Annotated in this window: 46 protein-coding genes, 1 tRNA gene and 1 pseudogene (1 of these 48 running past the window's edge); 13 read left to right on the forward strand and 35 right to left on the reverse strand. The window is 70.0% G+C overall.

The window, feature by feature from the left end; genetic code table 11:
- Positions 1-254 (forward strand): integrase core domain-containing protein (locus tag HZF19_RS06090; RefSeq protein WP_208027871.1); only part of this gene is annotated, 254 nt, incomplete at its 5' end.
- Positions 255-302: 48 nt separating this feature from the next.
- Here HZF19_RS06090 and HZF19_RS06095 read toward each other — a convergent pair.
- The 11 genes from HZF19_RS06095 to HZF19_RS06145 all read right to left on the reverse strand — a co-directional run bounded on the left by HZF19_RS06095 (position 303) and on the right by HZF19_RS06145 (position 11,037).
- Positions 303-629 carry a hypothetical protein gene (locus HZF19_RS06095; protein ID WP_208027872.1) on the reverse strand — a complete coding sequence of 109 codons (327 nt, stop codon included), beginning with the start codon at positions 627-629 and terminating at the stop codon, positions 303-305.
- 124 nt (positions 630-753) lie between these two features.
- A complete protein-coding gene (locus HZF19_RS06100) occupies positions 754-1,254 on the reverse strand; it encodes a heavy-metal-associated domain-containing protein (RefSeq protein WP_208027873.1) in 501 nt (166 codons plus the stop codon).
- A complete protein-coding gene (locus HZF19_RS06105; RefSeq protein WP_208027874.1) occupies positions 1,247-1,807 on the reverse strand; it encodes an alkylmercury lyase family protein in 561 nt (186 codons plus the stop codon). Before HZF19_RS06105 ends, HZF19_RS06100 begins: the two co-directional genes overlap by 8 nt.
- Positions 1,804-2,751 (reverse strand): cytochrome c biogenesis CcdA family protein, encoded by a 948-nt coding sequence (locus HZF19_RS06110; RefSeq protein WP_208027875.1) that lies wholly within the window; start codon positions 2,749-2,751, stop codon positions 1,804-1,806. Before HZF19_RS06110 ends, HZF19_RS06105 begins: the two co-directional genes overlap by 4 nt.
- Positions 2,748-3,323 carry a TlpA family protein disulfide reductase gene (locus tag HZF19_RS06115; protein ID WP_208027876.1) on the reverse strand — a complete coding sequence of 192 codons (576 nt, stop codon included), beginning with the start codon at positions 3,321-3,323 and terminating at the stop codon, positions 2,748-2,750. The genes HZF19_RS06110 and HZF19_RS06115 overlap by 4 nt, the downstream gene beginning before the upstream one ends.
- Positions 3,324-3,403: 80 nt before the next feature.
- Positions 3,404-4,054 carry a peroxiredoxin family protein gene (locus HZF19_RS06120; RefSeq protein ID WP_307781153.1) on the reverse strand — a complete coding sequence of 217 codons (651 nt, stop codon included), beginning with the start codon at positions 4,052-4,054 and terminating at the stop codon, positions 3,404-3,406.
- Positions 4,051-4,329 (reverse strand): mercuric ion transporter MerT, encoded by a 279-nt coding sequence (gene merT, locus HZF19_RS06125; protein ID WP_208027878.1) that lies wholly within the window; start codon positions 4,327-4,329, stop codon positions 4,051-4,053. Before merT ends, HZF19_RS06120 begins: the two co-directional genes overlap by 4 nt.
- A 109-nt stretch (positions 4,330-4,438) precedes the next feature.
- Complete coding sequence (gene merA, locus HZF19_RS06130) at positions 4,439-5,815, reverse strand: mercury(II) reductase (RefSeq protein WP_208027879.1); 1,377 nt, start codon at positions 5,813-5,815, stop codon at positions 4,439-4,441.
- Positions 5,815-6,168, reverse strand: a complete 354-nt coding sequence (locus tag HZF19_RS06135) for an ArsR/SmtB family transcription factor (RefSeq protein WP_235979510.1) — start codon at positions 6,166-6,168, stop codon at positions 5,815-5,817. The genes merA and HZF19_RS06135 overlap by 1 nt, the downstream gene beginning before the upstream one ends.
- A 60-nt stretch (positions 6,169-6,228) precedes the next feature.
- Entirely contained in the window at positions 6,229-8,955 is a 2,727-nt protein-coding gene (gene mobF / locus HZF19_RS06140) for a MobF family relaxase (RefSeq protein WP_208027881.1), read from the reverse strand.
- A 642-nt stretch (positions 8,956-9,597) separates the two neighbouring features.
- Entirely contained in the window at positions 9,598-11,037 is a 1,440-nt protein-coding gene (locus HZF19_RS06145; protein WP_208027882.1) for an IS110 family transposase, read from the reverse strand.
- A 912-nt stretch (positions 11,038-11,949) separates the two neighbouring features.
- Here HZF19_RS06145 and HZF19_RS06150 point away from each other — a divergent pair.
- Positions 11,950-12,129, forward strand: coding sequence for a hypothetical protein (locus HZF19_RS06150; protein WP_208027883.1), 180 nt, complete (start codon positions 11,950-11,952; stop codon positions 12,127-12,129).
- A 2-nt stretch (positions 12,130-12,131) separates the two neighbouring features.
- Positions 12,132-13,793, forward strand: a complete 1,662-nt coding sequence (locus tag HZF19_RS06155) for a recombinase family protein (protein ID WP_208027884.1) — start codon at positions 12,132-12,134, stop codon at positions 13,791-13,793.
- Here HZF19_RS06155 and HZF19_RS06160 read toward each other — a convergent pair.
- From HZF19_RS06160 to uvrC, 11 genes are all read right to left on the reverse strand, one after another.
- Positions 13,775-13,858, reverse strand: a tRNA-Leu gene (locus HZF19_RS06160). The genes HZF19_RS06155 and HZF19_RS06160 overlap by 19 nt on opposite strands.
- 91 nt (positions 13,859-13,949) lie before the next feature.
- A complete protein-coding gene (locus HZF19_RS06165; protein WP_208027885.1) occupies positions 13,950-14,888 on the reverse strand; it encodes a TIGR03621 family F420-dependent LLM class oxidoreductase in 939 nt (312 codons plus the stop codon).
- A gap of 103 nt (positions 14,889-14,991) precedes the next feature.
- Positions 14,992-16,620, reverse strand: coding sequence for an ABC transporter substrate-binding protein (locus tag HZF19_RS06170; RefSeq protein WP_208027886.1), 1,629 nt, complete (start codon positions 16,618-16,620; stop codon positions 14,992-14,994).
- Complete coding sequence (secG, locus tag HZF19_RS06175) at positions 16,617-16,841, reverse strand: preprotein translocase subunit SecG (RefSeq protein WP_372443441.1); 225 nt, start codon at positions 16,839-16,841, stop codon at positions 16,617-16,619. The genes HZF19_RS06170 and secG overlap by 4 nt, the downstream gene beginning before the upstream one ends.
- 102 nt (positions 16,842-16,943) lie before the next feature.
- Positions 16,944-17,735, reverse strand: a complete 792-nt coding sequence (gene tpiA / locus HZF19_RS06180; protein WP_235979512.1) for a triose-phosphate isomerase — start codon at positions 17,733-17,735, stop codon at positions 16,944-16,946.
- Positions 17,728-18,864 carry a phosphoglycerate kinase gene (locus HZF19_RS06185; RefSeq protein WP_208027887.1) on the reverse strand — a complete coding sequence of 379 codons (1,137 nt, stop codon included), beginning with the start codon at positions 18,862-18,864 and terminating at the stop codon, positions 17,728-17,730. Before HZF19_RS06185 ends, tpiA begins: the two co-directional genes overlap by 8 nt.
- Positions 18,861-19,871, reverse strand: coding sequence for a type I glyceraldehyde-3-phosphate dehydrogenase (gap, locus tag HZF19_RS06190; RefSeq protein WP_208027888.1), 1,011 nt, complete (start codon positions 19,869-19,871; stop codon positions 18,861-18,863). Before gap ends, HZF19_RS06185 begins: the two co-directional genes overlap by 4 nt.
- A 258-nt stretch (positions 19,872-20,129) precedes the next feature.
- Positions 20,130-21,011: an RNase adapter RapZ gene (gene rapZ / locus HZF19_RS06195; protein WP_235979513.1), complete on the reverse strand. Its 882-nt coding sequence runs from the start codon at positions 21,009-21,011 to the stop codon at positions 20,130-20,132.
- On the reverse strand, positions 21,008-21,733 hold the full coding sequence (locus tag HZF19_RS06200; RefSeq protein ID WP_208027890.1) for a methyltransferase domain-containing protein: 726 nt from the start codon (positions 21,731-21,733) through the stop codon (positions 21,008-21,010). The genes rapZ and HZF19_RS06200 overlap by 4 nt, the downstream gene beginning before the upstream one ends.
- Before the next feature lie 46 nt (positions 21,734-21,779).
- Entirely contained in the window at positions 21,780-22,892 is a 1,113-nt protein-coding gene (locus tag HZF19_RS06205; protein WP_208027891.1) for a hypothetical protein, read from the reverse strand.
- Positions 22,893-22,897: 5 nt separating this feature from the next.
- On the reverse strand, positions 22,898-24,757 hold the full coding sequence (gene uvrC, locus HZF19_RS06210) for an excinuclease ABC subunit UvrC (RefSeq protein ID WP_208027892.1): 1,860 nt from the start codon (positions 24,755-24,757) through the stop codon (positions 22,898-22,900).
- A gap of 28 nt (positions 24,758-24,785) precedes the next feature.
- Between uvrC and HZF19_RS06215 the strand changes: the two genes are divergently transcribed.
- From HZF19_RS06215 to HZF19_RS06225, 3 genes are all read left to right on the forward strand, one after another.
- The gene (locus HZF19_RS06215) at positions 24,786-26,276 is read left to right on the forward strand and encodes an ArnT family glycosyltransferase (RefSeq protein WP_208027893.1); all 1,491 of its coding nucleotides are present in this window, start codon (positions 24,786-24,788) and stop codon (positions 26,274-26,276) included.
- Positions 26,277-26,439: 163 nt separating this feature from the next.
- A complete protein-coding gene (gene nadA / locus HZF19_RS06220) occupies positions 26,440-27,561 on the forward strand; it encodes a quinolinate synthase NadA (protein WP_208027894.1) in 1,122 nt (373 codons plus the stop codon).
- Positions 27,561-28,361: a class I SAM-dependent methyltransferase gene (locus HZF19_RS06225; RefSeq protein WP_208027895.1), complete on the forward strand. Its 801-nt coding sequence runs from the start codon at positions 27,561-27,563 to the stop codon at positions 28,359-28,361. Before nadA ends, HZF19_RS06225 begins: the two co-directional genes overlap by 1 nt.
- A gap of 7 nt (positions 28,362-28,368) precedes the next feature.
- Here the strand turns inward: HZF19_RS06225 and HZF19_RS06230 are convergent, their stop codons facing one another.
- From HZF19_RS06230 to uvrB, 8 genes and pseudogenes are all read right to left on the reverse strand, one after another.
- Positions 28,369-29,637, reverse strand: coding sequence for an oligosaccharide flippase family protein (locus HZF19_RS06230; protein ID WP_208027896.1), 1,269 nt, complete (start codon positions 29,635-29,637; stop codon positions 28,369-28,371).
- A complete protein-coding gene (locus tag HZF19_RS06235; protein WP_208027897.1) occupies positions 29,624-30,616 on the reverse strand; it encodes a glycosyltransferase family 2 protein in 993 nt (330 codons plus the stop codon). The genes HZF19_RS06230 and HZF19_RS06235 overlap by 14 nt, the downstream gene beginning before the upstream one ends.
- Positions 30,613-31,941, reverse strand: a complete 1,329-nt coding sequence (locus tag HZF19_RS06240) for a sugar transferase (protein WP_208027898.1) — start codon at positions 31,939-31,941, stop codon at positions 30,613-30,615. The genes HZF19_RS06235 and HZF19_RS06240 overlap by 4 nt, the downstream gene beginning before the upstream one ends.
- A 2-nt stretch (positions 31,942-31,943) precedes the next feature.
- Positions 31,944-34,822: pseudogene (gene uvrA / locus HZF19_RS06245) on the reverse strand (excinuclease ABC subunit UvrA); the annotation flags it as partial.
- Between the two features lie 2 nt (positions 34,823-34,824).
- Positions 34,825-36,492: a hypothetical protein gene (locus HZF19_RS06250; protein WP_208027900.1), complete on the reverse strand. Its 1,668-nt coding sequence runs from the start codon at positions 36,490-36,492 to the stop codon at positions 34,825-34,827.
- Positions 36,493-36,523: 31 nt separating this feature from the next.
- The gene (locus HZF19_RS06255) at positions 36,524-40,867 is read right to left on the reverse strand and encodes a hypothetical protein (protein WP_208027901.1); all 4,344 of its coding nucleotides are present in this window, start codon (positions 40,865-40,867) and stop codon (positions 36,524-36,526) included.
- Positions 40,868-41,032: 165 nt separating this feature from the next.
- A complete protein-coding gene (locus HZF19_RS06260) occupies positions 41,033-42,775 on the reverse strand; it encodes a hypothetical protein (RefSeq protein ID WP_208027902.1) in 1,743 nt (580 codons plus the stop codon).
- 6 nt (positions 42,776-42,781) lie between these two features.
- Positions 42,782-44,797, reverse strand: coding sequence for an excinuclease ABC subunit UvrB (uvrB, locus tag HZF19_RS06265; protein ID WP_208027903.1), 2,016 nt, complete (start codon positions 44,795-44,797; stop codon positions 42,782-42,784).
- A 128-nt stretch (positions 44,798-44,925) separates the two neighbouring features.
- Between uvrB and dprE2 the strand changes: the two genes are divergently transcribed.
- Genes dprE2 through dprE1 form a run of 3 tightly spaced genes read left to right on the forward strand, consistent with a single transcriptional unit; the run spans position 44,926 to position 47,937 of the window.
- Positions 44,926-45,687: a decaprenylphospho-beta-D-erythro-pentofuranosid-2-ulose 2-reductase gene (gene dprE2 / locus HZF19_RS06270; RefSeq protein WP_208027904.1), complete on the forward strand. Its 762-nt coding sequence runs from the start codon at positions 44,926-44,928 to the stop codon at positions 45,685-45,687.
- Positions 45,684-46,577, forward strand: a complete 894-nt coding sequence (locus tag HZF19_RS06275) for a decaprenyl-phosphate phosphoribosyltransferase (protein WP_208027905.1) — start codon at positions 45,684-45,686, stop codon at positions 46,575-46,577. Before dprE2 ends, HZF19_RS06275 begins: the two co-directional genes overlap by 4 nt.
- Positions 46,558-47,937 (forward strand): decaprenylphosphoryl-beta-D-ribose oxidase, encoded by a 1,380-nt coding sequence (gene dprE1, locus HZF19_RS06280; RefSeq protein WP_208027906.1) that lies wholly within the window; start codon positions 46,558-46,560, stop codon positions 47,935-47,937. The genes HZF19_RS06275 and dprE1 overlap by 20 nt, the downstream gene beginning before the upstream one ends.
- Here the strand turns inward: dprE1 and coaE are convergent.
- Positions 47,929-48,552, reverse strand: a complete 624-nt coding sequence (coaE, locus tag HZF19_RS06285) for a dephospho-CoA kinase (protein WP_307781155.1) — start codon at positions 48,550-48,552, stop codon at positions 47,929-47,931. The two genes, dprE1 and coaE, sit on opposite strands and share 9 nt — an antisense overlap.
- A gap of 76 nt (positions 48,553-48,628) precedes the next feature.
- On the opposite strand from coaE, the gene HZF19_RS17075 reads away from it, so the two are divergent.
- From HZF19_RS17075 to HZF19_RS06305, 4 genes are all read left to right on the forward strand, one after another.
- Positions 48,629-50,527 (forward strand): GAF domain-containing sensor histidine kinase, encoded by a 1,899-nt coding sequence (locus HZF19_RS17075; protein WP_208027908.1) that lies wholly within the window; start codon positions 48,629-48,631, stop codon positions 50,525-50,527.
- A 142-nt stretch (positions 50,528-50,669) separates the two neighbouring features.
- Complete coding sequence (locus HZF19_RS06295) at positions 50,670-51,299, forward strand: response regulator (protein WP_208027909.1); 630 nt, start codon at positions 50,670-50,672, stop codon at positions 51,297-51,299.
- 200 nt (positions 51,300-51,499) lie between these two features.
- Complete coding sequence (locus HZF19_RS06300; RefSeq protein ID WP_208027910.1) at positions 51,500-51,691, forward strand: Flp family type IVb pilin; 192 nt, start codon at positions 51,500-51,502, stop codon at positions 51,689-51,691.
- An 85-nt stretch (positions 51,692-51,776) separates the two neighbouring features.
- Entirely contained in the window at positions 51,777-51,974 is a 198-nt protein-coding gene (locus tag HZF19_RS06305) for a Flp family type IVb pilin (protein WP_208027911.1), read from the forward strand.
- 47 nt (positions 51,975-52,021) lie between these two features.
- Here HZF19_RS06305 and HZF19_RS06310 read toward each other — a convergent pair whose 3' ends face one another.
- The 4 genes in view from HZF19_RS06310 to HZF19_RS06325 are tightly spaced (at most 10 nt apart) and all read right to left on the reverse strand, a layout consistent with a single transcriptional unit that may run on beyond the window.
- Positions 52,022-53,491, reverse strand: a complete 1,470-nt coding sequence (locus HZF19_RS06310) for a hypothetical protein (RefSeq protein WP_208027912.1) — start codon at positions 53,489-53,491, stop codon at positions 52,022-52,024.
- 10 nt (positions 53,492-53,501) lie between these two features.
- Positions 53,502-54,419 carry a type II secretion system F family protein gene (locus tag HZF19_RS06315; RefSeq protein ID WP_208027913.1) on the reverse strand — a complete coding sequence of 306 codons (918 nt, stop codon included), beginning with the start codon at positions 54,417-54,419 and terminating at the stop codon, positions 53,502-53,504.
- 10 nt (positions 54,420-54,429) lie between these two features.
- Positions 54,430-56,379: a type II secretion system F family protein gene (locus HZF19_RS06320; protein WP_208027914.1), complete on the reverse strand. Its 1,950-nt coding sequence runs from the start codon at positions 56,377-56,379 to the stop codon at positions 54,430-54,432.
- A protein-coding gene (locus HZF19_RS06325; RefSeq protein WP_208027915.1) for a TadA family conjugal transfer-associated ATPase crosses the window boundary here: on the reverse strand, positions 56,379-57,671 show its 3' portion. Its footprint extends 66 nt past the window's final position; only the last 1,293 of its 1,359 coding nucleotides appear in the window; its start codon lies beyond the right edge, outside the window — the gene reads right to left on this strand; its stop codon occupies positions 56,379-56,381. The genes HZF19_RS06320 and HZF19_RS06325 overlap by 1 nt, the downstream gene beginning before the upstream one ends.

A 57,671-nucleotide genomic window follows, 5' to 3' on the forward strand; every position in this document is an offset into this window, starting at 1 on the left:
TCCACCACCACCGGATCCCACCCCGATCACCCAACCACAACGCCGTGTGCGAACGATTCCACGGCACCATCCTCCAAGAATGCTGGCGGCCCGCCCTCCCCCGCCGGCGTTTCAGCTCGACCCGCCAACTCCAAGCCGAAGCCGACGCCTGGCTCATCCGCTACAACCACCGGCGTCCGAACCACAGCAACTACATGGCCGGCCGCACACCCAAACACATGCTCGACACCCTCAAAGCCCGACAGACAAACTGACACCCTCCACAGGGTCCACCTGTCAACAGGACCCCCGGACAGGACCGCCTAGTCGCCGCCATCGAGGCTGGTTCGCCCGCCGATGTCGTCGCTCCGCGCCTCCGAGAGCTTCGAGCCACCAAGCTCGCAGCAGAACAGGACCTCAAGGCTGCCCGCCCGCGAAGCCTGCTCGACGACGCCGACATCCGCTCGCTCATCGAGGCTGTCGGGCCGATCACCGACGTCCTCGCCGACGCCGACCCCGAGACGAAGGCTCGCCTCTACAACGAGCTCGGCCTCGAACTGACCTTCGACGCGACGAAGCGCCTCGTAGAAGTCGAGGCGCTTCCGGTGTGCGTTAGATCGTGTCGGAGGGGGGACTCGCCCAGCCGACACACGCTCGGTCCGGTGGGCCCTCGACATCGGGTAGCGCCTACGCCTCAGCTCCCACAGGGGATCTGCCGGCAACCGCCGCGGCCCACGTTGTTCGCGAAGGGCAGGGCACCGTCGGACCCAACCCTCAGCGACGCTTGCCGTTGTGCCGACGGAACCGCACCAGGAGCGCGGCGCCCAAGGAGGTGAGGCTGAGGGCGATGATGAGAGGGTTGCGTAGTGCGGCTCCGGCGGTGACGCCGATCCCGCCGAGCACGACCGCTGTGCCGTAGGCGCAGCACAGCACCACAAGTCCCGCGGCTCCGCCGCTGCCGAGCAGCCCGGCGATCCACGGCCATCGTGGTCGGTCGGAGAGCCACTCGTCGTTCCAGTTCGAGTCACGTGCGGGGTGGCCGACTTCGTCGAGTTCTTGACGGAACCGGTCGATCGGCGTTGAGGGGTCGCGGGAGAACCGAACCGATCCGGTTCGCCAATCAGCGGTCGCGTTCGTCCCGCCCGCGTTGGTGATGGCCCGTTCGACGGTGGTCGCGCATCGGGCGCATGTCATCGCTTCGATGCCGGTGATCGTGGTCGGCATCGAGGCGGTGTCCGCTTGGAGCCGGGTGGGTGATGGGTCGGGGTCAGACATGGCCGGCTCGGGTCTGTGCGACGAGATCTGCGGCGAGGGTCACGGCGTCACCGATCGAGAGCGCCATGGTCACCGCGCCGGGGGTGGCGTCGGCCCACCGTTGGTAGGCGCCGTCGGAGGTAAATGCGTTGATGTAGGGGCAGGCCGTGTCGTAGATGCTGCCGTTGCCGTAGCGAGCGACGCCCAGCGACATGACCGCGGTCGGAGGATCGGCGGTGACCGTGTCGCGGTCGATGGTGACATGGATGGGTTGTTCGTCGCGGGGGCTGGTCGAGTGGATGATGGCGGGCCGGTTTCGGATGGCGGGGAGCATGAGCGAGTCGAGCACGCAGTGGGTGTGGATGATCTGGCCTTCGATGACGGTTTGATGCCGTGAGGTCGACCCGCAGCACAGCAACGACTCGACGGTGTCGGTCGAGGCGAGCCGGGTGAGCAGCCCGCCGAGCTGGTCGGCGAGATGGCCGAGGGTGGCGGGCGGGTCGTCGAGGTTGTGGAGTTCGGCGAGGCGCGTGCCGAGCTCGGACGGGACGGGCTTTGATCGGTAGTCGGTCATGTCGGGTCCTCGGATCGGGTGGTGGGCGAGGTTGCCATCAGAGGTGGCGTGCAACAGTCGACGTCGACAGCAGCCGTTGTTGGTTCGGGTGTGTCGTGGCGGTCTCGCCGCCGCAGCCGGCTGGCTGCCATGGTGGCCGCCGCGCCGACGACGAGTGCTGCTCCGACGAACGCGGCGAGGCCGGTGTTGGCCGAAAGCCACGCCGAGATGGTGCTCGACGCGCCTTCGACCGGCGCGGCGAGGGGGTTGCGGGCGTCGGAGCCCAGAAGGGATGGGAGCCAGTAGGCGATCAGATAGAGCCCGGAGAGGGCGAGAACAGCGCCACCGAGGCGGGTGGCGATCGGCAGGACCCGCCGGACCTTGGCGGTCAGGCCCTGTTTGGCGAACGCGGCGGACAGGGCGAGCGCCATGAGCAGTGTCGCCGCCCCCGCGGCGTAGGCGGCGAACACCGCGACGAGCTGCGCGAGGTTGTCGGTGGCGAGAGCCTGGGCGATGACTGAGAGCAGCACTGCGAGGGTGCATGACAGCGACGCGAACGCGTAGGCGGCACCGAACGCAACCATCCTCGAGTAGCTGCGCTGGTGGGTGTCGACCTGGACGCGTTGCGCGGCCGCCAGCCCGATGTGGCGTCCACCGATCATCGCGGCGCCCATGATCGTGAATGCGACGCCCAGCACAACCGCAACCCACGGTACGACGGAGAGCAGCTGGCGCAGTCCCGCGGTCACGGCGAGCCCGACGATCGTGAACACGGCACCGAACCCGGCGCTGACCGCGGCCCCGACGCGCACACCCTGGGCGGCGCGGTTGTACGGCGACAACGCTTCCGCTGCGGTGTCGGCGCCGCCGATGTAGAACCCCAAGAACGCGGGGAGCATCGCGAAGCCGCACGGATTGACCGTTGCGAGCAGCCCCGCGCCGTACGCGAACACCACGAGGTTCACGACAGCCCGACCTTTTCGAGCGCGGTACGGAGCGTGGCTTCGGAGGTGGGCACACCGTCGCGGAACACGATCGTGCCGGTGGCGTCGATGATGACGGTCGTGTCGAGCGACGCCAGCTCGTAGGTGCGGGCGACGGTCGCGTCGCTGTCGATGACGAACGGGTAGCGAGGCTCGCCGATCAGATCGACAAAGCCTGCCAACGTCTCGGGGGTATCGTTGGGGTCGGCGTCGATGACCACGACCGAGAGGCGGTCGCCGAAGCTGCGCTCGATGCGGTCCCAGGCCTGGGCCTCGGGGACACACGTCTGGCACCACGCCGCGCTGAAGAACAGGGCTGTTGGCTTGCCGGCCGCGGGGATACGCAGCGCCTCCCCGGACACCGCCGACACGGTCAGCACCGGGGGTGTGTCACCGACCGAGGCTCCCGTCGCCGCGCCGGCGTCCGTCCGCGAGCCCGGAGCTACCTCGCCGGTTCGGGAGACGAACACCGCGACGAGCAGCACGACCACGACCGCCGCGCCGGTCGCCCACCACCGTCGCCGAGCGAGCCACCCGCGGCACCGCTGGCTCACGGAAGGTATCGGGCCGGCCCGTTGACTTCCCCTCACGCTCGCGGATCGTGCAGGGTGGGCTGGGGATCGGGGGCGGGTGCTCATGTCGCGGCCTGTTGCAACCAGCCGGTGAGGGTCGCCTGGTCGGTCGCGTTGGCGTCCCCGCGCGCGACGATGATGCCGTCGCTGTCGATGATGACGACCTCGGACAACGTGGCGGGCTCGAAGGCCTGCGCCATGGTGGTGTTGGTGTCGAGCACCCACCGAAACGGCGGCGATCCGACACTCTGGGCGAATCCCGTGAGGGATTCGGCGCTGTCGGCAGGGTCATAGTCGACGGCAACGACCTCCGCGTTGTCGGCCCCGACCGTGTCCAACGCGACAGCGAGCTTGCGCGCCCCTGCTTCGCAACTCGCGCACGCGTTGGTCGCCAAGAAGTAGACCGCGACCGCCTCTCCCCGCAGCGCCGACAGCTCGACCGGGGCGCCGGTGAGATCGGCCACCACGAATGCCGGCGCCGGCTCTCCCTCCCCCGCCGCCGGGCCCCGTGTCGCAGGAGCCATCTCGGTGCTCGCGACGGTCCCGGCCCGTGCCGGCGGCGCAACCACTTGTGATTCCACTGGGCGGCGCTGCCAGACCAAGGCGGTGCCGACAAGGAACACGACGACGAACCCAGCCGGCCAGACCCACCGAAGTCCCCGACGCGGACGCACAGCCGCGCCGGGGGCCTGCGCCCCGTCACGCTCGTTCATGGGTGAGGCCGCGGCTCGCTCGCACGCCGGACGGCCGACCGCTGCTGGGTGGGATCGCAGCAGTCCTCGCCGTCGCGGGCGCGGGTTCGTGCCCGTCCGAACGCGAACACGGCGAGCGCGACGGCACCGATGACCACCACGCTGCTCCCGAACACCACCCCGGTGACCGCGAGCGAGGTCGCGCCGAGCAGCAGCGGGATTCCACAGCACACCGCCATCGCCACGACGGCCATGACACCCATCTCTTTGCCCGGATCGCTCTGCGGTCTTGTCATCGTCGGCTCCTTCGGTTCATGTGGTTCGACTGGCCGTCGCGGGCACGGGGGCGCGCCGCGGGCCGGTAGGCCCACGCAACCCAGCTCGGGATACGGGGCCGGGGTGGTGTCATGCGCAGCACGACAGCTTCCGGACGTCCTGGGTGTAGGACTGCGCCGCCAAGCGCAGCGCTTCGCCCATCGTCAGGTACGGCGTCCAGGTCGATGCCAGATCGGTGACCGTCATGCCCTGGGTGATTGCGTAGACCCCTGCGAGGATGACGTCACCGGCGCCGGCAGCGAGGAGATGGACACCCAGGATGCGGCCCGAGCCGGCCTCGGCCACCAACTTCACCGCGCCCCGGGTGTCTTGGGACACCAGCGCACGGGGCACCCGATCCAACTCAAGCACCCGGCTGTCGGTCTGAAATCCCGACGCTTGGGCTTGTGCTTCGGTGAGGCCAGCCGCGGCGAGCTGGGGGTTCGTGAAGATCACATCGGGCAGGCCGGTCAAATCAACTCGCTGCTCGCCTCGGGTGAGCGCGTTCTCGGCCGCGGCGGCTCCCTGCGCGGACGCCACGTAGACGAACTGGGGACCGCCCGTGACGTCACCCGCGGCGTAGACGACCGGGTTCGTGGAACGCTGCTGGTTGTCGGTCTTGATGAACCCCGCAGCGTCGGTCTCGACTCCCGCGACCGCCAGGTCCAGCGCAGCGGTGCGGGGCCGTCGCCCCGTCGCGACCAACAGGTGCGATCCGGTGATCGTCGTCCCGGCTGCGGTCGTGACCCGGACTCCGCTGCCGTCGCGGTCGACGGTGGTGGCTCGCTCGGCGATGAGGGTGAGCCCTTCGTCGGTGAGCGCCTCGGCGAGGCGTTGCGCGAGCTCTGGCTCGGCGTGGGGTGCGACGCGTCCGATGATGGTGACCTTGGCGCCGAGGTGCGCGAAGAGCTGTCCCTGTTCGAGACCAACGAAACCGCCGCCCACGATGACCAAGTGCTCGGGTACCTCGTTGAGTTCCATCGCCGAGGTCGAGGTCAACACATCGACGTCGCCGATGCCGACGAGATCGGGGAACGCAGGCTCCGCGCCGGTAGCGATCACGAACGCCTTGGCTGTCAAGGTGCGCCCGTCGACGTCGATCGTGCGCTCGTCAGTGAAACGGGCTTCGCCAACCACGATCTCGAAGCCGTAGTCCGCCGCCAGGTTGACGTACTTGCCCTGGCGGAGCTCGCCGACCAAGTGCCGTTTCTGGGCTTGGATCGCCGCGAGATCGACCCCGCCGCTGGTGGCCGGCACTCCGGCGAATCGGGGGTGGCGGGCATGCCACACTGCGTCCGCCGCGGCCAGCAGCGCCTTGGACGGGACACACCCCACATTCACGCAGGTACCCCCGACGGTTGCCCGTTCGACGATGGCCACGCTCGCACCCAGATCATGGGCCCGGATCGCGGCCGCGAAGGCGGCGCCGCCCGAGCCGACCGCAATGAGATCGAACCGTTCAGCCATCACACCCACACCGGTCCGATGCGAGTACACGACGAAAGGTGCTCCTCGCGCCGCGCAGCGGCGACCGACGCGTTCGCGACCAACGAGGCGACGTCGCCGTCCACGAGGGAGTAGCGCACCGTGCGTCCCTCCGGCTCGGCCTCCACGAACTCGCAGTACCGCAGGCACGCCAGATGATTCGACAACCGGCTCCGCGGGATACCGGTCGCCTCGACCAACTCGGCCACCGTCAACGAACCCCCCTCCAACGTCTGGAGGATCGTGAGGCGGGTCGGATCACCCAGAACCCGAAAGAACCGCGCCGTCGCCCGGACAAGAGAATCCGAACCCAAAGCTGTCGATGCGAGAACCATGCTCGCTATATAACAGGTTTTCCTGTCATTGCACAGCGTGGCCCGCCAACTTGGCGCTCACTACAGGCCGATTCCGAGGCCGTCGTCGACAGCGGGCCGCTCGCGCTGTTGCAAGCGGTCGAGTCGTGCGGTGATATCCGCCACGTCATCTGCGAGGGTGCGGTCGTCGCTCGGGTCGGGCAGCTCGGCGAGGAGATCGTCGGCCAGCGAGTTGTGCGCGCGCGACCCGGCGGGTTCGGGGAGCTCGGCGAGCAGCGCGTCCCGGCCATGCCCGACCGGGGTCCCGTCGGGTTCGGGAAGACTGCCCAACAGCTCCGAGGCGAGGTGCTGGGACCGGTCCCGGGAGAGTTCACGTTCGGCGTGTTCCAACAACAGATCCCGGCCATCCACTCGCTGCGCTCGCTGCGGGTTGGGGGCGAGGACGTTCCACACGTCCTCGTCGGGGGTGAGCATGTAGAGGCGGTTCTCGACTCGGCCGCGTGACAGCGCGGTGTAGGCGGCCTGGCGATCGAGATCACCGTCACCGCCGAGGGTGAAGATCCGATCGGCGGTGGCGCCCTGGGTCTTGTAGTTCGTGCGCGCGTAGCCGTAGTCGAGGAAGCCGGCCTCGAGCCGGTCGGTGGGCATGGTGCGTTCCTCGTTCACCCGTTCACACTTGAACGTGACGGTCTTGCGGCTCTCATTGATGCGGGTGACGGTGCCGACATCGCCGTTGAGGATGTCGAGGTCCCAGTGGTTGCGGCCAACGGCGAGGACCTGGTCGCCGACGGCGAACTCGCGGCCAGCCACCTGGATGCGCTTGTCGATGTGCAGCTCGTGGTTCCCGAACCGCCCCGCCGCGTCGAGCAGTGCACGCGCGCGGTCGTTGAGGTCGGCGACATCAGCGCGTCTCGTGGCGATCATGACCTTGTCGGTCCCCGGTGCGTTGAACCAGTCGTCGACCAACTTCTGTCGGAGGGCATCGGCGTTGTCGGCGGTGATGATGCGGCCGTTGGTCCCGTAGGCGGCGACCGCCTCGGAGATGCGCCCGTTGCGGAGGTCGTCGAGCGCGCCGATCTCCCACTCGTGGATCTGGCGGCGGTTCTCGACCAGCGCCGTCGACGGCGCATAGATCGATATCGCCCGGAACGACCCGCCCGCGTCGATCTCGGGCAACTGCGCGGTGTCACCGGCCAACACCAACTTCGCCCCCGCTTCGGTGGTGTGCCGTGAGATGGCGTCGAGGGTTCGTGTGCCGACCATGCCGCTCTCGTCGATCACCACGACGCAGCCCGCGTCGAGGACCAGGCGGCCTTCGTCGAGCTGGTTGAGCAGCCGGGTGATGGTCATTGCGGGGATCCCAGACCCCGCCGACAGCTCCGCGGCCGCGCGTGCGGAGAGCGCGGCGCCGAACACCGAGTAGCCCGACGCTTCCCAGCCTTCGCGGGCGGCGTCGAACGTGAAGGTCTTCCCGGTCCCCGCGGCGCCGACGGCGACGTCGATGCCGGCACCCGACAGGGTGAGGTGTCGGACCATGGCTGCCTGCTCGTCGGAGATCGACGGGCGTGAGGCGATCGCTGCCTCGACCGCGTCTGGTTGTGCGATGGCGGCCCCGGCGTCGCGTTGGCTGCGGGCGCGTTCGACGACGCGGTTCTCGGTCAACAACAGCTCGATGGTCGTCCATCTCGGTTCGCCGGCGACGTCGCCGACCTCGACGACGCGACGCTCGGCGATGAACCCGTCGGCGAGGTCCTCGATGGCGGTCACGTCCGCGCCGTCGGGCATCCGCTCGGCGACCGCCCGCACCACATCACGACGCCCGAACGTCGACGCATGCTCCGTCACCCCGGTCGCCGACGCGAGGTCATCGAACAGCGAGCCGACCGACCACAGCTGGGGCTCCCGGGCCACGCCCCGGCCGAGGAGCTCGGCGACTTCGACGGGACCGAACCCCAGCTCGTCAGCACGCTGGGCCCAGTCGGCTCGCAGCGTGTTGGCGTCGACCTCGTAGACCTTCGCCCGGCGGGTGTCGAGCGCGGCGTTCTGCGCGGCCTTCGCCGAGTGCTCAGCGCGGGCTTCCATCGCGTCGAGAATCTCCGCCCGCCGCTGGGAGAACGCGTCGATGAGGTCTCTCGGGATGCCGGCGACATCCGCGTAGCCGTTGGTCACGGGCTGCCATTCGACGCCGAGGCGGCGGGTGAGCTCGGCCCGCAGCTGGGCTTGGTAGAGGAACCCGGCGGTCTTGGCGTGGTGGAACATCGGCGGCGAGTGCAGCGCCCCCCAACGCCCATCGGGCATGTGGGTCATGTTGGCGATGAGCACGTGGGTGTGCAGCGTCGGATCCCCCGCCCGCGACGTCTGGTGCCGGAACCCGGCGGCCACGAACCCCTCGCCGGGGACCTGGTGCTGGACCCCGTCGGTCCGGCGACGCGACAGGCAGACCTGGCGCTCGAGGTAGCCGATCGCCGCGTCGACGGCGGCCTCGTGCGCGGCGACCACCTCACCGGTGACCGTGCCGGCCTCACCCAGCCCGTAGAGCAGCGAGATCGACTTCGGGGCCCGGAACGTGAAGTCCAGCCCCGGCAGCTTCGCCCGCGTCAACCGCTCGTCGCTTCCGGGCCTTCGTCCCTCGAGGACCGCAGTGAGGTCGGCTTCGTCGACCAGGCCATCGAGGCCCAACAGGCCGGAGCCCGCGCCCAACCATCGGCCCGGCGCTTCACCCCGACCGGTGTAGTAGTCCTCCACGCCCTTGGCGATCGACAGGTAGTAGGTCTGCTGACCGGCGGCCATCAATCCGATGTTCAACATGCGCGCGCACCTCCACTTCCCTTACCCACCCCTAAGCCGCCGCGCGTCCCCCGATTTCGCGTGGTCGTTCGTCACACCACCCCGACCGATCGGCCGCGAGTCACTGGTCAGGTCACGACTCGGGTCATTGCTCGCGCCTCAGCACGCTGACGCAGTGACTTCATCGCGCATCCCGGTCCCGACTTCGGTCCCGCAATCGGTCCCGGGTTCGATCCCGGCCCGTGTCGCATCCTCCCGGTCACGGTCCCGTCCCGGTTCACGGCGCGGGTTCGCCGGCAACCCGACCCCAACCCGGAAGGTCGCGGTGACCGGAGGGCGGGTGCCCAACCGGAGCGAAGCGGCGGGCGGGAGCATCGTGCGGTTAGCGGACGGGACGGCACCAGCCGACACGACCCGCTCCCGGTCGCGTTCCCGTTCGGGTTCCCGGTCCGGTCCCGGCGAACACCCTGCTCGACCGCGAGCCAGTCTGTGACCCTATGCAGGACGCGTTGTCAAGAGGCGTTCGCGAAGCAGCACGCTGGCTGGTGCGCGCGTGCGCGCGTGCGCGCGCGGTGAGGCCCTCGACGAGGGTCGTTTCGCTGGATGGGCGCGAATCGCGGGCGCTGTGTTGGCCTGCGCGCCCCGCGATGGAGACGGGATGGGTCAGGAGTGCGGGCGGTTCGGCCTGCTCGACGCGTCGGCGGGGGTCTTGACGCGGGGCCCGTTGGGTCCCGACGATGACGGCTGGGGAAGGTCGCCTCGTGTGTCACGCCGTCCGGCGTGGTGAGGGGCCTTCCCCTTCGCTTTGGTCTTGCGGGACCGGCGCCGCCGGCGGATCTCTTCGGGGACCGTGTAGCGCTCAGCGATGATCGCCTTGGCCTCGGCAGGGTCGACGGGCCGGCCGTCGATGTCGCGGATCACGTAGGGCTCACCGCGGGCCATCGTGACCCACCCCCGCTCGGCTAGGCGGGTGGCGACAACGCACAGCGCCTTGGTGTGATGGGCGCCCCGCTCGACCATCTGGGTGTAGTAGACCGCGGCGAGCTGGGGGTCGAGACGCCGTGCGGTGTTGGCCGACAGCACGAGCTGGTGGCGCAGCCGGCCGGGCCCGGCCTTGGACATCGGCTGGCCTTTGCGGTCGGTGTCACCGGTCTCGGACGCCCGCGGGGCCAGGCCGGTGAAGGACTTGAACGCGGCCGCGTCGCGGAACCGGCCCGGGCGTCCCATCGACGCCACCAGCAGCGGACCGCCGATCGCGGCGACACCGGGCAGCGAACGGGCCAGACCGTCGGGATCCGCGGCCTTGTAGGCGTCCTCGCGGGCCACGGCGTGGCCCTTGTGCTCAGCCCAGATCGCTCGCAGCAGCCGGCACTCCGTGGCGATCTCCGCCGCCAACGCCTCAAACGGCACCGCCGGGTCATCCCCATAGAGGTCCAGGGCATCCTCGGCCGCTTGGCGCCATGAGGCCGCATGATCAGCGCCTTTCTGACCCGACGACGCCTTGGCGATCACCTCGACCAGACGCCTGTGCGGGACCTTGGCCAGCCGGCGCGGGTCGCCCCAACGCTCCAGGACCGCGACGTCGCAACGGGACACCTCCCCGCCGATCACGTCATCGATGGAGGGGTAGAGCTGGCGGGCCAGCTCCCGCAGCCGGATCTTGCGTTGGGTCTGGGCTTCGGTCAGCCGCTCACACGCCCGCACCCGCCGGTCCAGGGCGGCGAGCTCGCCGGTGGGCAACTCGAGGGGCCGCACCCCGCCGGGGTCCACGATCGGCAGACGGGCCAAGGTCTCCGCGTCGATCGAGTTCGTCTTCGCGTTCGCCGACAAGAACCGCCGCAGCGCGGCCGCCTTCGCGGAGGACACCCGATACACGAGATGGCCGCGGCGCACGAAGAACACCGCGACGGGCAACCACGCCACCCCCGTCGGTTCCACCACCACCTCCAGGCGAGTGCCCTCCGGCGCCCCGGCGAGCGCGGCGGCCTCGACCGCTTCCAACGACTCCCGGATCGGGCGACAGCGGCGCCGGGCCACCACCGTGCCCTCCGCGTCGGTGACCACCACGGTGTGCGCCGACGCGATCCCCAAGTCGACTCCCACAAGACGACGATCCGACATGAGCTTCTCCTTCCGATCGAACAACGAGGATGTGTTCCTCGGCTCGACCGGGGGGCATGCCCACCACGCCGACCACGGCCCCACGAGCGGTCGCACGAGAGCCCGTCACGGCCCCCACACATGTCGTTCAACCGGACCACGACCTCAACGGGTCGGCCCACGAACCTATCCGGGTCCTCCGTGGCCGGACCGGAAGGGAGGCACTCAGACTGCCGAGGCGTCCGCAGCCGCGGCCCTCAGTGACCTTCGTAATCGCCTCCCCCCGAACCAGCCGGGGAGCACTCATGCAACCCGAGGCCATCGACGACGATCAACCGCCGAGGCACGCTTACATGTGACCTCTGCTTTGGGGGTGTCCCTGTAGAGGTCGTGCGTCTCGGGATGAGGCGGTGTCGGAAGCAGGTGTCGACGCGCGGAGCGAGAGCAGGTGGCTGCTGGCCGAGGACGTGACCGGGAGGGCGCGCGATCAGGCCCGTGAACGCGTGAACGCCACGTGATCGCACCAGGATGAGGGCGTGCGCCTCTCCGCGTGCGTGCGATTGGTGTGCCCGATCGCAGCTGCGAGGCCGACTCGGTGTTCCGGTCGGCGGGCAGACCGGGACCCACCCCGACATGGATTTCTCGAGATTTCTTCGGATCGGGAACTCGAACGGGAGCGATACCGGGAGTCCCGTTCGCGATGGTCGACCTCGTGAGTCGTCCTCTCCCCCGGCCGGGATGCCATCCGCACCGTGTGATGGCCCCTGCCCCCGCGCAGGGTGTACCCCAGGGAGTAGGTCAGGGTGTAGCTCCAGCGCGACGGGGCGAAGGCCACGCAGATTTCTCGTGCCAACCGTCACCGAGGGCGTACCTCAGGTCGTATGTCAGGGCGTACCTCTTGCGACGGTCGACCCCATGAGTCGCCCATCCGACCGTGCCTCGGTCGTTCTGGAGGTGCCCGACGGGCTGCCGCAATTGACCGGCGACGCGGCGCGGCTGCTCCTGGCGATGGTCCGCGACGCCGCCCGGGAACCGTCGGTGGTGGAGCTGCGAATCGGTCGTTCCCCTGACGAGCCCGAAGCCGTAGCGTCGTGACCATGTTGAAGCGCTTCGCGTTCTACGGCCGAGTGTCCACCGAGGACCAACAGGACCCCGCGTCCTCGAAGGCCTGGCAGCTCTCGCGGTCCAGCCAGCTGATCGAGGGTCACGGTGAGGTGGTGGCCGACTACTTCGACATCGGCCAATCGCGGTCGTTGCCGTGGAAGCGGCGACCGGAGGCGTCACGGCTGCTCGACGACCTTCGACGCCGCGACGATCGGACGTTCGACGCCGTGGTGATCGGTGAACCGGCCCGGGCGTTCTACGGCCAGCAGTTCGGGCTCACGTTCCCGACGCTGGTGCACTACGGCGTCGAGCTGTGGGTCCCCGAAGTCGGCGGCCGGGTCGATCCCGACAGCGAAGCGCACGACCTCGTGATGTCGCTCTACGGCGGCATGTCGAAGGGCGAACGAAACCGGATCAAGGTCCGAGTCCGCACCGCGATGGCATCCCAGGCCGCAACCGAAGGCCGCTACCTCGGCGGCCGCCCGCCCTACGGCTACCAGCTCGCAGACGTCGGAGCCCACCCAAACCCGGCCAAGGCCGCCGACGGCAAGCGCCAACACCGCCTCGAGCCCGATCCGGTGGCGGCGCCGGTCGTGCGTCGGATCTTCGCCGGGTACCTCGACGGCCACGGTCTCCGCTCGATCGCCGAGGCGCTCACCGCCGAGGGGATCGCGTCGCCATCGGCGCACGACCCAAGCCGCAACCGTCACCGCCAGCACTCCGGTGGCGCGTGGGCCCACTCGGCGGTGCGCGCGATCCTGCATAATCCCCGGTACACCGGCCATCAGGTGTGGGCCCGACAGCGCAAGGACGAGGACCTGCTCGACCCCGAAGACGTCGCCCTCGGGCACCGCACCCGGATGCGCTGGAACGAGAAGGGCGAGTGGATCTGGTCGGCTGAGGTCACGCATGAGCCGCTCGTCGACATGGAGACCTTCGACCAGGTGCAGGCGATCATGGCGTCCCACGTCCGGGTCGCCCGTCCCAAGACCGTCATGCCAACCGAGCGCGCCTACCTGCTGCGAGGGCTGCTGTTCTGCGGGGTCTGCGGGCGGCGCATGGGCGGCAACTACAACCACGGCAAGGCACACTACCGCTGCACATTCCGAGAGCAGTACGCCCAGAAGAAGGGCATCGAGCATCCCCGCACCGTCTACCTGCGCGAGGACAAGGTCGTCCCCGCCCTCGACGAATGGCTCGGGCAGCTGTTCAACCCAGACAACCTCGACGCCACCTGTGAACAGCTCGCCGCCGCATACGAACAACACGAAGACACGTCGCGAGCCGAGCAGGCCCGCCAAAGCATCGGCGACTGCGACCAGCGACTCTCCCAGTACCGCGCCGCCCTCGACGCCGGGGCCGACGCCGCAACCGTCGCCGGGTGGATGGCCGAGGTCACCGCCGAGCGCAACCGGGCCGACATCGCGCTGCGCACCGCAACACCCGCCGACGCGCCCACCGTCGCCGAGCTACGCGGGCTCATCGAAGGACTCGGCGACATGGTCGCCGTGCTCGCCAACGCCGACCCCAAACAGCGAGCCGAACTCTACGAAACACTCGGACTACGGCTCACCTGGCACCCCGATGACAGGAAGGTGCTGGTAGAAGCCCAACCAGCGCGTGTGCTGGCTGGCGGTGTCGGAGGGGGGACTTGAACCCCCACGCCCTTGCGGGCACTAGCCCCTCAAGCTAGCGCGTCTGCCTATTCCGCCACTCCGACGTGGCCTCCGGAACGGCTGCTTCCCCGCACCGGAGCGAGCGGCCACTCTAGCGCGGGCCTTCCTCGATCCCGAAGCCGGCGGCGGGCTACGTCACTGCCCGCTCAGCGCCTCGACGACCGGCGCGAGCACTCTCGCCTGGTCCCCGGGGATCACGTGGTACGAGTAGCCCCACCGCTCCCGGCGATCGTGCAGCCGCTCGGCGATCTCGGTCGGCGAGCCAATGAGGGTGAGCGGCGACTCGAGCACCGACTCCGGCTCCGTCCCGAAGCCCGGCGCCAGCAGCGATGCGAAGCCGGCGCTGTCGTCGGTCACCTGCGCGACCGCCAGCCAGGCGTTCAGCTCCAGGTCCCCGAAGCGCTCGCCCGCGCCCTCCTTCACCCATCGCACTTTCTGGTCGATGCGGTCCGCCAGCGCGTCACGGGCAGCTTCGGCGTCGATCTCCCCGGAGTGGATCGACGCGTTCACGCCGACGATGTCGGCGGTCGCGCCGGCGAAGCGCAGCACCCGAGGCGCCCCGCCGCCGATGATGATCGGCGGTCCGCCCGGCCGGTACGGCGCCGGCGTGCCCTCCAGCTCGGTGATCGTGTAGTGCTCGCCGTGGAAGTTGAACGGCCCGGGGGCGAACAGGCCCTTGAGCACCCTCGTGTGCTCGATCAGCCGGCGCACCCGCACCCCGGGCCGGTCCATCGGGATGCCGGATCGCTCGTAGTCTGTGCGCTTCCACCCCGCGCCCAGGCCCACTTCTAGCCGCCCTTCGGAGAGCAGGTCGATGGTCGCCAGCTCCCGGGCCAGCACCGCCGGGTGGCGGAAGTCGCAGTCGAACACGAGCACCCCCACGTTGAGGGTGGTCGTCACCGCGGCGGCTGCGGCAGTCAGGGCGATCGGCCCAGGTCCCTCGTCGAAGTGATCGGGCAGGAACAACGTCGAGTAGCCGAGGTCCTCGAGCTCCCGGGCGCTGTCGAGCCAGGTGCGTCCGGGCAGCGGCTCGTGCAGCTCAGCGGCGAAACGGAAACGGCGGGGATGTGCCATCCCCTGGTTCTAGCCCGCGGGTCGGCAGCCAGTCGGCTGGCCCCCCGCTGGCCCTGCCGGATGGCCCGACCGGACGAAGCTGCGGGCCCCCCGGCCCGCTCGCCTAGTCCGCCAGCCACAGCGAGGCGACGTCGAACGTTCCGTCCAGGCGACCGGCGAACCCGTTCACCCGTGGCGCGATCACCTGGTTCGTCATGAGCTGCACCACCGGGATCGCCACCCCGTCGCCGAGCAGGCGCTGCTCGGCCTCGCGGTAGAGCGAGTCCCGCGCCTCGGCCTCTGGCGTCGCCCGCGCCCGGGTGATGGCGGCGTCCACCGCCTCCGAGCTCACCCCGACCACGTTGTCGCGCGACCCCGACAGGAACGGCGGGCCGAGATACGCCTCCTGGGTGGGGTTGATGCCCACCCAACCGAAGCTGAACACGTCCGGTTCCCCGCTCACCACGAACGACCGGTACTCCTCGAAGGGCTTGACCCGGTGTTCCACCGGGATGCCGACCGCCTGCAGGTCGGCAGTGATGGCCTCGATCAACTCGATCTGGCTGGGGTCGTCGTAGGTGTCGAGCACGACGGTCGTGGTCACCGGTCCACCGCCGAACACCTCGGCCAGCAGCGCCCGGGCTTCGTCCAGGTCGTAGGCGCACGCGGTGGCGCAGGCGTCGTCCGCGGCGCCCTGCACCCCAGCCGCAACCAGCCCCCGCAACGGGAGACGGCCGGCGAAAACCCGACGCGCGATCCCCTCCCGGTCGATGGCTGCGACGATCGCCCGGCGGAACCGCACGTCGGCGTAGGCCGGATCGTGCTGGTTGATGCCGAACCACAGCTCCGCCCCGAAGCTGCGGAACGCGCCGTTCCCATACTTGGCCGCCGCCTCCGCCAGCGTCTCCCGCTCGGGGGGCACGAGCGACCAGTCCACCCGGCCCTCCTCGAACGCGGCGTACGAGTCAGCGACCGTGTCGAACCCCACCAGCTCCACCGTGTCGGGCCCTGCAGCCTCCCCGGCCGGGCCCGGCGCCCGCTCCAGGCGCACGACCGAACCGTCACGCCCGACGAACCGGTACGGCCCGGAGCCCACCGGCTGATCGCCGAAGCGGTCCCCCGCGGCCTGCACCGCGGCCCGGGGGACGATGCCGTAGAGGGGCGATCCGAGCAGCTCCGGCAACTGGGTGTAGGAGACCCCCAGGTCGATCTCGAGCGTACGCTGGTCGAGCACCCGCACGCCGGACAGCTCCGAGGCGCTCCGCTCGACCGCCAGCGCCTCGTAGCCGGCGACGATGTCGAGCCGGGTGCCCGCGAGCGACGCGCTCCCCTGGCGGGCCAGGCGCTCCAGTGTGAACTTCACGTCCTCCGCGGTGATCGGCGAGCCGTCGGCGAAGGCCCGGTCCCGCAGCACGATCCTCCAGCGGCGGTGGTCCTCGGAGGGCTGGAACGACTCGGCCAGATCCGGCTCCGCGGGGTTCGCATCGGTGGCCAGCGAATCGTAGAGCAGGTCGACCGCGATCATCTCGGCCTGCTCGGTGGGCACCGCCAGGGCGGGGTCGAGCGCCGTCGAGCCGGCGACGCCGAGACGCAAGGTGCCGCCTGGGCGGAAGCCGGCCTCGGTGGTGGGTGCGGGCTCGCTCTCCTCCGCACCCGAACAGCCCACGGCGCTCGCGGCGACGGCGAGAGCGATCGCGGCGGCGAGGAGACGCCTGCCGTTCGGCCGCCTCGCCTCCACGGCCGGCGGACTCACCCGTTGTTGAGCAGCAGTGCCAGACCGACGGAGGTGAACACGAAGATGAGTGCCGCCACCACGGTGATGCGGTCGAGGTTCTTCTCGACCACCGTGGAGCCCGCCGCCGAGGCCCCCAGGCCACCACCGAACATGTCCGACAGGCCACCCCCCCGGCCGCTGTGGAGCAGGACCAGGAAGATCAGGCCCATCGACACGATGATGTGGAACCCGAGGACGATGGCGGTCAGCACGGCAAACCACGCTACCAGCGGTCGCCGCCGAACGCAGACCGCCACCCTGACCGGGCGCGGACCGCCGCCCGAGCCGCCCCGGACCGCCGGTCAGGCGGTCAGGCGGTAGCGGACGATCTTGGCGAACTCGTCGGGATCGAGGCTGGCGCCGCCCACCAGCGCCCCGTCGATGTCGGGTTGGGCCATCAGCTCGGCGATGTTGGCGGGCTTGACCGAACCGCCGTACTGGATGCGCACCGCCGACGCCGTCGGGTCATCGAAGAGGTCCCCCACCGTGGCGCGGATCGAACCGCACACCGCCTGCGCGTCCTCGCTGGTGGCGGTCTTTCCGGTTCCGATGGCCCAGATGGGCTCGTACGCGATGACCATCGACGCCACCTGGTCGGCCTTCAGCCCGGCGAGGCCCGCCTTCACCTGGCCCAGCACCTTCTCGTCGGTACCACCCGCCTCGCGCTCGGCCAACGTCTCGCCCACGCACAAGATCGGAGTCATCCCGAACCGCAAGACCGCCTTGACCTTCTTGTTCACCACCTCGTCGGTCTCGCCGAACAGCTCCCGGCGCTCGCTGTGCCCGACGATCACCAGGCTCACGTTGAGCTTGGCCAGGAACGCCGGCGACACCTCCCCCGTGAACGCGCCCTTCTCCTCGAAGTAGCAGTTCTGCGCGCCGAGCAGGATCGGGATCTTGTCGCTCTCGAGCGTGGTCTGCACCGAGCGGATGTCCGTGAACGGTGGGTGCACCGACACGTCCACCAGCTCGTAGTCCTCCTTGTCGAGGCGGTAGCCGAGCTTCTGTACGGTCTGGATGGCCTCGAAGTGATTGTGGTGCATCTTCCAGTTGCCGCTGATCAACGGCTTGCGGCTGGGCTTCTTCTCAGGCATTCGGCGCTCCCCGCAGAGCCTCGAGGCCGGGGAGGTCGCCGAGCTCCAGCAACTCGAGCGACGCCCCGCCACCGGTGGACACGTGATCGATCGCCGCCGCGAGGCCGAACTGGTCGAGCGCGGCAGCGCTGTCCCCTCCGCCCACGACGGTGAAGCCGGGCGCGTCGGCCATCGCGCTGGCGATGGCTTTCGTCCCCGCTTCGAAACGTGGATCCTCGAACACCCCCATCGGGCCGTTCCAGAACACCGTGCGGGCGGCCTGGATCACGTCGGCGAACTCGGCGGCCGAGCCCGGTCCGATGTCGAGGCCCTTCCACCCGTCAGGGACGTCCGCGCCCACCTGGCGCACCTCGCCCCCTGCGTCCGGGTTGCCGATCTCACCGCCCGGGCCGAGCGCGGTGATGTCGGTGGGCAGGTGCAGCTTGTCGCCCTCCCGCTCGAGGAGCTCCCGGCAGGTGTCGACCATGTCCTCTTCCACCAGCGAGTCACCGATGGTGTGGCCCCGGGCCTTGAGGAACGTGAAGCACATTCCGCCGCCGATGATCAGTGAGTCGGCCACCCGCAGCAGCGCACCGATCACCGCCAGCTTGTCGCTCACCTTGGCCCCGCCCAGGATGCACACGAAAGGGTGCTCGGGATCGGTGCGCAGCGGGAGCAGCACGTCGACCTCGCGCTGGAGCAGCCGGCCCGCCGCGGAGGGCAGCAGGCGGGGCGGGCCGACGATCGAGGCGTGAGCCCGGTGCGAGGCGCCGAACGCGTCGTTGACGTAGAGATCCTGGCCCTCGACCAGCTTGGCGACGAACGTCGGATCGTTGGCTTCCTCACCCGGGTCGAAGCGCAGGTTCTCGAGCAGCTCCACCCCGGGCGCCAGCTCGGCCAGCACTCGGCGGACGGGTTCGATCGAGTACGTGGGATCGGGCTTGCCCTTGGGTCGGCCGAGGTGGCTGCACGCGGTCACCCGGGCGCCGCGTTCGGTCAGCCACTCGATGGTGGGTAGCGCGGCCCGGATGCGGAAGTCGTCGACGACCACACCGTCCCTGATGGGGACGTTGAAGTCCGCTCGGAGGAGGACCCGGCGACCTTCGACGTCGCCCAGGTCCTCCAGGGTGGGAAGGCTGCCGGGCGTCACCTGTTCGCGGCGCCCACGATCTGCACCAGATCGACCAGCCGGTTCGAGTAGCCCCACTCGTTGTCGTACCAGCCCAGCACCTTGACCAGGTTGCCCATGGCCATGGTCAGCTTCGAGTCGAAGGTGCACGACGCCGGCGAGCCGACGATGTCCGTGGAGACGATCGGCTCGTCGGTGTACTCCAGCACTTTCGCCAGTGGACCCGACGCTGCCGCGGCGGCGAATGCCTCGTTCACCTGTTCAACCGTGACCTCCTGGGCGAGCACGCCGACGAAGTCGGTGATGGACCCGTCCGGCACCGGCACCCGCAGCGCGGTGCCGTCGAGTCGGCCCTTCATGGCCTGTAGGACCAGGCCCGTGGCCCGAGCGGCCCCGGTGGACGACGGCACGATGTTGATCGCCGATGCCCGCGCCCGGCGGAGGTCCTTGTGTGGGCCGTCCACCAGGTTCTGATCGCCGGTGTAGGCGTGCACGGTCGTCATGAGACCCTTCTCCACCCCGAAGGCGTCGTCGAGCACCTTGATCATCGGCACGAAGCAGTTCGTGGTGCAGGAGGCGTTCGAGACCACCTTGTGGTTGGCCGGGTCGAAGGTGTCGTCGTTGACACCCACCACGAAGGTGGCGTCGGCTTCCGTACAGGGCGCGGAGACGATCACGAACGGTGCGCCCGCGTCGAGGTGCGCGGCGGCCTTCTCCCGGGTGGTGAAGATGCCGGTCGACTCGACCACCACGTCAACGCCGAGCTCGCCCCACGGCAGCTCCTTCGGGTCGCGGATGGCGGTGATCTTGAGCAGCTTGCCGTCGACCTCGATGCCGTCGCCAGTGGGCTTCACCTCGGCGTCGAGGCGACCCATGACCGAGTCGTACTTGAGCAGGTGGGCCATCTCGGCCACGTCCCCGAGGTCGTTGGCGGCCACGACCTCCACGTCGGCGCCCTGCTGGCGCACCGCCCGGTAGAAGTTGCGGCCGATGCGGCCGAATCCGTTGACCCCGACACGAATGGTCATACCAGCAAGCCTCCCTGGTGGCGAACATCCCTATCGCACCACGCCGGACCGCTCGCCTGCCAGTTCGGGGCCGGTCCCTTCGCTTCCACTGCCAACCGGCCTGTCAAACGCGTGCCAGAGCACGCGTTTGACAGGCCAGAACGCGAGCGGTACCCGCACACCACCCAACCGGCAGGCCAAACGCGTGCCAGAGCACGCGTTTGACAGGCCAGAACGGAAGGGCGGCTGAACCGGCAGACACGGCGCGCCAGGGAGGGCTCAGCGGTCGACGTCGCGGTGGACGACCTTGGGGTCGTAGCCCTGCTCGCCCAGGCGGCGGGCGACCTCCTCGGCGATGGCCACCGAGCGGTGGTGCCCGCCGGTGCAGCCGAAGGCGATCGTCAGGTAGCTCTTGCCCTCGGCCACGTAGGCGGGCAACAGGAGCTCCAGCAGCGACGTCAGCTCGTCGAGGAAGACCCCGGTGACCTCGTGGCCCATCACGTAGGCCTTCACCCGCTCGTCGGTACCTCTCAAGGGACGCAGCTCGTCGACCCAGTGCGGGTTGGGCAGGAACCGGCAGTCGATCACCAGGTCGGTGTCGAGCGGGAGGCCGTGCTTGTAGCCGAACGACATCACCGTGGTCTGCATCCCGGCCTCGGGCGATTCGGCCTCGAACAGGTCGAGGATCCGTGACCGGAGCTGGTGCACGTTCAGCTCACTGGTGTCGACCACCACGTCGGCGTGCTCCTTGACCGGCTCGAGCAGCGCCCGCTCCGCCTCGATCGCGCCGGCCAGACCCCGCCCCTCGTGGTCGAGCGGGTGGCGCCGCCGGCTCGACTCGTACCGGCGAACCAGCACGTCGGTGGAAGCCTCGAGGAACAGGATCCGCAGCCGCAGTCCCTGTGTAGCCAGCCCGTCGAGCGCTGGGAGCACCTCGTCGTGGTAGGGGCCGGTGCCGACCACCAGCACCACCTTCGAGATGCTGGAGCCGGGGGCGCCGGCCAGCTCGGCGACCTTGGACATGAGCGACGGCGGCAGGTTGTCGATCACGAACCAGCCCAGGTCCTCGAGGATGTCGGCCGCCTGGGATCGCCCGGCGCCCGAGAGCCCGGTGATCACCACGAACTCGCTCACCACGATCCAGGGTACCGGGGTGGTCATCCCCGCCGGGTGATGATCACCGCCAGCCGTGGGATGCTCGCCGCGTCCTCGTACTCAGGAGCCCGGGCGAGGAACCCCGGTGGGGGCGCAGGTTCGAGCATCCGCTCCAGGGCGAGCCCCGCGTCGGCGAGCGCGTTCAGGTAGCGGGACAGCGGGCGATGCACGAACCGGATGTGGACGCCCTTCTCCACCTCCTCGACGCTGCTGCTCTCCGGCAGGTAGGGACCCACCCGCCAGTACTGCTCCGGTGGGTCGAGCACCTGGTCGTCGATCCAGCCGCTGCCCGGCGTCTGGAGCAGCGGGTGGTTGAGGAACAGCACGAACCGCCCGCCTGGTCGCAGCACCCGGGCCACCTCGCCGATGGCCTCATCGAGGGCGTCGATGTGCTCGAACACCAGGCAGGCCACCACCGCGTCGAACGAGCCGCTGACCACGGGGAGCCGGGCTGCCTCTGCCTGCACGTACCACGGCCCTCCACCCCGCCGGCGAGCCTCGACGATCTGCGCCGTCGTAGGGTCGATCCCCATCACCCGGCTGGCCCCCCCGGCGGCCACGGCCCGGGCCACCTGCCCCTCCCCCGTACCGACCTCGAGCACCCGCGGGAAGCCGTTCAGCCATTCCCGAGCCAGCGGGAGGATCTGCTCTTCGTACTCGGGGTCGGCGCCCGCGGTGAACTGCTGCTGCCACCAGACCGCGTGGCGCTCCCAGAGCTCGTCGGTCACGTTCCCGCCCTCCCGAGTACGGCCGATCTTCCCGACCGCCGGTCGGTCACGGCTGCTGAGACTCGCCGACCGTGGCGAGCCCTTCCCGCCGCGACGGGCTCACTCGACGCGAGGCGAGGTACACCGCGACGAGGGTGACGGCAGGGCCGATGACCCGAACGGAGTTGATGGGGACGTCGATCACGACCGGTGCCAGGAAAGGTGTGAGCAGCGCATACGGCACGGATGCGCACAGCAGCAGATCCCGGCGATCACGCCACCAGAGCGCCACCACGTACCCACTGAACGCCAGGATCGAGAGGGTGACGGCCAGGTAGACCCAGTCGGTCGCGTCGGGGAAGCCGTGCCCCCACACGTCCAGGTACCCCGAGAAGGCGACCAGCCTGAACTCCCGGACGCTCCCGCCCTCGTGGAACCCCGGGCGGGTGAGCACGTACGCCCTCCAGCCCGCCGCCGCCAAGGCCCCCGGCAGGACCAGCGCCAGGCGTTGACGCCACGGCAGCCCCCGAGCCGCCCCCGCCGCGACGAGGAGCCCGAGAAGGCTCGTCTCCTTGGCCAGACACGCGACGACCGAGGACACGGCCACCAGATCGGACCGCCGGCGGTGGATCGCCCACATCGCGGCCACCAGGCCAGCGAGCGCCAGCGCGTCGCTCAGGTCGAACAGGAACGACAGCCACACGAGCGGGTTCAACGCGAAGGCGTACGGGACGAACCTCGATCGCGTGCCCCGGGCCTGCGCGAGGCCTCCGGTCAGGTACGTGCCCGCGCCGATCACCAGCACGTTCGTGATCACCAGGCCCCACAGCAGCGCGGTCTCCCCACCTGCCCGCCAGGGCGCGGCGAGGAGCGGATAGGCGATCCGCTGGGCCCGGTAGGCGGGACGGTCGAGCTGATCAGCCAGCGGCTGCCCTTCGAGCAGCAGCGGATCGCGGGCGAGTGACCAGAACCGCTCACCGTCGTGCCCGATCGGGGACCACACGGGGATGTCTGGCCCGAGGTGCTCGCGCACCAACGGGAGGGCCTCGCTCCGCTCGCCGAGCTGGAGGAAGTACCCGGGGCCCCCGAGCGAGGATGCCAACAACCACGTCATCAGCCCGAAGGCCACCATCACCATCACCGCTGCCCGCGCCGCCGGAGCCCCGCCTTCGCCCTGCATGGCGTTCACCCTCGGTGCAACCGTTCGTGGATCGCCTCGGCCACCCGATCCGGCAGCCAGCTCAGCCCCTGCAGCTCCTCGAGCGACGCCCGCTTCACCGCGTTGACCCCGCCGAGCTCCTTCACCAGCCGCTTCTTCCGGGCCGGACCGAGACCCGGGATGCCGTCGAGCACCGAGGCCGTCATCCGCTTGCCCCGCAGCTCACGGTGGTAGGACACCGCGAACCGGTGAGCCTCGTCGCGCACCCGTTGGAGCAGGTACAGCGCCTCGCTCTGGCGCGGGATCCGCACGGGCTCCTCGCGGCCGGGGAGGTACACCTCCTCGAAGCGCTTGGCCAGCGCGGCCACCGGGATCTCCTCGTCGAGCCCCAGCTCTTCGAGCACCCGCACTGCCACCCCGAGCTGTCCCTTCCCACCGTCGACCAGCAGCAGCTGCGGCGGGTACGAGAACCGGCCGCTCCCCTCGCCCACGGGACGTTCCCGCTCCGTGAGGTAGGCGCTCAAGCGGCGGGAGAGCACCTCCTCCATCGCCGCGAAATCATCGTTGCCGGCGACGCCTCTGATCTTGAAACGCCGGTAGTCGCTCTTGCGGGGTAACCCGTCCTCGAACACCACCATCGAGCCGACGTAGTCGCTGCCCTGGATGTGGCTCATGTCGTAGCACTCGATGCGCAACGGCGCCTCGGGGAGACCGAGCGCCTTCTGCAGCTCGTTCAGGGCCCGAGCCCGGCTGTTGTGATCCGCGGCCCGCCGGAGCCGGTGCCGAGCGAGCCCTTCCTTCGCATTCTCGACGACGGTCTCGAGCAGCGCCCGCTTGTCGCCTCGTCGTGGCACCCGGAGCGTGACCTTCGAGCCTCGCAGCCCCGACAGCCATGCCTCGTGCAAGGCCCGATCGGCGGACTCCTCGCACACCAGCACCTGCTTCGGCACGCCCATGGGTGGCTCTTCGCTGTAGAGGCCCTCCAGCACCCGGTCCACCAGCTCGCCCGAGCTCAGGTCCTCGGACCGGTCGAGCACGAAGCCCTTGCGCCCCACCACACGGCCGCGGCGCACGTAGAACACCTGCACAGAGGCCTCCAGCTCATCCCCCGCGAGGCCGATGACGTCGAGATCCTCGGCCCGGTCGGCGACCATCTGCTGCTTCTCGACGGCCTTGCGGACCGCTGCCAGCCGATCCCGCAGCCGCGCCGCTCGTTCGAACTCGAGGTCCGCCGCCGCGGCCGCCATCTCCTCCTCCAGCCGGCGGATCACGGGATCGGTCTCGCCGTCGAGGAACTCGACCAATTCGGCAACGAGCCGATCGTAGTCCTCCTCGGACACCTCGCCCACGCACGGCCCTGAGCACTTCTCGATGTGGAACAGCAGGCACGGGCGCCCGGAGCGCTGGTGACGCAGGAGCTTGTTGTCGGAGCAGGTGCGGACGGGGAAGGTGCGCAGCAGCAGATCGAGGGTCTCCCGGATGGCGTAGGCGTGCGCGTAGGGGCCGAAGTAGCGGGTGCCCTTGCGCTTGCGGCCCCGCATCACCATGGCCCGAGGCCAGTCGTCGTCCAGGGTCACCGCCAGGAAGGGGTAGCTCTTGTCATCCCGCAGCCGGACGTTGAAGCGGGGCTGATGCTGCTTGATCAGGCTGTACTCGAGCATCAGGGCCTCGACGTCGTTGCGGACCTGGATCCACTCGACCGACTCGGCGGTCTCCACCATCTGTGCTGTTCGAGGCGGCAGCGAGGAGGGGTTCTGGAAGTAGCTCGAGAGCCGCTGGCGAAGGCTGCGGGCCTTGCCCACATAGATGACCCGGCCCCGCGAATCCTTGAACTGGTAGGAGCCAGGCGCATCGGGGATGGAACCGGGCGGCGGCCGTTCAACCACCCTTCCAGCCTAAGATCGCCCGCACCCCATGGAGGCCCGCACCAACCGACGATCGCCGGCCGACGTGGTCGGTCTGACGCTGCTGGCCGTGGCCGTGGTGGCGCTCCCGCTGCTCGCCTCGGGGCGCATCACCGCCCGGTTCGGTGATTCCGACGAGGGCATCAACGGGGCCGTGTGGGCGACGAACAGCCGTGCGCTCCGTGAGCTCGGGGTGGTCGAGTCCCGATTCGGTGGCCGGCGGGCCGACGGATCGCTCTATGCCAGCCACCCGCCCGGGATCGTCGCCGAGACGGCGGCGGCCGAGACCGTCTTCGGCGAGCGGGAGTGGGCCAGCCGCATGCCCGCCTGGCTCGGCTCGATGGGGGCGATGGCCCTGCTGTTCGTGCTCCTGCGCGGCCTCGCGGGCCCGCTGGTGGCCGGCGCGGCCACCGCGGCCGTCGCGTTCAGCCCCATGTTCCTCGTCTACGGCGTGATGCTCGACACCCCCGTGACGTCATTCGTGTTCGGGCTCGCGGTCCTGCTCGTCTGGCACGCCGTCTGGGAAGGGCGCACCGGCCGGCTCACCAGACCGCCGGTTCTCGCCGGCGCGGCATTCCTCGCCGCGCTGGCCGGCTGGCAGGCCACCGTGCTGGTGGCGCTCTGCGGGGCCTCCCTGCTGGTCCGCCACCTCCGTGACCGGGAGCGACCGTGGCCGCCCGGCCTCTGGCTGCTCGCGGGCGGCGTGCCGGGAGCCGCGCTGTCGCTCTCGTGGGCCTGGTGGACCTATGGGAGCTTCGTGGTGATGCGTGACAAGTTCCTGGGGCGCTCCGCCGGCACCGAGGCGGCCTCGATCGCCGACATGGTCACCTTCCAGGTGCCGTGGATCCTGCAGCTCCTGGCGTTCGTGGTGATCGGGCTGGTCGGGTGCGGCGTCGCGCTCCGCTCGCCCCGCTACCGGCCCCTTGCCGCCATGTCGCTCGGCATCGTGGGGCTCTACGCCCTCGGGTTCCATGCGGCGTCGGCCGGCCACCAGTACTGGAACTACTGGGCGGTGCTGCCCGCCGCCGTGGGGCTCGCCTACGTGTTCGACCGGTTGGCGCGCGATGCCGGGACCAACGCGCCACTCGTGCTGGTGGGAGCGGTGGTGGCGATCGGGTTGGGCAACTGGCTGGTGGCCCCGCACCGAGCGGCCGACGAGATCGCCCGCGGGCACCGGACCGTCGATGCGCTGCTGGCCACCGACCTCCCGGCGGATTCGCAGGTGGTTCCCTACGTCGGCCAGGCCCTCCGGCCGGACTCCTGGATCCGCTACTACACCGGGCGCGCCGCCGAACCGGTGCAGAGCATCGAACACCTCGAACAACTCGCGGGCACCCGACCGGACAGGCCGGTGCTGGTGCTCGGCTGGTGCGCGGACGACGATCCGGGCCGACCCTTCTGCGAAGCCGCGGTCGACGCCCTCGGCCGGGCGGAGCCCGTGGTGTTGCCGGCGAACGCTCTCGTGCAACGCCTCGGCGGCTCGTCCCGGCCCGCGGGATGACGGAGGACTTCCGCGGCGTTGGAGAAGGCATACACTGATCTCAACGCCGGCCGGGCATCCGGCGACATATCGAGCCCCGAGACCGACATCCCCGTGGCGAGGCGACCCGGCTGTCCCCACCGGTCATATCGGGGTTCCTGCACCCATGGGGGTTCCAACGCACATGCTCCGGCTCCAAGTGCCGCTACCCGAGCGCTACACCAGCGCATCACCCGAGGAGCTGGCCGATCGGATCGCGACCGCCAAGACCGTGCTCGGCGATCGACTGTTCATCCTCGGCCATCACTACCAGCGTGACGAGGTCATGCGGTGGGCCGATGCCCGCGGTGACTCGTTCCGGCTCTCCGTCCTGGCGAAGGAGCACCCGCAAGCCGAGTACATCGTGTTCTGCGGCGTGCACTTCATGGCCGAGGCGGCCGACATCCTCACCGGCGACCACCAGAAGGTGATCCTGCCCGACCTCAACGCCGGCTGCTCGATGGCCGACATGGCCGACCTCGACTCGGTCGAGGAAGCCTGGGAGGTGCTCGAGCAGACCACGGACATCTCGGGTGTCGTGCCGATCACGTACATGAACTCCTCAGCCGCTCTCAAGGCCTTCGTCGGCGAGCACGGCGGCGCTGTCTGCACGTCGACCAACGCCACGGCCATCCTCCAGTGGGCGCTCGATCTGGGTGACTGGCGGGGGAAGGGCGCCGGCGGCCGTCAGGTGCTGTTCTTCCCCGACCAGCACCTCGGTCGCAACACCAGCTACCAGCTCGGCTACTCGGAGACCGACATGCGGGTGTGGAACCCGCATCTGGAGATGGGCGGTCTCACCGAGGCCGACCTCAAGGACGCGACGTTCCTGCTCTGGAAGGGTCACTGCTCGGTCCACCAGCGGTTCCGACCCGAGCACGTCGAGCAGTTCCGCGCCGAGCATCACAGCGGGATCGTGGTCGTCCATCCCGAGTGCGCACACGAGGTGGTGGAGCTCGCCGACCAGGTCGGTTCGACGGACTACATCATCAAGGCCGTCGCCGCCGCTCCCACCGGTTCGGTGATCGGCGTCGGCACGGAGATCCACCTCGTGCAACGGCTCAACGACGAGACGCCGGACAAGACCGTGCTCTCGCTGGACCCGCTCATCTGCCCCTGCTCGACCATGTTCCGCATCGATGCCGCCCATCTGGCGTGGGTGCTCGACAACCTGGTCGAGGGTCGCGTGGTGAACCAGATCACCGTGGACGAGCGCACGAGCGAGTGGGCGAGGGTGGCTCTCGATCGGATGCTCGCCATCACCTGATGGAAGCTGCCCACTACGAGCAAGACGGCCTCTGGGGCACCGAGAGCATCTTCACGCCGGAGCACCAGTTCCCGAAGCTCGACGCCGTCGCCAGTCTCGTGCCCGGCGATGCCCGAACGGTCGTCGAGCTGGGTGCGGGCGACGGTCGGGTCCTGCACCACCTGTCGACCGTGCGGCCGAACCTCACGAGCATCGCGGTCGAACGGAGCCTGGCCGCTCTCGGGCACGTCGAGCGACCGGGTGTCCGCGCCAGCATCGACGCCATCCCCGTCCGCTCCCGATCGGTCGACGTCGCCCTCTGCTGTGAGGTGCTCGAGCACCTGCCGGGACCGATCTTCGACAGTGCTCGCCGGGAGCTGGCACGCATCGCCGGTGACTGGATCGTGGTGACCGTCCCCAACCGTGAGAACCGGGCACGAGCAGACATCCGTTGCGAGGCATGCGGTTGCCGCTACAACGCCGATCGCCATCTCCGGTCCTTCGCTCCCGACGATCTGGCGACGCTCTTCGACGGCTTCGAGGTCGACGAGATCATCGAGACCGGCCCACACCAACCGGTGTACCCGCGGTGGGCGCGACTGGCGCTCGAGCGGCGGGGGTTGCTCGTCCGTCCCGGCTCACCCTCGTGCCCGCAGTGCGGTGCCGTCTACCCCTACGCGGTCGCCAACCACGAGATCGGTCCCTGCGAGCACGGTCCTGGCAGCCCGAGCCTCGGTGCCCGGAGCTACCGGTTGGCCCGCCGGTTCCTCCCCAAGGCCCGCCATCCCTACTACCTCTGCGCGCGGTTCCGACGCCGCTGAGGTGGGGTTACGCCGCGGTCATCACGGCGACGGCAGCGAGGGTCGACGCGACGGCGCCCGTCACCGCCGGGAGCCAGCGGGGCATCGAGACGCCTCGAAGCCGGCACGACATGGCGTGTTCCCCGGTGAGGATCACGACGGTTCCCAGGCTCACGCACGCGGCCGTGGTCCGGAGACCGAACCGGGCGCCGGCGACGACCAGGATCGCGGTCCCGACGAGCCGGGCGGTCTCCCATCCCACGACCACCCGTGCCCGACCCGCGGTGATCGCCTGGGCCACCGTCGTTCCGAGCAAGAGGCGCCACGGCACGGCGATGCTCAGGATCGCGAGCACCGGAGCGGTCTCCTCCCATGCCGCACCGAGCACCCGTGGCAGCACGGGCGCCATCACGAGGAGGAGCACCGTCCCGCTCCCACCGAGGATCCAGATGCGGCGCAGCAGCGCGTCGTAGCGCGCTTGCCGCTGGGCAGGGGATGCAGAGGCGAAGTCGATGAAGGCGCTCTGGGTGATCGGCGTGGCGAGGAACGCGGGGACCGCACTCGCGAAGCGGAAGGCGATGACGTAGACGGACAGCACCTCAGCCCCCATCAGCCAACCGATCAGCAGGTAGTCGACGTTGGCCACCAGGTAGGTCATGACCTGACCGAGCCACTCGTCCCGCGAGCGTGCACGCTCGCCCCCCGCGGTGAACATCGCCGGCCACGTGCGCACGAGGAGGCACTCGACCACGTGCTTCCCCACGAAGCCCACCCCCACCCAGCCCGGCGCGCCCGCGGTGATCGTCACGGCCACGCAGGCAGCGAAGAACAGACCCGCGCCGCCGATCTCGGCGGTCACGACCTCCCGAACCGCTCCCAGCTTCAGCGCGGCCGCCTTGCGGACGTAGGCCTCCGCGCTCAGCAGCCAGATCAGGCCGGCAGAGGCGATCACCGCACCCGTCGAGCTGCGCAGCCCGAGGCCACCCGCGACCGCCACCAGAGCCAGCACCCCATCCACGAGACGCAGGCGCTCGAGGCTCCGGCGGGCGATACGCCGGGACGGTGCGAGGCGGTAGACCGCGAAACCCACTCCGAAGTCCGAGACCTGCACCGCCAGCGAGTTGACGATGAACAGCACGGCGACCAGTGCGAAGCCGTCCGGCCCGAGGACCCGGGCCAGCAGCAACGAGGCGAGCCCGAGCGCGGCCTGGTCGATGATCCGGCTGAACGTCAGCCACCGGAGCAGGCCGCCTCCAGGCCGCTCGAGCGCGGCCGGGGCGTTCTCAGCGGCGTCCATGCCGGAGGAGTTCCCCCCATGCCCCGAGTGTCCAACCACCTGCCACCGCGGCGGATGCACCCAGGCTGACCAGGTGGCCGGCAGCGGAAGTGGAGGGACCCCGAGGTCCAGCGATCTCGAACAGCGCCGCTGACGCGGCTGTCAGGGCGGCGGCCCTCCGCGCCCGGCGCGGCCGGGTGAGTGACAGCGCGACCGCGGCCGTCCCGACCATGGGCACAACCAGGATCGCCACCTGGCGAGGCCGTGGTCGATCACCGGTCTCCCGCCAGTAGCGGACCTTCCAGGAGCCGAACCGCTGGTACTGGCGGAACAGATCGCCGAGCGACTCGCGGGGGCGGTAGCCGACCTCCATTCCCGCCTCGAACCACACGATCCCCCGCTGCGACATGCGGCGGTTCAGCTCGAAGTCCTGGTTGGTCGGGAACCGCTCATCCCACCCGCCGGCGGCGCGCAGGTCATCCGTGCGGAAGGCGCCGAGGTACACGGTGTCGGCCGGGCCACTGGACGCGCCTCGCCGGTATCGCGCCAGGCCCATCCCCCACCGGTTGTTGAGGGCCCGGGCGATGCCGGTGGCCGTCGGCGACAGGTCCCGCGGAACCGCCACCTGCGCGCCGCCGACGACCGCGACCTCCGGGCGCTGCACGAGCACCTCGGCACAGCGGCGCACGTAGTGGCTGGGGATCAGGCTGCGGGCATCGACCCGGCACAGCACCTCGCCCCGGGCCTCCGCCAGGCCCAGGTTGAGGTTCGACGGCGTGTCGCCCTGGGGGTTGCGCACCACGACCGCCCTGGCCAGAGCGCCGGCCGCGAGGTGCTTCTCCGCCAGCTCCGCTGTGCGATCCGTCGATGCTCCGTCGACGACGACCACCTCCAGGCGATGGTGAGGATGGTCCTGGGCGAGGATGGCGTCGAGGCAGTCCCCGATGTCGCGCTCTTCGTTGCGAGCCGGCACCACCACGGTGACCAGCGGCGCGCTCACCGGCCCTCCCGTCCCAGCACGCTGCGGATCGTACGGCCGACGATACGCAGGTCGAGAGCCAGGCTCTGGCGCCGCAGGTAGTAGAACTCGTACTGGAGCTTCTCGAGTGCGTCGCGCTCGTCACCGGCGTAGCCATACTTCACCTGGGCCCAGCCGGTCAGCCCGGGGCGCACGAGGTGGCGCAGATCGTAGAAGGGGAGCTTCTGGCTCAGCTCCTCGACGTAGTGGGGCTGTTCGGGCCGTGGCCCCACCAGGCTGAGATCTCCTCGCAGGATGTTCACCACCTGAGGAAGCTCGTCGAGGTGCGTCACTCGCAGCAGCCGCCCGAACGGCGTGACCCGCGGGTCCGCTTCGACGGTCCAACCGGTCGGTACCTCGTCGGGCCCGGCGCGCATGGTGCGGAACTTGAGGATCTCGAAGTGCTGGCCGTTCTTGCCCACCCGGGTCTGCCGGTACAACAGCGGGCCGCGGTTGGCGACGAGATTCCCGAGGAGCACCACTGGTGTCACGAGCGCCAGCAGGAACAGCCCCACCGTGCCGAACAGCACGTCGACCACCCGCTTGACCCGCCCGTAGCGGACCCTGTGCAGCTCGCCGATGTCGAACATGAGCGATACCCGCTCGAGCTCGCTGACCGGCAACATCCCCAGCCATTCCTCGTAGAACAGCGACAGCGTGCGGATACGCAAGCCGGACTCGTGCATGGCCGCCGCCTGGGCGACGATCGTCGGCGAGGCCTGCGCGTCGCGGTCGAGCACCAAGAGGTCGATCCGGTCACGGTCGGCGCGCTCGACCAGGGGCTCGCGCCCCCGACCGTTCGAGGCGGCCGCGTCGACCGGCAGCACCTCGATCACGATCGCCGGCCGTTCCGGGCTCCGGGCCACGTCCTCCCGGAGCAGGGACGGGTCCACGGTGTCGCTCACCACCAGCACCCGATCGCCGGTGGCGGCCGGCATACCGGCGCCGGCCAGCGCGACGCACACCAGGTACCAGGGAACGAGCAGGATGGCGCTGCCGAAGACCACGAATCGCGGCAGCAGAGCCTCCCCGAGGAACAGCTGCACGACCGACACCACGAACGCACCGGCCCCAGCCGCGGCCACTGACGTGGTCACCGCTTGCCGGGGTGAGCGAGGGAGATCCGGGAGACCGAAGCCGTAGGCCACCACCACCAGCACCGCGATGTAGAGCAGCGACCAACCGAACCGGGAGGTGCTCGTGTAGGAGTAGGGCGGATCCGCGATGGCGCGGCTGTGGTACACCGAGAGCCCGACCACCGCGGTGACGATGCCTGCGTACAGCAGCGGGCGCGCTGCTCGCCGCATGCTCAGCTCCGCTGACCGAGCAGGGGCGCGAGGAACTGGCCGGTGTAGCTCTCCGGCGTCGCGGCGACCTTCTCCGGTGGCCCTTCGACCACGACGGTGCCTCCTCCACTGCCGCCCTCGGGTCCGAGGTCGATGATCCAGTCCGCGGTCTTGATGACGTCGAGGTTGTGCTCGATCACCAGCACCGTATTCCCTTGATCGACCAGTCGGGAGAGAACCGTGAGGAGTTTGCGGACGTCCTCGAAGTGCAGGCCGGTGGTGGGCTCGTCGAGGATGTAGATGGTGTGCCCGGTGGAGCGCTTCGCCAGCTCGCTGGCCAGCTTGACCCGCTGGGCCTCACCCCCGCTCAGGGTCGGCGCCGGCTGGCCCAGCCGGACGTACCCCAGACCCACGTCGACGATGGTCTGCAGGTGGCGGGCGATCGACGGCTGGTTGGCGAAGAACTCGAGTGCCTCCTCGCAGGACATCTCGAGCACCTCGGCGATGTTGCGCTCCTTGAAGGTGACATCGAGCGTGTCGCGGTTGTAACGAGCCCCCTTGCAAACCTCGCAGGGCACGTACACGTCCGGCAGGAAGTGCATCTCGATCTTGATGGTGCCGTCGCCTGCGCAGGCTTCGCAGCGCCCCCCGCTCACGTTGAACGAGAAGCGACCTGGAAGATAGCCCCGCACCTTCGCCTCGTGGGTCTGCGCGAACAGCTTGCGGATGTGGTCGAACACCCCGGTGTAGGTGGCTGGGTTGCTGCGAGGGGTGCGGCCGATGGGCGACTGGTCGATGTTGATGACCTTGTCGAGGTGCTCGACGCCGTCGATGCCCCGGTGGAGGCCGGGCGGGATCTTCGAGCGGTAGATGCGTTGCATCAGCGCCCGGTAGAGGATGTCGTTGACCAGCGTCGACTTGCCCGATCCCGACACACCCGTGACCGCCACGAAGCAGCCGAGCGGGATCTCCACGTCGATGCCGCGCAGGTTGTGTTCCCGGGCACCCCGGACGGCGAGCCATCCCCCTGCCGGCTGGCGGCGCCGCTCGGGCACGGGGATCGACCGCTTGCCGGCCAAGTACTGGCCCGTCAGTGACCTCTTGGCACGCAGCAGCCCCTTCACCGGGCCCGAGTACACGATGTCACCGCCGTGCTCGCCGGCGCCGGGGCCGATGTCGACCACGTGGTCGGCGACCCGGATCGTGTCCTCGTCGTGCTCCACCACCAGGACCGTGTTGCCGAGGTCCCGCAGGCGCACGAGGGTGTCGATGAGGCGCCGGTTGTCCCGCTGGTGCAGGCCGATGGAGGGCTCGTCGAGGACGTAGAGCACCCCCACCAGGCCGCTGCCGATCTGGGAGGCCAGGCGGATCCGTTGGGCTTCCCCCCCGGCCAGGGTCCCGGCGGAGCGGCCGAGGGTCAGGTAGTCGAGGCCGACGTCGAGCAGGAAGCCCATGCGGGCGTTGATCTCCTTCACCACCCGCTCGGCGATCAGCCGGTCACGCTCGGACAGCTCGAGTCCCTCGAGCACCTTGGCCGCTTCACCGATCGACAAGTCGCAGATCTCCGCGATCGAACGGCCGTCTATCGTCACCCCCAACGAGAACGGGTTCAGGCGGGCCCCACCGCAGTCGGGGCAGGGGACCTCCCGCATGTAGCCCTCGACCTGCTCGCGCTGCGTGTCGCTCTCGGCGTCCGCGTGCCGGCGCTGCAGATAGGGCACCACGCCCTCGTACGCCGCGTGGTACGAGCGCTGGCGCCCGTACCGGTTGCGGTACCGCACGTGCACCCGGGTGCCCCCACCACCGTGGAGCAGCAGCTTCTGGTGCTTCTTGGGCAGCTTGCGCCACGGCGTCTGCGGGTCGATGCCGAACTCCTCGCAGACCGCCTCGAGCAGCCGCCGGAAGTACTGCGTGTGCGCCGAGGCCCACGGCGCGATGGCCCCCTCGGCGATGGACAGCTCGGGGTTCGGTACCACCAGCTCCGGGTCCACCTCGAAGCGGGTGCCGAGCCCGTCGCAGTGCTGGCACGCGCCGTAGGGGGAGTTGAACGAGAAGTTCCGGGGGGCGAGCTCGTCGAAGGACAGCCCGCACGTAGGGCAGGCCAGGTGCTGGCTGAAGGTGAGCGTCTCCTCCTCGCCCTCGCCCTCACGGGGCACCAGGTGCACCTCCGCCACCCCGTCCGCCAGCCGCAACGCGGTCTCCAGCGAGTCGGTGAGCCGCCGCTCGATGCCGGCCCGCTTGACCAGCCGATCGACCACCACCTCGATGGTGTGCTGCTCGTAGCGCGCCAGGTCGAGCTTCTCGGAGAGCTCGTGGAGCTCACCGTCGACCCGGGCTCTCGAGAAGCCCTGGCGGGCGAGGTCGGCCAGCAGCGTGTCATAGGTGCCCTTCCGGCCCCGGACCACCGGGGCGAGCACCTCGAAGCGCGTGCCGTCGGGTAGCTCGAGCACCCGATCGACGATCTGCTGCGGGGTCTGGCGGGTGATCACGGTGCCGTCCTCGGGGCAGTGGGGCACCCCGATGCGGGCGTAGAGGAGGCGAAGGTAGTCGTAGACCTCGGTGATGGTGCCCACGGTGGACCGGGGGTTGCGCGACGCGCTCTTCTGGTCGATCGAGATGGCCGGTGACAAGCCCTCGATGAAGTCGACGTCGGGCTTGTCCATCTGACCGAGGAACTGGCGGGCATAGGCGGAGAGCGACTCCACGTAGCGCCGCTGGCCCTCCGCGTAGATGGTGTCGAAGGCGAGCGACGACTTCCCCGAACCCGACAGCCCCGTGAACACGATGAGGCGGTCGCGGGGCAGCTCGAGGGAGATGTTCCGCAGGTTGTGCTCGCGAGCACCCCGAACGACGATCGTGTCGGCCACCGAGCCAGCTTACCGGCCGCCCATCGAACGTCTGTTCCTACGATCGGTCGTAGAGGACCGCGTACCACGGCGCCGCGGAGACGACCTGCACCGCCTCGCGCACCGACCACCCGTCGACCGCTGCCGGCTGCTCACCGGCCGGCAGGTAGGTGGCCACGGTCACTTGCCGGATACCCAGGTCCCGGAGCTGCTCCAGGGCCCGACCCAGGTCGTCGCGCGGCACCAGCAGCCACCGGCCCTCGTCCAGGTGCCGCCACGACAGCCGGGGGATGAGCCGCTCGGTGGCGACGACCACCGGTGGCCCCCCGTCACCGCTGGTCGTGGTGGCGGCCACCGCCGCCACCCCCTCGGTCAGCTCCGCCGTGCGCTGGTGGGACCCGCGAAGTGCCGCCACGCCCGTGATGCTGACGGCCACGGTGCAGACGGCCAGTGCACCGGCGGCGAGGCGCCGGGTGTCGGCCGGCAGGCCGAGCAGACTCCGCCACAGCGCCCCCAGTGCGACCGGCACCACCAGCACCAGGCCGATCGCGAAGTACCGACCTCCCCACTCCCCGGTGCCACCCCGCTCGTACTGGGTCAGGATGACGGCCGCCGCGAACAGCCCGCTGATCGCGAGGAGCGCGCCCGCGAGCCCGGCGGTGTCCTCCCGGCGGAGGCTGGCCAGCCCGGCGGCGAGCACCGGGAAGGCCACCAGGAGCCCGGTCACCGTGCCGTGCTCCACGCTCACCGCGGCGAGGAACGAGAGCACCGCGGCGGCACCCGAGAAGGCAGCCGTCAACCTCCCGAAGCGGGCGGAGCGCGCCGCCAACGCGGCAGCGGTGACGAGCAGCAGCGCGAGGAACAGGAGCTCCTCGTCACCGAAGCCGAACCAGGTCGTGGTGAAGCCCGACACCCGCCCGGCGAGTCCTCCCCCGGCGGACCCCGTCGCCGGGATGCTGACGCTGGCTGTGCCCAGGATGGCCTGCACCCAGATCCGGTTCAGCACGAACGCCACGGCGGCCGCGCCGGCCAGGGTGACCGCGACCACGGCGTCGTCGACGGATCGCCGGCGAGTCCACCGCCAGCCGGCCACGATCGCGCCGGCCGCCGCCAGCAGCAGAGCCTCCTGGCGGACGCCCACCGCGACGAGGACCGCCGCTCCGGCGGCGACCAGCAGGCCGGGACACCGCCGCTCGTACCAACCGAGCACGCTCACCGCGGCCCCCGCGACGCAACCTGCGGCGAACGCATGGGCCATCACCAGGTACCCGTCGAACAGCAGCGGGCTGCCGGCGCCGATCAACCAGAAGACCGGGACCACCAGCTCCGGGCGCAGGCGTCTGGTGATCGCCGCCGCCCCCCATGCCGCGGCGACCGTTCCCGCCAGGCTCAGCCCTACCACCGCGCCCATCCCACCGATCGCGTAGAGGCCGGCGACCATCACCGCATAGAGGGGCAACTTCGCGTACGGGGCGAACCGGTCACCGGCCCTGGCGGCCCGGTCGAGCGGGTACCACGCCAGATCCGGATCCGCCTCGGGGAACGGGTGCGGGGCCAGCCACCCGTCGCCTTCGATGAGGTGGTCCGCCTGGGCGAGCACCGCCCCCTCGTCGGCGGAGAAGGAGGGGTTGAGCCCGACCAGTGGTGCCAGGCACACCAGCACCGCCACCAACGCGACCACGTGCGGCCACAGCCGAACCGGCCGGGTCGGATCGCCAGCCGTCACGGCGCGAGCGTCATGCGGGGCTCGGTACGGGCTAGCCGTACCAGCCCGACACGTCCGCGATGACGTGCACCGAGCCGCGGTTGTTGAAGATCGACACCTTGCCCGAGCTGCCGATCCTGGCGGTGACCGCGTTGGGGATCGTCCAACCCGCCTGCCAGTTCAGGCTCGACGCCAGCGGGCGGGTCGACCCGCTGGGCCACACCGTGAGGAAGGAGGAGTCCGTGGTCGCGGTCACGGTGACGTTGAGCAGCACGGCCTCTGCGATGTTCGGCACGTAGTCACCCTTGACCGTGATGTCACGACTCGTGCCAGCCCCCCAGGGCGTGCTGTACGGGCCGACCTTCGACTCCGGTCGCGAGTCCTGGATGCGCACCGGCGCGACCGGATGGAACGCCTTGCCCGTACCGGCCTTGAAGTAGCCGACCACGTCGAAGATCACGTCCACGTTGCCGCGGTTGTTGAACACGCTGACCTGGCCGCCAGAGCCCACCTGGACGGTGACCGCGTTGGGGATGGTCCAGCCGGCCTGCCAGTTCAGGCTCGACGCGAGAGGCCGAGGCTGCCCCTTCGGCCAGATAGTGAGGTAAGAGCTGGCGGTGGTGTTGGTGACCGTGGCGTTCAGCACCACGGCGGTGGCATCCGCCGGCACCGGGCTGGTCCCCCCGGCGACCACCACGTCCCGGCTGGTGCCCGCACCCCACGGGCTGCCGTACGGCCCGACCTGCGGCCCCGAGGGCCGCGAGTCCTGGATGCGCACCGGCGTGAGCGAGGTGAAGCCGGCCGCCGGCGCGGTGCGGTAGTAGCCCACCACGTCGAAGATCACGTCCACGTTGCCGCGGTTGTTGAACACGCTGACCTTCCCCCCGGTGCCCACCTTGACCGTCACGGCGTTGGGCACGGTCCAGCCTGCCTGCCAGTTGAGGCTGGACGCGGTCGGTCGGTCCGCTCCCTTCGGCCAGATCGTCAGGAAGGAGTTCTGGGTGGTGCTCGTGACCGTCACGTTCAAGACCACCGCGTCGGCGTCAGGGGGAACCCCACCAACTCCGGCCACGGTGACGTCACGGGTGGTTCCAGCACCCCAGGGGCTGCCGTACGGGCCCACCTGCGGCCCACTCGGGCGGGAGTCGAGGATGCGCACCGGTGACATGGCGTTGAACCACACGTCCGGAGGGGGTGGCGGGCCCTTCACGAAGGTCCAGGTCTCGGACATCCCCAACACCGCTCCCCCGCTGTCGATGCTGGCCACCCGCCAGAAATACACACCGTTGGGGTAGTCCTGCACGGGGGCGAAGGACGTGGTGGAGGTGGTCACGGTCTCCTTCACCGGGGAGAACGACGAGGAGGTGGCGATGTCGACCCGGTACTGGGCGGCATTGGCCACCGGACTCCACTCGAGGAGCAGGGCACTGCCCGGCACGTTCGCGCCGTCGGCCGGCGCGACCAGCGCCGGCGCCTCGGGACGGATCGTGAACGTACGAAGCTGGCCGTTGGTCTCCGGCGCACTCCACGGCCCCTTGCGGCTGTCCGCGTCGAAGCGCCGGATCCGCCAGCCGTAGGTGCCCGCCGGAAGGTTGCCGTTGGGCACGATGGCCGTCATGTTCGTGCTGCCCGAGAATACCCGGTTGGCGGTGACCAGCACCTGGTTCGGATCCTCGACGTTCTTGTAGATCTCGACGTCGTAGCCGAGCGCGAAGAGCTGCGGTGCCCAGCGCAGCACCGGCACCCCGAACACCTCCGCCCCGTTCGCCGGAGCGGTCTGCGTCGGCACCGGGGAGCGCTTCTCGCGCGTCGCGGGGTCGAAGACCCCCGGTTGGCTCCACGTGAGGTAGTTATCCGACGCGTCCAGGGCCTGCACCCGCCAATAGAGCGGGCCGTCGGGGTAGGTCATGTCGGGTGCGACATAACTGGTCTGGTCCACCGTGGCGGAATCGAGGATGGTGGCGAAGTCCGCTCGGGTGGAGATCTGGATGCGGTACCGCTCGGCGGCCTGGGAGGCCTTGTCAGCGGTAGAGGTGGGGCTCTGGTTGGTGAGCAGGTAGTCACGCCAGCGGAAGATCACCCCGTTCTGGATCCGGTCGTCAGGCCCGAGATCGGTGCCAGGCTGCTCGCCGGGTGCAGGCGCGGTGCTGGCGAGCTCCCGGGGCGCCAGCAGCTCGACCCCTCGCGACTCCTTCCGGAAGGCCCGCACCGGCGAGTTCGGATCGGTGGCGAACGAACCCGGTTCGGGGGCGTCGATGTCGATCGGGCGGGCGTACCAGTAGATGGCTTGCCCCGCCTGGCTGTCGGCCAGGGAGAGGGTCGGGGTGTGGGACACGTCGTAGGTGTTCACGGTCCCGGAGGAGATCACGTTCGTGAAGTTGATGTCTCGCGCGAACTGGACCTGGTAGCGCCCGGTGTAGCCGGGAACCGGGTCCCACCGCAGGGTGGGGGTCTCGTAGACCTTGCCGGTGCAGTCCGGCGAGCAGTGCACGGGGGACACCAGGGTGGTGGCGTTCGGCGCGAGCACCCCGAAGGTGGACTTGGCCGCCACCCCGTCGTGGACGAGCGTGGTCCCGTTGTACGCCTTCACGTACCACTCCCAGATGCCCTGGGTGAGACCGAGGCTCGGGTACGCGAACCCCGGGGCGGTGAGGTCGTCAGCGCCCGTGAGGATGCTGAACGTGCCCGAGCCCGGCGCCTTGGCCCAGATCTCGTATCGGGTCGCGCCCGTGATCTTCCGCCAGGTGAGCACCGGGGTGTGCGAGGGGTTCGCGACCGCGGGTAGCGGTTGGAAGGACCCCACCGACGGTGGGGCGGCGTTCAGCGTGAACCGGCGCTTCAACGAGTCGTGCGTCGCAGGCCCACCGTTGCGCTGGACGTACCAGGTGAAAGGCCCGTCGGAGGGGATCAGCGTCTGCGGGACGTAGGAGGTGCTCGCCGTCGTGGCGGTCTCGGCCACCGTTCCGTTGCCGCGCTCGATGGTCACCGTGTAGCTGGTGGCACCAGGCTCGCCGGTCCACCGCAGCACCGGGAGATCGACCGGCGTCGTGATCGTGTCGGCAGGCTCGAGGCCCCGCACCATGTCGGGCTGGAAGACGAACGAGCCGGTCGCCGACCAGATGCCATTGACGGGCACGGGGTCGTCGAGTGGTCGCACCCGCCAGTAGCAGGTGTCGCCCACGGCGCAGGCCCCGGTGGTCAGCAGGCGGCGGACGCCCGAACTCACCGTCAGGTTCGTGAGCGTATAGCTGGTCTGGTTGGTCGTGAAGCTGACGTTCCCCGAACTGAACGTCGGGGAAGGACTGATCTGCAGCTGGTACCGGCTGGCCAACTTCACGGGGGTCCAGGTGAACTGGGGGTCGGCCAGCGCTGACCCGTTGGCGGGGAGACACAGCTGCACCACCGTGAAATCGTTCGTCGACAGACAGCCCGGCGGCGGGTCGGCCGAGGGTGGGCTGGTGAGCTCGGGGGCCGGCCATGAGCGGGTGAAGGTCCTGGTGGGTGACCAGGGCCCGGCGACACCCGAGACGTTCTTGGCCCGAACCCGCCAGTAGTAAGCGCCGTTGTTGAGGGTCGTCGACGGGGAGTACTGCGTCGACTTGATGTTCGTGGCGTTGACCACCACGTTGTTGGTGAAGTTGATGTTGGAGCTCACCTGCAGGTCGTATGCGGAGGCGCCCTTCGCCGGGGTCCAGGCCAGCACCACGTCGTCGATGGAGGGGCTGTTGGTGTCGGGGGGGTAGATTCCCTGGGGGACCTCGGGCCAATCCATCGAGTAGCTCTGCGGGGTGCTCCACAGCGTCGGGACTCCCGCCGCAGACTTGGCCCGCACCCGCCAGTAGTAGGTCTGCCCCACCGTCTGGGGGCTACTCACCGAATAGGACGTGTTGGAGGTGGTCGCGGACACGGTGATCGGCGCGGTGAACTGGTCCTCCGTGTCGATCTGGATCTCGTAGGTCTTGGCACCCGACAGTGGCGACCACTCGAAGATCAGGGCATCGTCGGGGTACGTGAGGGTCGCCCCGCTCAGCGGCGCGATCGGTTCCGGGCCGTTGGGAGCGGTCTTCGTGAACGTCCAGGTGTCGCTGAACGGTCCGGCGGCGTTGGCCGCGTCGTAGGCCCGCACCCGCCAGTAGTGCAGCACCTGGGCGAGATCGGCCGGCGGTGTGGCCATGAGGTTGTAGGTGGTCTGGCTGTAGACCGTGCTCGAGAAGGTCGGGTTGGTCGAGACCTGCACCTGGTACTTGACCGCGCCGGCCACCGCGTTCCAACTCAGCACCGGGTTCGACGTGGGGACGGACCCGTCCGCCGGGCCGACCAGGGTCGGGGCGGGCGGTGCAGCCCCGACGGGTGCGATACCCAGGCCCGCGGCCAGGATCGCCGCCGCGATGGCCATGACGAGTCTCTTGGACGCACGTCCCACCTCGACCTCCACTCCCCATCGGCCACCGCTCGGCCGCCCATGGCATGTGCTTGGAGATGCGACTATGACAAGCCGCGAGGCAGATACTAGACGTGGTGGCGCGGACGCGACCCGCGCTTCGAGGCCGGTGCCGGCCGACTACCGGGGGATGCGTTCGATCACCACGACCCGGCCGAGCGGGGTGCTCCGCGACGCCACCGGTTCCCATTCCGCCCACTGCCCCCGAGGGATCCCCGGGGCATCGAACAGGATCACCCGCTCGACACCGGCACCCGCCAGCCCCTCGGCGGCGAGGGCCCCGCTCCCGTCCCGGACATCCGGCGCCAACCAGACGTAGCGGTCGAACCCCCCGAAGAGCAACTGCGGGACCAGCCGGTTGTAGGACACCACGATCGGGCGATCCGGGTGGGCGCCGACCCCCGCTCCGCCGGCCACGGAGCTCAACTCGCTCAGCGCGACCTGCGTGGCCGCGACCGAATCGTGCCGATGCCGGATGACCCGCAGCCCGATCAGCGCCACCGTCAGGGACACCGCCACCGACAGCGCCACCACCCGATGGGCCGTCGCCGGCTGCCAGACCGAGCTGGCGCGACGGATCGCGTCCAGGCCGAGAGGGGTGAAGACCGGGAGGATGACCGCGAAGTAGCGCCCGCCCCACTGGATGCTGCCTCCCACCGGGTAGTTGGTGGCCAGGACCGCAGCGGCGAACAGTGCGGTGGTCAACCCGAGCAGCGTGGGGAGCGGGGTCGCGAACTGTCCCCGGGTGAGCAGCACGACTCCGACGAGCAGGATCGGAAAGGCGGCGAACAACCCGAACAGCTCCAAGGGGGGCGAGAGCAGGCGGATCCCATAGCAGGCCAGGGCAGCCGAGAGCGCGAGCGCCAACGGGGCACCGCGCCGGTCGATCCTCGCCCGGGCCGCACCCACGACCAGCAGCACCAGGGCCGCCACGACGACGACCACCCCAAGCGTGAATCGCCCACCCACCCCCGGGTCGAGCCAGTCGTTCCACAGCGCTTCCACCCGGCCCAGGACCCACGGGCGGGGGCGATGCGAGAGCCTGAGCCCGGGACGGGGTGACGCCGTGCCGAGGATCGAGCGGACGAGGACCCGCTCGGTCACGAACGTTGCCCCGATCGACGTCGCCGTCACCGCCGCTGCGACCAACATCCAGCGGGAACGCCAGACGATGGCCAGCGCGCCGAGTGCGATGCCGAGGGCACCGCCCGCCAGGACCCCCTCGGTACGCAGCAGGCCGGTGACCACCACCAGCGCGCACCCGGCGGCGATCAGGGCGCCGCGAGCGAGGGAGCGCCGCTCGTGGGACTCCCAGATCGCGAGCACGGCCCAACCGAACGAGGCGGCGGCGATCGTGTGCGCCAGCACGGCGAAGGCATCGATGAACAGCGGGCTCGCCAACCCCAGCGCCCAGAGGGCCGGGCGGGCCAGCGAGGGTGAGAAGCGCTGAGCCAGCAGCCCGCCCGAAGCCGCCGCGAGCACCGTCCCGGCGACCGACAGCCCGACGAGACCCCAGTCCCCGCCGACCGCACCGACGAGCTGCAGCAACCTCGGGTAGAGCGGGTGCTTCCCGTAGGGGGCCAGTCCCCTCGACCCGTGATCCCCGATAGGGAAGGGGCTCAGCACCCCTTCGGGGTCCACCTCCGGGACCGGGTTGTCGTAGATCCAGGTGCCGTGATCCAGCAGCTCGGCCTGGAGGATCGCTGCCCCCTCGTCGCTGGTCCACCCGAACCCCGGCCGCGTGTACCAGGCACACAGGACGAGCACGGCAGCGAGCACGCACAGATGCAGCGGCAGCGGCGCACGCCAGAGCCGGCGCGCGACGGCGATCGCCCCGACCTGCGTGGTCTCGGCGTCAGTCACCGATGGTCAGCCCACCTCGCGCAGCTCGCGCTTGAGCTCCCTGATCTCGTCCCGCAGGCGGGCAGCGTATTCGAACCGGAGATCGGCGGCGGCCTCGTGCATCTCCTCCTCGAGCGTGCGGATGAGACGGGAGAGCTCGTCCGCCGGCAGCCCGGCGAGATCCTGGCGAGCAGCATCCCGCCGGGTCGAGCGGCGCCCGGCACCGGGCACCGGCGAAGCCTCGCCAGGACGGAGATGGGCGAGGATGTCGGTGACCGCCTTGCGGATCGTCTGGGGATCGATGCCGTGTTCGACGTTGTAGGCCATCTGCAGCTGGCGGCGGCGGTTGGTCTCCGAGATGGCCCGCTGCATCGAGTCGGTGACCGTGTCCGCGTACATGATCACCTGGCCATCGACGTTGCGGGCCGCCCGGCCGATGGTCTGGATGAGCGACGTCTCGCTCCGGAGGAACCCTTCCTTGTCAGCGTCGAGGATGGCGACGAGCGACACCTCGGGCAGATCGAGCCCCTCCCGGAGCAGGTTGATGCCCACCAGCACGTCGAACTCGCCCAGGCGTAGATCGCGGAGGATCTCGATGCGCTCGATGGTGTCGATGTTCGAGTGCAGGTACCGCACCCGCAGCCCCTGCTCCAACAGGTAGTCGGTGAGGTCCTCGGCCATCTTCTTGGTCAGCGTGGTGACCAGGACCCGGTCGCCCTTCGCCACCCGCTGGTTGATCTGCTCGATCAGGTCGTCGATCTGGCCCTTCGTGGGCTTGACGATCACCTCCGGGTCGACGAGGCCGGTCGGCCGGACGATCTGCTCCACCACCCGCGTGGAGTGCTGCTGCTCGAAAGCACCGGGAGTCGCCGACAGGAACACCACCTGCCCGACCCGCTCGAGGAACTCGTCGAAGCGCAGGGGCCGGTTGTCGGCCGCCGAAGGCAGCCGGAACCCGTGCTCGATCAGGGTCTCCTTGCGGCTTCGATCCCCTTCGTACTGGCCGTGCAGTTGCGGGACGGTGACGTGGCTCTCGTCGATCACCACCAGGAAGTCATCGGGGAAGTAGTCGAGCAGTGTGTAGGGCGGTTCTCCCGGGCGGCGGCCGTCGATCGGCGCCGAGTAGTTCTCGATCCCGTTGCAGTAGCCCACCTCCTGCATCATCTCGAGGTCGTACTGGGTGCGCATGCGCAGGCGCTGGGCCTCGAGCAACTTGCCCTGCTGCTCGAACCACGCCAGCCGCTCCTGCAGCTCCGCCTCGATGCGGGCGATGGCGGCCCGCATACGCTCCTCACCCGCGACGTAGTGGGTCGCGGGGAACACCACGAGCTCGTCGAGCTCGCTGACCTTCTCGCCGGTCAGCGGGTCGACCACCAGGATGCGCTCGACCTCGTCGCCGAAGAGCTCGATGCGAACCGCCGTCTCGTCGTACGCGGGGTGGACCTCGATGGTGTCCCCCCGGACCCGGAACTTCCCCCGAACCAGGTTCAGGTCGTTGCGCTCGTACTGCATGTCGACCAGTCGGCCCAGGATCGACCGTTGGTCGTGGAGCTCGCCCACCCGGATGATGAGGAGCTGGTCGCGGTACTCCTCCGGGGCACCGAGCCCGTAGATGCACGACACCGAGGCAACCACGATCACGTCCCGGCGGGTCAGCAGCGCCGAGGTCGTCGAGTGGCGGAGGCGATCGATCTCGTCGTTGATCGAGGAGTCCTTCTCGATGTACGTGTCGGTCGAGGGCAGGTAGGCCTCGGGCTGGTAGTAGTCGTAGTAGGAGACGAAGTACTCGACCCGGTTGTCGGGGAACAGCTCACGGAACTCGTTGGCGAGCTGCGCCGCCAGGGACTTGTTGGGCGCGATCACGAGGGTCGGCCGCTGCACCCGCTCGATCGTCCAGGCGATCGTGGCGCTCTTGCCCGAACCGGTGATGCCGAGCAGGGTCTGGAAGCGGTTTCCCGACCCCAGGCTCTCGACCAGCTCCTCGATGGCCCGCGGCTGATCTCCGGCGGGCTCGAGCTCGGAGACCACACGCAGAGGAGGCACGGACCGAGCGTACCGACGAGGTCCGCCGTTCGAGCTCGGAGCAGGCCAGGCGCCACCCGCTCGCGGGAGCCGGAGCCCGGGCGCAGTAGGGTTCGAGCCCGGAGCTGTCACCGAGAGGAGGAGCCGCGATGCGTGACGCCCTCGGGGCGGTGCAGTCGATGCTGGTGCTGGGCGGCACCTCCGAGATCGCGCTGGCCACCGCCCGCCGCCTCGTCGCGCGAGGCTGCCGGCTGGTCGTGCTCGCCGTGCGCGACCCCGACACCGCCGCCGGCGCCACGTCCCAGCTCGAGCGCCTCGGCGCGTCCGTGGACGTCGTGGCGTTCGATGCGCTCGACACCAGCTCCCACCAGCGGGTCATCGGCGACGTCTTCGATCGGCACGGCGACATCGACCTCGTCCTGCTGGCGTTCGGGGTCCTCGGTGACCAGAACACGTTCGACCACGATCCGACTGCGGCCGCGGCTGCCGTCTCGGTCAACTACGTGGGCGCGGTCACGGCTTCCCTCGCCGTCGCCGAGCGGTTCCGGGACCAGGGTCACGGCACCCTGGTCGTGTTGTCGTCGGTCGCGGCCGAGCGGGCACGCCGGACCAACTTCGTGTACGGCTCGTCCAAAGCGGGCCTGGACGCCTTCACGCAGGGTCTCGGTGATGCGCTGGCCGGCACGGGCGCCCGCACCATGGTGGTGCGCCCCGGCTTCGTGCACACCCGGATGACGGAAGGCCTCCCCCCGCAGCCCTTCGCCACCTCGCCCGAGGCGGTGGCGGAGGCCATCGAGCGGGGCCTGGCCAGAGGCGACGAGATCATCTGGGCCCCGGCCATCCTGCGCTGGGTGTTCGTCGTGATGCGTCACCTACCCCGCCGGCTGTGGCGCGTGGTCTCGGCCCGTTGACCGCCCGACCCCGCCCGTCGCTGCCCGGGGCACTGCTCCGGGCGCTGCGCCCGAAGCAGTGGATCAAGAACGTGCTGGTCCTCGCCGCCCCGGTGGCGGCCGGAGTCATCGACGACCACGACGTCCGTCTCGAGACCCTGGCCGCGTTCGCCGCCTTCTGCCTGGCCGCGAGCGGGACCTACGTGCTCAACGACGCCCGCGACATCGAAGCCGACCGCCTCCACCCCACCAAGCGCCACCGCCCCATCGCTGCCGGGGCCGTGCCGATCCCGCTCGCCTACGTACTGGGCCTCGCCCTCGTCGCGGGCTCGCTGCTCGTCGGGTTCGAAGCCGCCCCGAACCTCGGCTGGACCATCCTCGCCTACCTCGTCCTCACCACCGCCTACACGCTGTCCTTGAAGCACATCCCGGTGCTCGACGTGATCGCCGTGGCGTCCGGCTTCGTCCTCCGGGCCGTGGCGGGAGCCGCGGCGACGGGCGTGCCGATCTCGGAGTGGTTCTTCATCGTGACCTCGTTCGGCGCCCTCTTCATGGTCTCGGGCAAGCGGTCGGGGGAGGCCAGTGACCTCGGTATCGACGCCGCGGACGTGCGAGCCACGCTCGGTCACTACTCGTCCTCCTACCTCGCGTACCTCCGGACGGTGTCGTCGGGCGTGGTACTGGTGGCGTACTGCCTGTGGGCCTTCAGTTCGGCGGAGGCCTCGCCCGGCGCCGGGCTGTGGTACCAGCTCTCGACACTCCCGTTCGCCGTGGGCATCCTGCGTTACGCGATGCTCATCGACCAAGGGCACGGGGCCGAGCCGGAGCACCTGGTGCTGTCCGATCGGATGCTGCTCGCCACCGGCGCGGCCTGGGCCATCATCTACGGCTATGCCGTCTACGCCGGCTGACGGGGCGCCGGCGCTCCCCGCCCGCCACTCGGAGCTGTCCGGCTGGGGGCGCACCTCGCCGAGCGCGGCGCGGGTGCTGCGGCCCGCCTGGGCCGACGAGCTGCGCCCGATGCCGAGCGATCGGCGCGGGGTGATCGCGCGGGGCCTCGGGCGCAGCTACGGCGACGCGGCCCAGAACGCCGGCGGCACGGTGATCGACATGACAGGCGTGGCGACGTTCACCCTCGACCGGGAGTCGGGCGTGGTCACCGCCCAGGCGGGGGCGAGCCTCGATGCGCTCATGCGGGTGCTGGTCCCCCGTGGCTTCTTCGTGCCGGTGACCCCGGGGACCCGGCACGTCACGGTCGGCGGGGCGATCGCGGCGGACATCCACGGCAAGAACCACCACGTCGCGGGGTCCTGGTGCCAGCACGTCCGCTCGATGAGGCTCACGGTGCCTTCCGGCGAGCAGGTCGAGATCACCCCCACGATCGACCCCGAGCTGTTCTGGGCGACGGCGGGCGGCATGGGCCTGACGGGGGTGGTGCTCGAGGCCAGCTTCGAGTGTCCTCGCATCGAGACAAGCCGCTTGCTGGTCGACACCGAGCGCACCCCGGACCTCGACACGCTGATGGAGCGGATGGAAACCGGCGACGTCCGCTACGACTTCTCGGTGGCCTGGATCGACCTGCTCGCCTCCGGCCGGTCCCTCGGTCGCTCCGTGCTCACCCGAGGCCGGTTCGCCACCGTCGACGAGCTGCCGCCGACCGAGCGGCACGATCCACTGGCGTTCGAGCCGCGCACGCTCGGCGCCGCACCTGCGTGGGCGCCTTCCGGCCTGCTCAACCGGGCCACCGTCCGGGCCTTCAACGAAGCCTGGTACCGCCGTGCGCCCGCCCGCCGGGAAGGGGAGATCCAGACCATCACCCAGTTCTTCCACCCGCTGGACGCCATCGACCGCTGGAACCGGCTCTACGGCGAGCGTGGATTCCTCCAGTGGCAGTTCGTCGTGCCCTTCGGGGAGGAGCAGACGCTGCGCAGGATCGTGGCCCGCCTCAGCGCAGCAGGATGCACGTCGTTCCTCGCCGTGCTCAAGCGCTTCGGCGAGGCGAACCCCGGCCCGCTGTCGTTCCCTCTGGCCGGCTGGACGCTCGCCCTCGACATCCCCGTCGGGACCCCCGAGCTGGCGCGCCTGCTCGACCAGCTCGACGAGCAAGTGGCCGCGGCCTGCGGTCGCGTCTACCTCGCGAAGGACAGCCGCCTGCGGCCGGAGCTGCTGCCCGTCATGTACCCCAGGCTCGACGACTGGCGAGCGGTGCGCGACCGGGTCGACCCGACCCGATCGCTGCGGAGCGATCTCGCCCGCCGGCTGTCACTCTGACCGGGGGGCGCCCGCGGCACGCGGGGCCCCGGCCAGCAGCCAGTCCCAGCACTCCTCGATGCGAGCTGCCAGCTCGGCCCGGGACCCGTTGTTCTCGATCACGAAGTCGGCTCTCGCCAGGCGCTCCTGGCGCGACGCCTGACGGCTGATCCGGGCCCGGGCGTCGGCCTCGCTGAAGCCCCGTTGTTCGACCAGGCGGCGGACCGCGATCTCCGGATCGGTGTCCACGACGATCAGCGCCGCCACGTCATCCCTGCCCGACTCGATCAGGAGGGGGACATCGAGGATCACGATGTGGCCGGTGCCCTGCTCGGCCTCCAGGCGCCGGGCGATCTCGGCGCCCACCGCGGGGTGGACAATGGCGTTGAGGTCCGCCAGCGCGTCGGCGTCGTTGAACACCAAGTCCGCCACGGCTTGGCGATCCAGGCGCCCGTCCTCGCACAAGATCCCCTCGCCGAACCGCTCGACCATCGCCGCCAGCACGGGCTGGCCCGGCTCCTGGAGCTCCCGGGTGATGGCGTCGGCATCGATCACGACCGCACCCCGGGCCGCGAGGGAGCTGGACACGGTCGACTTGCCCGAACCGATGCCCCCGGTCAACCCCACGAGCAGCACGGCCGGGGACGCTACCATCGGGCGGCTCGGGCGGGATGAGGGGTCACAACCCCGGACGATCGACCGATTGGTTCCTGTGGACGACGACGCGACCGCTGCCACGACCGCCACCGTGCGCCCCCCCAGCGACCCGAACGGCGAGGCACTGACCCCCCGGGCCGCCGATCTCGCTCGCCTGCGGACCCGAGGATCCGAGCCGGGTACGGGCCCGCGGGGCGACGGGAAGAACTGGCGCGACCGGCTGGTCGAGCTGGCGCAGACGACCGACGGATCGGCCCACGACGACGGGATCGGGATCCTCGAACCGGTGGACCGGGTGGCCACCTTCGGCCCCGCCATCCTCGCCATCCGCTGGGGAACGACCGTGGCCTCGATCGCGCTCGCCACCCAGGACATCGCCCACCCACGGTGGCTCCTGGTGACGTGGTCCGCGGTCATCGTCACCTACACGGTGCTCCGGACCGCCAGGCCCATCCGGTACTACGGCGACGTCCGCAGCCTGCTGTTCGTGATCGGGGAGGTCGCGCTCCACGTCGCCGCCCTGCTCAGCACCGGCTACTGGGAGAGCCCGTTCATCCTCACCCTCGTGACCGCCATCAGCGTCGCCGGGTTCGCCCGGGGGTTCGGCTTCGGCCTGCGCATCGGCATCGTGTCCGCGCTGGCGGTCTCGCTCCCCTACCTCATGGAGGATCCGAGCGAAACACGCATCGTGGACTCGGGCCAGTGGACGCTGGTGCTGCTCATGGTGGCGCTGATCGCGGGCTACGCCCGGCGCATCTCCGGTGAGGCCGACCGGCAGCACTCCCTGGCCCTGGACCGCCTCGGCCGCCTCGCGGACGCCAACGCGCTGCTGTTCTCGCTGCATCGGGTGACCCAGACCCTCCCGGCGTCGCTCGATCTTGACGACGTCCTCGACACCACCATCGGGCGGCTCAAGGGACTGTTCGACTTCGACACCGCCGTCATCCTGGCCTTCGACGACACCGACGGGAACTGGCAGGTCCTGCGGCGGGAGGGTGTGGGCCGCATGGCCTCCCGAGTGCTCGACCAAGACCTCACCCCGCCGCTGCGCCGGGCCATCCTCGACGAGACCGTCATCAACGTGCCCAGCCTGCCGGAGGCCGGATGCGCCGGGCTGACCCCCAAAGCCAGCTCAGGCCTGTACGCGGTGCTCTCGGCCCGAGGGTCGACCATCGGGCTCATCGCCATCGAGGATGCCGAGGAGCGGCACTTCACCGCCCGCGACGCCGAGCTGCTCCAAGGCTTCGTGGAGCCTGTCGCGCTAGCCATCGACAACGCCCGCTGGTTCGCCCGCCTGCGCACGGTGGGCGCGGACGAGGAGCGCTCACGGATCGCTCGCGACCTCCACGATCGGATCGGGCAGTCGCTGGCGTACCTCGCGTTCGAGCTCGACCGGATCGTGACCAAGTACGACAGCGGCGAGGCGCTCGACGGAGCGCTCGAACAGCTCCGAGACGACGTCCGCGGCGTCATCCGGGAGGTACGGGACACCCTCTATGACCTGCGTACCGACGTCACCGACAGCCAGGACCTGGCCGCCACCCTCGAGGCCTACGTCGCCCGGATCCGGGAGCGCAGCGGGCTCACCATCGACCTCTACTGCGACCGCACCGCTCGCCTTCCCCTCCTGCAGGAGCGGGAGATGTGGCGGATCGCCCAGGAGGCACTGGCCAACGTCGAGCGTCATGCACAGGCCACCGCGGTGCGCATCCTGTGGCGCTGCAACGGCGAGTCGGCCGCCCTCGAGGTGACCGACAACGGGCAGGGGTTCCCCATCGGCCGAGCCGGGCGCCTCGACTCCTACGGCATCCTCGGCATGCGGGAGCGGGCTTCGTCGATCGGGGCCACACTCGAGATCACCAGCCAGCTCGGGAAGGGCACCAGGGTGCGTTGCAGCCTGATCCGCTCCGCACCCGCGGGCGAGGGTGCTCGCGCGGTGGGTGTCAGCGGCTGATGCGGAGAGTGAAGGCCTCAACTCGGCACCGCGGCGGGCCGATCTCTGAGCGAGTGAACGCCCCTCACCCGACTAGTGTGCCCCCGGGCGACGTGTTGCACGCCGGAGGAGACGGAGAGGGGGCGCGGTGAACATCCGGCTCATGTTGGCTGACGACCATCGGATGCTCCGGGAGGGCCTCCGCCGCTCGATGGTCGATCAGGGCTTCGACGTGGTGGGTGAGGCGCGTGACGGCGACGAGGCGGTCCGGCTGGCCGAGGAGCTGAAGCCGGACGTGATCCTCATGGACGTGACCATGCCCGAGATGGACGGGGTCGAAGCCACCCGCCAGATCAAGGAAGCCCTGCCGGACACTCGGGTGGTGATGCTCACCATGCACGCCGACCAGGAGGTGCTGGCCTCTGCCATCCGGGCCGGCGCCAGCGGCTACCTGGTCAAGGACTGCTCGACGGAGGAGATCGCCTCGGCGGTACGGATGGCCGCCAGCGGCGAGACGGCCCTCTCGCCCCAGCTCGCGGCGTCCATGCTCGATGAGGTGCGGCGCATGGACCAGCCGACGAGCGAGGACGAGCGGGTCATCACCCGCCGGGAGGAGGAAGTTCTCCAGCTCATCGCGGACGGCTGCTCCACCCCCGAGGTCGCCGAGCGCCTGTTCATCAGCCAGAAGACGGTCAAGAACCACCTGGCCTCCATCTACCAGAAGCTCGATGCCCGGGACCGCACCCAAGCCGTGCTGCAGGCCGTTCGGATGGGCATCGTCCACCTGGATTGACCACCCCGCGTGACCCGCCGGTGGCCGAATCACCCGTGTTGTCGCGCTCATCAGGACGTGGGCACCACGCCCCGTCGCAAAATAGGTCGAAAGACCTATACGGGCGGCGGGGCGGAGTGACGATGATTACCGGCGACAGGTAAGAGGCACCCGACACAACGGGGGCCATCCGTCAGCACCAGACAAGGGAGACCACAAAAATGCTCACGTCCTACGAATTCGTCAGCGCTTGGCTCCAGGCCCGCTGCAAGACCGACCGTGGTGCCTCGCTCGTCGAGTACGCGCTCCTCGTGGCCCTGATCGCCGTGGTGTGCATCGTGGCCATCCGGTTCCTCGGCCAGAGCGCCTCGGACAAGTTCGACTCGATCGGCGCGGAGATCTCGGGTACCTGATCCCGCCCGTTGCTCTGTAACCACAGAGGGGCGGGCTCCGGCCCGCCCCTCTTGGTCTCCAGGGCCCCGGCAAGGAGGTACCGCGATGGGGTACGTCGATCGCGGCCGGGACGGGCTTGTAGGGGACCGCATGCGAGGAGACGAGGGCGCGAACCTCGTTGAGTATCTGCTCCTCGTCAGCCTCATCTGCGTCATCTGCCTCGTTGCGGTGAGTGCGTTCCGCAAGGAGGTCGACAAGAAGTTCGTCTACTCGGCCTCAGAGATCAGCGTCGCAGGCCGCTGAACGAGACCTGTGCGTGGGGGCGCTCCGGCGCCCCCACGATCGCGTCATCAGCCGGCGCGCGCCGCTGCGGCATTGCAGCGAGCCGCCGCCCGCTCGCAGGCCACCACCCACACCGGGTCCTGGAACACCACCCGCCAGTGGGGTGAGGACGCCATGAGCCTGGCGAGCTCCTCCGATCTCGGCCACAGCACGGCTTCCACGTCGTAACTCGCCAGGATCTCCTCCCAGGACGGGTCGCCCTTCAGCAACGCGACCAGGTCGCGGAAGACCTGGTTCGGGTACATGTCAGCCCGATCGTCCACGAACACCCGGGCGTGGTCGCCGTAGAGCAGCTCTAGGAAGTTCCCGGTGGCGTCCCGTGTCGCCACGTTGGCTCCATCCGCCCCGACCAACCCGTACTGGTCCATCCAGGCCACGGCGACCACGGGGTCGGAGTCCAGCGCGAAGTCCGGCTGGGCGAGCTGGTCGATGCTCGATCCGATGGTCACCACGACCAGGACGGTGGCCGCGACCGCCCCCGCCGGCGACCGCCTGGCGCCGCTCCCCCGAGCGATGCCTTCCAGCCCTCGGGCCATGCCAGGCACGAGGGCGATGCTGGCCACCGCCACGTTGCGCAGCGCCAGCGCCGCCAGCAGGGTGAACACCACCAGCACCCCGCCATCCCGGACCGACGGGCGGCGGCGCAGCGCCACCAAGGCCACCAGTACCTGCACGCAGAACACCACCACCCACCAGCGATCGAGCGAGGGTGGCTTCCACTCCACGATGTGGCGGAGCGACTCCCGGTGCTCCAGCGCCTCGAAGGGGAAGTGAAGCGCCCCCACCCCGAGCGGGCCGGCGACCCCGAGGAGGCATCCCCCGAGAGCCCAGCCCAGGCACCGGAGCTCGACCCTCGGGCTCTGCCCGTCGAGCCGGCGACCGAGCGCGAGAACGGCGAGGAGCAGCAGGCCCAGCGGGAACGAACCGTGGATGTTGGTCCAGACCCAGAAGACCGCCACCAACCACGCTGGGGCCAGGCGCCCGTCCGCGGCCAGGTAGGTGAGGGCCAGCAGCACCAAGCTCCACAGCGCCGGCCGCGGCTGCCAGGCGGCGAGCCCCACCAGCATCACCATGAGGGTCACCACGAGGCGCGGCACCAGCGTCCGGGCCGGCTCGGTGAGCACCCACACCAGCCACACCAGGGCCCCGGTGATCACGCCGGCCACGAACCGGATGCCCCCCGCCCCGAACCAGGACTCGGCGAGGCCGTAGACCGCCGAGACGAGCCAGCTCTGCACGACCCACGGTTCCCCGGCGGCGGTGAACGAGTACGGGTCGGTGCGCGGGAACCGCCCCTCGACGATGAGGCGCCCGGTGGCGATGTGGGTGAACAGGCTGTTGTCCGTCAGCGGGCGCAGCCCGTACCAGTAGCCGAGGAACGCCAGCCAGGCACCGATCATCGCCCTGGTGGTCGGTGGGACGAACCGGCGGCCGGAAGCCACCGGCGTACCGGTGGCGGCCTCGGCGGGGGCGGCCATGCCGGCCGCCTCAGAACGCTTCGCGGATGTTGATGATCGCGGGACCGAGCACGATGACGAACAGGGCCGGGAAGATGCAGAACACCATCGGGATGAGCATCTTGACCGGAGCCTTCTGAGCTCGCTCCTGGGCGAGCTGGCGGCGCTTCACCCGCATCTCCTCGGCCTGCGCCCGCAGCACCCGGCCGATCGACACGCCGAAGGTGTCGGCCTGCAGGATGGCCAGGACGAACGAGCGGACCTCGGGCACGTTCGTGCGGGCTTCGAGCGCCCGCATCGCGTCGGCCCTCGATGCGCCGGCTCGGGTCTCCCCGAGCATCCGGGCGAACTCCTCCGAGAGCGGCCCCGGCACGGCGACGATCACCCGGTCCAGTGCCTGCTCGAAGCCGAGACCGGCCTCGACGCTGATGGTGAGCAGGTCCAGGATGTCCGGCAGGGTCACCTGGAGCTGGTGCTGACGAGCCTCCACCTTGCGGCTCAAGGACGCGTCCGGCCCGGCGAGCAGGGCGAAGCTCAACAAGAGGAAGGCCGCGAGCTGCGTCATGCCCTCGAGCCGCAGCGGGTTCCAGATGAACGCGAAGATGAACACCAGGGGCACGAGCGCTACCGTCACCACCCGGATGGCCAAGAAGCGGTCGACCGCATCCGCGCTGCCCTGACCCGCGTAGATGAACTTCTTGCGCACCCCGTCCACGTAGCCGACCGGGGTGAACCGGCGACCGAGGCTCGTCAGCCCCCCGAGGATGGGCATGAGCGCCCGTTCGGTGATGGGGGCCAAGAGCTCCTGATCGCGGACGTTCTCGACCTCGTAGCCCTCGAGTTGGCGCAGCGAGGATCGAACGACGGCTTTCTCGTTCACCTGCGAGAGCAGGGTGTACACGATCAGCGCGATCGCTCCGCCGAGCAGCAGTCCTCCGAGAATGAGCATGTGTGCCTCGTCAGATCTCGATGTCGATGATCTTCTTCATCCACGCGAACCCGATCACCATGGAGACGATCGCGCCCCCGAGAAGGACGTTGCCGAGCCCGGTGTTGAACAGCCTCGAGATGTACTCCGGGTTCAGCACGTACATGGCCAGCGCGAGACCGATGGGCAGGATCGCGAGCACCATCGCCGACACCCGACCCTCGGCCGTCAGAGCAGCCACGTCACGACGCAGCCGCTCGCGTGCGGTCATCGTCTCCGCCACCGTCAAGAGGAGCTCGGAGAGGTTGCCACCCACCTCCCGCTGGATGCGGATGGCCATCACCGCCCACGAGAAGTCGTTGCTGTCCATCCGCTCGGCAGTGCCCTCGAGCGCCTCTTCGAGCGGGCGCCCGAGCCTGGCCTCGGTGACCACCCGACGCAGCTCGGTGCCCATCGGATCCTCGACCTCTTGCGAGACGGCCTCCACCCCCTGCATGAGGGAGTAGCCGGCCTTGAGGGTGCCTGACAGCAGCTGGAGCGTGTCGGGGAGCTGGCTCATGAACTTCTTCTTGCGCAGCCCGGCCATGATGCGCACCGCGGCGACCGGGATGATGGCCGCCAGGGCCCCCAGGATCAGCCCACCGACCAGGGAGCCGAACCACGCCAGGCCGAGCACCGTCACCACCACGACGAGCGCCACGTAGAAGAAGAGGGCCTCGCCTGCCCGCAAGGGCAGGTTCGCCCGCTCGAGGGCGTTCTCGGTGGTTGCCAGCAAGCCCCGCTCCGCCGCCACCTGCTCGGTGATCTCCACCGCACGCTGTACCAGCGGGGTACGGACCAGGCTGTCGCTCTCGGCATCGTCCTCACCCATCGGCTCGGCATACGGGCGCAGCACCGCCGAGAGCCCATCGTCCTTCACGACGACCAGCGTCAAGCCGTACGCCAAGCCGCCGACCGCCACCAAGGCGAGGACGATCCCGACCGCCAGGCCCACACCACCCTGCAGGAAGGCGATGCCCCCGGAGGATTCGGTGACCGCCGGCTGCAGCGCCGGCTTCCCCACCGTCAACGCGCCGCTGACGGTGTCGACGGCGGTGCTCTTCCCGCCGACCTCCAGGGTCAGCTCGGCGACGCCGCCGACCGGGACCTCGGAGCGGTAGCGGGCCACGTACTGCTGCTGGGAGATCATCTCGCCGACGCTGCCAACCAGCCCTCCCATCTGCGGGCCCTCGTCAGCAGCCAGCACTGTCCCACCGAACCGGTCCACGATCGCCCGGATCGGTCCGTCGTTGAGCCGCGGGTTCGTGTACTCGGCGGCGAAGACCATGGCGTTGCTGTTGCCGATGGCCCCCCTCGCGGCGGCGTCCTCCCCCGCGGGCCCGACGTTGTCACCTTGCGCGGTCATCACGACGACGTTCGCCTGGACCTTCTTCTCGGCCAGGTCGTCGCCCGCCAGTCGGAGTGCCTGCCACAGTGCCGTCTTCTTGCTCGCGGCCTCCGTCCGGGCCGGGCCCACCCGGTCGATCGCCGACAGCAGCCGCGCCTCGTCTGCCGTGAAGCCCTGCAGGTTGGTGGCCGTGTCGCTCATCGTGTAGATCGCGAAGCGCATCGACTGCTTCTGGGCCCCGGTACGGTTCCTGACCCACTGCTTGGCCGCGTCCTTGGCCGCGACCAAGGCACCAGAGGTGTCCATCGGATCCGAGGTGTCGAACAGCAACGCCACGTCGATCGGCGTCGAGTCGGGCAACGGTGCGACGCTGGTGTCGACCCGCTGCCCGTTCTCCCTCAACGTGGCTGCCTCCACATCACTGCGGTCGCCGGTGTAGAGGAACTGGAGGCGGGATTGCGCAGGATCGACCGTGTCGGCCTCGCGCACCATGAGCAGCGATCCGCTCTGGGCACCGGCGGCGGCGACCGACAAGGCCGAGACGACGACCAGCGCCAGCAGCGCCCCGGCTCCGAGGGTCCGGCGGGCCCGCACTACCGGCTCACCGCCTTGCGCGCGAAGCCCTCCGGCTGGAAGACCTCCTGGCCCAGGCGGATACCGAGGTCGGCGAGCTTCTCGGTGAACTTCGGCCGGACCCCGGTCGCCTTGAGATGTCCCTTGAACCGGCCGTGCTCGTCGACCCCCATGCCGTAGTCGAAGAGGAAGACGTCCTGGAGCGTGATCACATCGCCCTCCATGCCTTGCACCTCGGAGATGTGGGTGATCCGCCGGGTACCGTCACGGAGCCGGGTGAGCTGCACGATGAGGTCGATCGCGGACGCCATCTGCTCCCGGATCGCCCGCACGGGCAGGTCGAAACCGGCCATGAGCACGAGGGTCTCGAGGCGGGCGAGCGTGTCCCGGGGGCTGTTCGCGTGCACCGTGGTCAACGAGCCGTCGTGGCCGGTGTTCATCGCCTGGAGCATGTCGAGTGCCTCACCCGAGCGGCACTCCCCCACCACGATGCGGTCGGGGCGCATACGGAGGCAGTTCTTCACCAGGTCGCGGATGGTGATCTCGCCGCGGCCCTCGATGTTCGGGGGCCGGGCCTCGAGGCTGAGGACGTGCTCCTGGTGGAGCTGGAGCTCCTTGGCGTCCTCGACGGTGACGATGCGCTCGTCGGCCGGGATGAACGACGAGAGCACGTTGAGCGTCGTGGTCTTGCCCGTGCCGGTCCCACCCGAGACGATGATGTTGAGCCGGCCGACCACACAGGCCTGCAGGAAGCGCGCCGCGTGGGCATTGAGCGTGCCGAAGCGGATGAGGTCGTCGACCTGCAGCTTCTCCTTGCTGAACTTCCGGATCGTGAGGAACGGTCCACCGATCGCCAGCGGGTGGATCACCGCGTTCACGCGAGACCCATCGGGGAGCCGCGCGTCGCACAGGGGATTGGCTTCGTCGATGCGGCGTCCGACCTCACCCACGATCTTGTCGATGATCCGGCGCAGGTGCGTCTCGTCCACGAAGGTGGCCGTCGACTTCTCGAGCTTGCCCCCGCGCTCGACGTAGACCGCGTTCGGCCCGTTACACATGACCTCGGTGATCTCGTCGTCCTTGAGCAGCCGGTCGATCGGCCCGTACCCGAGGATGTCGTCGGAGACGTCCTGGATGAGCTGGGCCTTGTCGGCAGCCGAGAGGGGGGCTCGCTCCTGGGCGAGTGCGGCGTGGAGCTGATCGTTGACCCGGCGGCGGAGATCATCCTCCGATAGCCGCTTGTCGTAGAGGATCGGCCCGAGCTCGTCGATCAGCGTGTGGTGGATCTTCTGACGGAGCTCGTCGAGGACCGG

Origin of the sequence: Rhabdothermincola sediminis (assembly GCF_014805525.1) — a bacterium.
Taxonomy (GTDB): Bacteria; Actinomycetota; Acidimicrobiia; order Acidimicrobiales; family Acidimicrobilacustridaceae; genus Rhabdothermincola; species Rhabdothermincola sediminis.

Excerpts from the sequence above, each read along its gene's own strand:
- HZF19_RS06155 (WP_208027884.1), top strand. The coding sequence starts at position 12,132 with ATGTTGAAGCGCTTCGCGTTCTACGGCCGAGTGTCCACCGAGGACCAA.
- nadA (WP_208027894.1), top strand. The coding sequence starts at position 26,440 with ATGCTCCGGCTCCAAGTGCCGCTACCCGAGCGCTACACCAGCGCATCA.
- HZF19_RS06225 (WP_208027895.1), top strand. The coding sequence starts at position 27,561 with ATGGAAGCTGCCCACTACGAGCAAGACGGCCTCTGGGGCACCGAGAGC.
- HZF19_RS06165 (WP_208027885.1), bottom strand. The coding sequence starts at position 14,888 with ATGGCACATCCCCGCCGTTTCCGTTTCGCCGCTGAGCTGCACGAGCCG.
- HZF19_RS06230 (WP_208027896.1), bottom strand. The coding sequence starts at position 29,637 with ATGGACGCCGCTGAGAACGCCCCGGCCGCGCTCGAGCGGCCTGGAGGC.
- dprE1 (WP_208027906.1), top strand. The coding sequence starts at position 46,558 with ATGCCGTCTACGCCGGCTGACGGGGCGCCGGCGCTCCCCGCCCGCCAC.
- HZF19_RS06150 (WP_208027883.1), top strand. The coding sequence starts at position 11,950 with ATGAGTCGCCCATCCGACCGTGCCTCGGTCGTTCTGGAGGTGCCCGAC.
- HZF19_RS06205 (WP_208027891.1), bottom strand. The coding sequence starts at position 22,892 with ATGCAGGGCGAAGGCGGGGCTCCGGCGGCGCGGGCAGCGGTGATGGTG.
- HZF19_RS06135 (WP_235979510.1), bottom strand. The coding sequence starts at position 6,168 with ATGGTTCTCGCATCGACAGCTTTGGGTTCGGATTCTCTTGTCCGGGCG.
- HZF19_RS06310 (WP_208027912.1), bottom strand. The coding sequence starts at position 53,491 with ATGGCCGCCCCCGCCGAGGCCGCCACCGGTACGCCGGTGGCTTCCGGC.
- HZF19_RS06215 (WP_208027893.1), top strand. The coding sequence starts at position 24,786 with ATGGAGGCCCGCACCAACCGACGATCGCCGGCCGACGTGGTCGGTCTG.
- HZF19_RS06100 (WP_208027873.1), bottom strand. The coding sequence starts at position 1,254 with ATGTCTGACCCCGACCCATCACCCACCCGGCTCCAAGCGGACACCGCC.
- merA (WP_208027879.1), bottom strand. The coding sequence starts at position 5,815 with ATGGCTGAACGGTTCGATCTCATTGCGGTCGGCTCGGGCGGCGCCGCC.
- rapZ (WP_235979513.1), bottom strand. The coding sequence starts at position 21,011 with ATGACCACCCCGGTACCCTGGATCGTGGTGAGCGAGTTCGTGGTGATC.
- mobF (WP_208027881.1), bottom strand. The coding sequence starts at position 8,955 with ATGTTGAACATCGGATTGATGGCCGCCGGTCAGCAGACCTACTACCTG.
- HZF19_RS06315 (WP_208027913.1), bottom strand. The coding sequence starts at position 54,419 with ATGCTCATTCTCGGAGGACTGCTGCTCGGCGGAGCGATCGCGCTGATC.
- merT (WP_208027878.1), bottom strand. The coding sequence starts at position 4,329 with ATGACAAGACCGCAGAGCGATCCGGGCAAAGAGATGGGTGTCATGGCC.
- HZF19_RS06120 (WP_307781153.1), bottom strand. The coding sequence starts at position 4,054 with ATGAACGAGCGTGACGGGGCGCAGGCCCCCGGCGCGGCTGTGCGTCCG.
- HZF19_RS06105 (WP_208027874.1), bottom strand. The coding sequence starts at position 1,807 with ATGACCGACTACCGATCAAAGCCCGTCCCGTCCGAGCTCGGCACGCGC.
- HZF19_RS06295 (WP_208027909.1), top strand. The coding sequence starts at position 50,670 with ATGTTGGCTGACGACCATCGGATGCTCCGGGAGGGCCTCCGCCGCTCG.
- HZF19_RS06300 (WP_208027910.1), top strand. The coding sequence starts at position 51,500 with ATGCTCACGTCCTACGAATTCGTCAGCGCTTGGCTCCAGGCCCGCTGC.
- gap (WP_208027888.1), bottom strand. The coding sequence starts at position 19,871 with ATGACCATTCGTGTCGGGGTCAACGGATTCGGCCGCATCGGCCGCAAC.
- dprE2 (WP_208027904.1), top strand. The coding sequence starts at position 44,926 with ATGCGTGACGCCCTCGGGGCGGTGCAGTCGATGCTGGTGCTGGGCGGC.
- HZF19_RS06305 (WP_208027911.1), top strand. The coding sequence starts at position 51,777 with ATGGGGTACGTCGATCGCGGCCGGGACGGGCTTGTAGGGGACCGCATG.
- HZF19_RS06255 (WP_208027901.1), bottom strand. The coding sequence starts at position 40,867 with ATGGCCATCGCGGCGGCGATCCTGGCCGCGGGCCTGGGTATCGCACCC.
- tpiA (WP_235979512.1), bottom strand. The coding sequence starts at position 17,735 with ATGCCTGAGAAGAAGCCCAGCCGCAAGCCGTTGATCAGCGGCAACTGG.
- HZF19_RS06240 (WP_208027898.1), bottom strand. The coding sequence starts at position 31,941 with ATGCGGCGAGCAGCGCGCCCGCTGCTGTACGCAGGCATCGTCACCGCG.